Annotated in this window: 51 protein-coding genes and 2 pseudogenes (1 of these 53 only partly in view); 35 read left to right on the top strand and 18 right to left on the bottom strand. The window is 71.6% G+C overall.

The genetic code is table 11. The features are described from left to right. Positions 1-162 precede the first annotated feature (162 nt). The 3 genes from ACZ7EC_RS10495 (at position 163) to ACZ7EC_RS10485 (ending at position 2,938) form a co-directional block, all read left to right on the top strand. Positions 163-639 carry an Lrp/AsnC family transcriptional regulator gene (locus tag ACZ7EC_RS10495; protein WP_471060501.1) on the top strand — a complete coding sequence of 159 codons (477 nt, stop codon included), beginning with the start codon at positions 163-165 and terminating at the stop codon, positions 637-639. A 19-nt stretch (positions 640-658) separates the two neighbouring features. After that, complete coding sequence (locus tag ACZ7EC_RS10490) at positions 659-1,351, top strand: HAD family hydrolase (protein ID WP_471060497.1); 693 nt, start codon at positions 659-661, stop codon at positions 1,349-1,351. Positions 1,352-1,462: 111 nt separating this feature from the next. Beyond that, positions 1,463-2,938 carry an MFS transporter gene (locus ACZ7EC_RS10485; protein ID WP_471060494.1) on the top strand — a complete coding sequence of 492 codons (1,476 nt, stop codon included), beginning with the start codon at positions 1,463-1,465 and terminating at the stop codon, positions 2,936-2,938. A 113-nt stretch (positions 2,939-3,051) separates the two neighbouring features. On the opposite strand, the gene ACZ7EC_RS10480 is transcribed toward ACZ7EC_RS10485, so the two are convergent. After that, positions 3,052-3,891 (bottom strand): LysR family substrate-binding domain-containing protein, encoded by an 840-nt coding sequence (locus ACZ7EC_RS10480; RefSeq protein ID WP_471060491.1) that lies wholly within the window; start codon positions 3,889-3,891, stop codon positions 3,052-3,054. 112 nt (positions 3,892-4,003) lie between these two features. Here ACZ7EC_RS10480 and ACZ7EC_RS10475 point away from each other — a divergent pair, with 112 nt between their 5' ends. Continuing rightward, the gene (locus ACZ7EC_RS10475) at positions 4,004-4,408 is read left to right on the top strand and encodes a DUF5997 family protein (RefSeq protein ID WP_471060488.1); all 405 of its coding nucleotides are present in this window, start codon (positions 4,004-4,006) and stop codon (positions 4,406-4,408) included. A 172-nt stretch (positions 4,409-4,580) separates the two neighbouring features. On the opposite strand, the gene ACZ7EC_RS10470 is transcribed toward ACZ7EC_RS10475, so the two are convergent. Further along, the gene (locus ACZ7EC_RS10470; protein ID WP_471060484.1) at positions 4,581-5,900 is read right to left on the bottom strand and encodes a glycoside hydrolase family 3 N-terminal domain-containing protein; all 1,320 of its coding nucleotides are present in this window, start codon (positions 5,898-5,900) and stop codon (positions 4,581-4,583) included. A gap of 166 nt (positions 5,901-6,066) precedes the next feature. Next, positions 6,067-6,489, bottom strand: a complete 423-nt coding sequence (locus ACZ7EC_RS10465) for a YjbQ family protein (protein WP_471060481.1) — start codon at positions 6,487-6,489, stop codon at positions 6,067-6,069. Positions 6,490-6,585: 96 nt separating this feature from the next. Between ACZ7EC_RS10465 and ACZ7EC_RS10460 the strand changes: the two genes are divergently transcribed. Continuing rightward, a complete protein-coding gene (locus ACZ7EC_RS10460; protein WP_471060478.1) occupies positions 6,586-7,665 on the top strand; it encodes an NAD(P)-binding domain-containing protein in 1,080 nt (359 codons plus the stop codon). A gap of 51 nt (positions 7,666-7,716) precedes the next feature. Here the strand turns inward: ACZ7EC_RS10460 and mltG are convergent, their stop codons facing one another. Next, on the bottom strand, positions 7,717-8,619 hold the full coding sequence (gene mltG / locus ACZ7EC_RS10455) for an endolytic transglycosylase MltG (RefSeq protein WP_471060476.1): 903 nt from the start codon (positions 8,617-8,619) through the stop codon (positions 7,717-7,719). A gap of 123 nt (positions 8,620-8,742) precedes the next feature. Further along, positions 8,743-10,545 (bottom strand): ABC transporter ATP-binding protein, encoded by a 1,803-nt coding sequence (locus tag ACZ7EC_RS10450; protein ID WP_471060474.1) that lies wholly within the window; start codon positions 10,543-10,545, stop codon positions 8,743-8,745. 114 nt (positions 10,546-10,659) lie between these two features. Between ACZ7EC_RS10450 and ACZ7EC_RS10445 the strand changes: the two genes are divergently transcribed. Further along, positions 10,660-11,109 (top strand): MarR family winged helix-turn-helix transcriptional regulator, encoded by a 450-nt coding sequence (locus ACZ7EC_RS10445; protein WP_471060470.1) that lies wholly within the window; start codon positions 10,660-10,662, stop codon positions 11,107-11,109. 26 nt (positions 11,110-11,135) lie between these two features. Here the strand turns inward: ACZ7EC_RS10445 and ACZ7EC_RS10440 are convergent, their stop codons facing one another. Further along, on the bottom strand, positions 11,136-12,746 hold the full coding sequence (locus ACZ7EC_RS10440; RefSeq protein ID WP_471060467.1) for a peptide-N4-asparagine amidase: 1,611 nt from the start codon (positions 12,744-12,746) through the stop codon (positions 11,136-11,138). Positions 12,747-12,885: 139 nt separating this feature from the next. On the opposite strand from ACZ7EC_RS10440, the gene ACZ7EC_RS10435 reads away from it, so the two are divergent. Together ACZ7EC_RS10435 and ACZ7EC_RS10430 are read left to right on the top strand one after the other, a co-directional pair. Further along, a complete protein-coding gene (locus ACZ7EC_RS10435; RefSeq protein WP_471060465.1) occupies positions 12,886-14,484 on the top strand; it encodes a M1 family metallopeptidase in 1,599 nt (532 codons plus the stop codon). A gap of 228 nt (positions 14,485-14,712) precedes the next feature. Then, a complete protein-coding gene (locus ACZ7EC_RS10430) occupies positions 14,713-16,716 on the top strand; it encodes an N-acetylmuramoyl-L-alanine amidase (protein WP_471060462.1) in 2,004 nt (667 codons plus the stop codon). A 14-nt stretch (positions 16,717-16,730) separates the two neighbouring features. Here ACZ7EC_RS10430 and ACZ7EC_RS10425 read toward each other — a convergent pair whose 3' ends face one another. Further along, a complete protein-coding gene (locus ACZ7EC_RS10425; protein ID WP_471060459.1) occupies positions 16,731-17,477 on the bottom strand; it encodes a L,D-transpeptidase family protein in 747 nt (248 codons plus the stop codon). A gap of 146 nt (positions 17,478-17,623) precedes the next feature. Here ACZ7EC_RS10425 and ACZ7EC_RS10420 point away from each other — a divergent pair, with 146 nt between their 5' ends. From ACZ7EC_RS10420 to ACZ7EC_RS10405, 4 genes are all read left to right on the top strand, one after another. Next, a complete protein-coding gene (locus tag ACZ7EC_RS10420) occupies positions 17,624-19,450 on the top strand; it encodes an ABC transporter transmembrane domain-containing protein (protein ID WP_471060456.1) in 1,827 nt (608 codons plus the stop codon). Further along, positions 19,447-21,228 (top strand): ABC transporter ATP-binding protein, encoded by a 1,782-nt coding sequence (locus ACZ7EC_RS10415; protein ID WP_471060453.1) that lies wholly within the window; start codon positions 19,447-19,449, stop codon positions 21,226-21,228. Before ACZ7EC_RS10420 ends, ACZ7EC_RS10415 begins: the two co-directional genes overlap by 4 nt. Before the next feature lie 210 nt (positions 21,229-21,438). Beyond that, entirely contained in the window at positions 21,439-21,915 is a 477-nt protein-coding gene (locus ACZ7EC_RS10410; RefSeq protein ID WP_471060450.1) for a DUF5709 domain-containing protein, read from the top strand. Between the two features lie 60 nt (positions 21,916-21,975). Then, positions 21,976-22,239 carry a type B 50S ribosomal protein L31 gene (locus ACZ7EC_RS10405; protein WP_471060447.1) on the top strand — a complete coding sequence of 88 codons (264 nt, stop codon included), beginning with the start codon at positions 21,976-21,978 and terminating at the stop codon, positions 22,237-22,239. 14 nt (positions 22,240-22,253) lie between these two features. On the opposite strand, the gene ACZ7EC_RS10400 is transcribed toward ACZ7EC_RS10405, so the two are convergent. Continuing rightward, positions 22,254-23,048: a metal-dependent hydrolase gene (locus ACZ7EC_RS10400; RefSeq protein ID WP_471060444.1), complete on the bottom strand. Its 795-nt coding sequence runs from the start codon at positions 23,046-23,048 to the stop codon at positions 22,254-22,256. A gap of 145 nt (positions 23,049-23,193) precedes the next feature. On the opposite strand from ACZ7EC_RS10400, the gene ACZ7EC_RS10395 reads away from it, so the two are divergent. Both ACZ7EC_RS10395 and ACZ7EC_RS10390 read left to right on the top strand, forming a co-directional pair. Next, on the top strand, positions 23,194-25,707 hold the full coding sequence (locus ACZ7EC_RS10395) for a DEAD/DEAH box helicase (protein ID WP_471060441.1): 2,514 nt from the start codon (positions 23,194-23,196) through the stop codon (positions 25,705-25,707). A 19-nt stretch (positions 25,708-25,726) separates the two neighbouring features. Next, positions 25,727-26,596 carry an acyl-CoA thioesterase gene (locus ACZ7EC_RS10390; protein WP_471060439.1) on the top strand — a complete coding sequence of 290 codons (870 nt, stop codon included), beginning with the start codon at positions 25,727-25,729 and terminating at the stop codon, positions 26,594-26,596. On the opposite strand, the gene ACZ7EC_RS10385 is transcribed toward ACZ7EC_RS10390, so the two are convergent. Together ACZ7EC_RS10385 and ACZ7EC_RS10380 are read right to left on the bottom strand one after the other, a co-directional pair. Further along, complete coding sequence (locus ACZ7EC_RS10385; protein ID WP_471060437.1) at positions 26,583-27,827, bottom strand: DUF6397 family protein; 1,245 nt, start codon at positions 27,825-27,827, stop codon at positions 26,583-26,585. The two genes, ACZ7EC_RS10390 and ACZ7EC_RS10385, sit on opposite strands and share 14 nt — an antisense overlap. A gap of 126 nt (positions 27,828-27,953) precedes the next feature. Continuing rightward, positions 27,954-28,367: a roadblock/LC7 domain-containing protein gene (locus tag ACZ7EC_RS10380; RefSeq protein ID WP_471060435.1), complete on the bottom strand. Its 414-nt coding sequence runs from the start codon at positions 28,365-28,367 to the stop codon at positions 27,954-27,956. 92 nt (positions 28,368-28,459) lie between these two features. Between ACZ7EC_RS10380 and ACZ7EC_RS10375 the strand changes: the two genes are divergently transcribed. Both ACZ7EC_RS10375 and ACZ7EC_RS10370 read left to right on the top strand, forming a co-directional pair. Continuing rightward, positions 28,460-28,888 (top strand): PPOX class F420-dependent oxidoreductase, encoded by a 429-nt coding sequence (locus ACZ7EC_RS10375; RefSeq protein ID WP_471060432.1) that lies wholly within the window; start codon positions 28,460-28,462, stop codon positions 28,886-28,888. Between the two features lie 95 nt (positions 28,889-28,983). Next, positions 28,984-29,583 (top strand): class I SAM-dependent methyltransferase, encoded by a 600-nt coding sequence (locus ACZ7EC_RS10370; RefSeq protein ID WP_471060429.1) that lies wholly within the window; start codon positions 28,984-28,986, stop codon positions 29,581-29,583. A 16-nt stretch (positions 29,584-29,599) separates the two neighbouring features. Here ACZ7EC_RS10370 and ACZ7EC_RS10365 read toward each other — a convergent pair. After that, a pseudogene (locus ACZ7EC_RS10365) lies at positions 29,600-29,695 on the bottom strand (alpha/beta fold hydrolase); the annotation flags it as partial. Between ACZ7EC_RS10365 and ACZ7EC_RS10360 the strand changes: the two are divergent. Then, positions 29,694-29,899: pseudogene (locus ACZ7EC_RS10360) on the top strand (PadR family transcriptional regulator); the annotation flags it as partial. The pseudogenes ACZ7EC_RS10365 and ACZ7EC_RS10360 sit on opposite strands and share 2 nt — an antisense overlap. Here ACZ7EC_RS10360 and ACZ7EC_RS10355 read toward each other — a convergent pair. After that, the gene (locus tag ACZ7EC_RS10355) at positions 29,882-30,781 is read right to left on the bottom strand and encodes an oxygenase MpaB family protein (protein ID WP_471060425.1); all 900 of its coding nucleotides are present in this window, start codon (positions 30,779-30,781) and stop codon (positions 29,882-29,884) included. The pseudogene ACZ7EC_RS10360 and the gene ACZ7EC_RS10355 overlap by 18 nt on opposite strands. Before the next feature lie 287 nt (positions 30,782-31,068). On the opposite strand from ACZ7EC_RS10355, the gene ACZ7EC_RS10350 reads away from it, so the two are divergent. Then, positions 31,069-31,929, top strand: coding sequence for a hypothetical protein (locus tag ACZ7EC_RS10350; protein WP_471060422.1), 861 nt, complete (start codon positions 31,069-31,071; stop codon positions 31,927-31,929). 23 nt (positions 31,930-31,952) lie between these two features. On the opposite strand, the gene ACZ7EC_RS10345 is transcribed toward ACZ7EC_RS10350, so the two are convergent. The 3 genes from ACZ7EC_RS10345 to xylA form a co-directional block, all read right to left on the bottom strand. Continuing rightward, positions 31,953-32,138, bottom strand: a complete 186-nt coding sequence (locus ACZ7EC_RS10345; protein ID WP_471060419.1) for a hypothetical protein — start codon at positions 32,136-32,138, stop codon at positions 31,953-31,955. Between the two features lie 104 nt (positions 32,139-32,242). Further along, positions 32,243-33,150, bottom strand: a protein-coding gene (locus ACZ7EC_RS10340; RefSeq protein ID WP_471060416.1) for an IS5 family transposase whose coding sequence is annotated in 2 segments (ribosomal slippage) — positions 32,243-32,805 and positions 32,805-33,150 — 909 coding nt in all. Because the reading frame shifts where the segments join, the coding sequence is not laid out codon by codon here. Positions 33,151-33,302: 152 nt separating this feature from the next. Then, positions 33,303-34,469, bottom strand: a complete 1,167-nt coding sequence (xylA, locus tag ACZ7EC_RS10335; protein ID WP_471060412.1) for a xylose isomerase — start codon at positions 34,467-34,469, stop codon at positions 33,303-33,305. Positions 34,470-34,667: 198 nt separating this feature from the next. Between xylA and xylB the strand changes: the two genes are divergently transcribed. The 7 genes from xylB to ACZ7EC_RS10300 all read left to right on the top strand — a co-directional run bounded on the left by xylB (position 34,668) and on the right by ACZ7EC_RS10300 (position 43,229). After that, a complete protein-coding gene (xylB, locus tag ACZ7EC_RS10330) occupies positions 34,668-36,113 on the top strand; it encodes a xylulokinase (RefSeq protein WP_471060409.1) in 1,446 nt (481 codons plus the stop codon). A gap of 39 nt (positions 36,114-36,152) precedes the next feature. Next, positions 36,153-37,361, top strand: a complete 1,209-nt coding sequence (locus ACZ7EC_RS10325; RefSeq protein WP_471060406.1) for an ROK family protein — start codon at positions 36,153-36,155, stop codon at positions 37,359-37,361. Positions 37,362-37,656: 295 nt separating this feature from the next. Then, the gene (locus ACZ7EC_RS10320; protein ID WP_471060403.1) at positions 37,657-37,923 is read left to right on the top strand and encodes a hypothetical protein; all 267 of its coding nucleotides are present in this window, start codon (positions 37,657-37,659) and stop codon (positions 37,921-37,923) included. Positions 37,924-38,128: 205 nt separating this feature from the next. Beyond that, complete coding sequence (locus tag ACZ7EC_RS10315) at positions 38,129-38,725, top strand: N-acetylmuramoyl-L-alanine amidase (RefSeq protein ID WP_471060400.1); 597 nt, start codon at positions 38,129-38,131, stop codon at positions 38,723-38,725. 102 nt (positions 38,726-38,827) lie between these two features. Beyond that, on the top strand, positions 38,828-40,135 hold the full coding sequence (locus ACZ7EC_RS10310; RefSeq protein WP_471060398.1) for a GAF domain-containing protein: 1,308 nt from the start codon (positions 38,828-38,830) through the stop codon (positions 40,133-40,135). Positions 40,136-40,191: 56 nt separating this feature from the next. Further along, complete coding sequence (gene adh / locus ACZ7EC_RS10305) at positions 40,192-41,715, top strand: aldehyde dehydrogenase (protein ID WP_471060395.1); 1,524 nt, start codon at positions 40,192-40,194, stop codon at positions 41,713-41,715. Positions 41,716-42,692: 977 nt separating this feature from the next. Beyond that, positions 42,693-43,229, top strand: a complete 537-nt coding sequence (locus ACZ7EC_RS10300) for a hypothetical protein (RefSeq protein WP_471060392.1) — start codon at positions 42,693-42,695, stop codon at positions 43,227-43,229. On the opposite strand, the gene ACZ7EC_RS10295 is transcribed toward ACZ7EC_RS10300, so the two are convergent. Beyond that, entirely contained in the window at positions 43,226-43,732 is a 507-nt protein-coding gene (locus ACZ7EC_RS10295; RefSeq protein ID WP_471060389.1) for a MarR family winged helix-turn-helix transcriptional regulator, read from the bottom strand. The two genes, ACZ7EC_RS10300 and ACZ7EC_RS10295, sit on opposite strands and share 4 nt — an antisense overlap. Before the next feature lie 134 nt (positions 43,733-43,866). On the opposite strand from ACZ7EC_RS10295, the gene ACZ7EC_RS10290 reads away from it, so the two are divergent. The 3 genes from ACZ7EC_RS10290 to ACZ7EC_RS10280 all read left to right on the top strand — a co-directional run bounded on the left by ACZ7EC_RS10290 (position 43,867) and on the right by ACZ7EC_RS10280 (position 46,520). After that, entirely contained in the window at positions 43,867-44,619 is a 753-nt protein-coding gene (locus ACZ7EC_RS10290; protein ID WP_471060387.1) for an SDR family NAD(P)-dependent oxidoreductase, read from the top strand. Positions 44,620-44,631: 12 nt separating this feature from the next. Beyond that, on the top strand, positions 44,632-45,540 hold the full coding sequence (locus ACZ7EC_RS10285) for an NAD-dependent epimerase/dehydratase family protein (RefSeq protein ID WP_471060384.1): 909 nt from the start codon (positions 44,632-44,634) through the stop codon (positions 45,538-45,540). Positions 45,541-45,662: 122 nt separating this feature from the next. After that, entirely contained in the window at positions 45,663-46,520 is an 858-nt protein-coding gene (locus ACZ7EC_RS10280) for an alpha/beta fold hydrolase (RefSeq protein WP_471060381.1), read from the top strand. A gap of 233 nt (positions 46,521-46,753) precedes the next feature. Here ACZ7EC_RS10280 and ACZ7EC_RS10275 read toward each other — a convergent pair whose 3' ends face one another. Continuing rightward, positions 46,754-47,851, bottom strand: coding sequence for a LacI family DNA-binding transcriptional regulator (locus ACZ7EC_RS10275; RefSeq protein WP_471060377.1), 1,098 nt, complete (start codon positions 47,849-47,851; stop codon positions 46,754-46,756). 241 nt (positions 47,852-48,092) lie between these two features. Here ACZ7EC_RS10275 and ACZ7EC_RS10270 point away from each other — a divergent pair, with 241 nt between their 5' ends. The 7 genes from ACZ7EC_RS10270 to ACZ7EC_RS10240 all read left to right on the top strand — a co-directional run bounded on the left by ACZ7EC_RS10270 (position 48,093) and on the right by ACZ7EC_RS10240 (position 55,531). Next, positions 48,093-49,274 (top strand): ABC transporter ATP-binding protein, encoded by a 1,182-nt coding sequence (locus ACZ7EC_RS10270; protein ID WP_471060375.1) that lies wholly within the window; start codon positions 48,093-48,095, stop codon positions 49,272-49,274. A gap of 20 nt (positions 49,275-49,294) precedes the next feature. Next, positions 49,295-50,566, top strand: a complete 1,272-nt coding sequence (locus tag ACZ7EC_RS10265; RefSeq protein WP_471060372.1) for a polyamine ABC transporter substrate-binding protein — start codon at positions 49,295-49,297, stop codon at positions 50,564-50,566. A 44-nt stretch (positions 50,567-50,610) separates the two neighbouring features. Continuing rightward, the gene (locus ACZ7EC_RS10260) at positions 50,611-51,438 is read left to right on the top strand and encodes an ABC transporter permease (protein ID WP_471060369.1); all 828 of its coding nucleotides are present in this window, start codon (positions 50,611-50,613) and stop codon (positions 51,436-51,438) included. Continuing rightward, positions 51,435-52,277, top strand: coding sequence for an ABC transporter permease (locus ACZ7EC_RS10255; protein WP_471060366.1), 843 nt, complete (start codon positions 51,435-51,437; stop codon positions 52,275-52,277). The genes ACZ7EC_RS10260 and ACZ7EC_RS10255 overlap by 4 nt, the downstream gene beginning before the upstream one ends. Before the next feature lie 87 nt (positions 52,278-52,364). After that, positions 52,365-53,366, top strand: a complete 1,002-nt coding sequence (locus ACZ7EC_RS10250) for an SIS domain-containing protein (RefSeq protein WP_471060363.1) — start codon at positions 52,365-52,367, stop codon at positions 53,364-53,366. A gap of 115 nt (positions 53,367-53,481) precedes the next feature. Continuing rightward, on the top strand, positions 53,482-54,426 hold the full coding sequence (locus ACZ7EC_RS10245; RefSeq protein ID WP_471060361.1) for a PfkB family carbohydrate kinase: 945 nt from the start codon (positions 53,482-53,484) through the stop codon (positions 54,424-54,426). Positions 54,427-54,961: 535 nt separating this feature from the next. Beyond that, the gene (locus tag ACZ7EC_RS10240; protein ID WP_471060359.1) at positions 54,962-55,531 is read left to right on the top strand and encodes a DinB family protein; all 570 of its coding nucleotides are present in this window, start codon (positions 54,962-54,964) and stop codon (positions 55,529-55,531) included. 282 nt (positions 55,532-55,813) lie between these two features. Here the strand turns inward: ACZ7EC_RS10240 and ACZ7EC_RS10235 are convergent, their stop codons facing one another. Continuing rightward, positions 55,814-56,016, bottom strand: the end of a protein-coding gene (locus tag ACZ7EC_RS10235; RefSeq protein WP_471060356.1) for a DUF1996 domain-containing protein. 886 nt of this gene lie beyond the right edge of the window; only the last 203 of its 1,089 coding nucleotides appear in the window; its start codon lies beyond the right edge, outside the window; its stop codon occupies positions 55,814-55,816.

The following is a 56,016-nucleotide window of genomic DNA, read 5'->3' as shown; positions in this document are numbered from 1 at the left end:
TCCATAAGAGCATCCTCGGCCGCAGTGGCTCAAGTGATGCCGGATTCAATGGGCCAATGGTCCACCTTGCAGCCTCGTGCGGGGCCTTGGGTGACACCAACGGCGCAGGTCGGGCGAGACCGGGGCCCTCCAGGCACCGGGCCATTGGTACAGTCGTCCATCATGGCCGTGGACGAGCTCGACACCCGCATCCTGCGACTGCTCCTGGAGCAGCCGCGCACCAGCGTGCGCGAATACGCCCGCATCCTCGGCATCGCCCGCGGCACCCTCCAGGCCCGCCTCGACCGCATGGAGCGGGACGGTGTGATCACCGGTACGGGCCCGACCCTCTCCCCCGCCGCGCTGGACCACCCGGTGCTGGCGTTCGTGCACATCGAGGTGACCCAGGGCCACCTGGACGACGTGGGGGACGCGCTGGCGGCGGTGCCGGAGATCGTGGAGGCGTTCTCGATCACGGGCGGCGGGGACCTGCTCGCCCGCGTGGCGGCCCGGCACAACGCCCACCTGGAGGACGTCATCCAGAAGCTGATCAGCCTGCCGGGCGTGGTGCGCACCCGCACCGAGGTGGCGCTGCGCGAACGCGTTCCCTACCGGCTGGGCCCCCTGGTGGAGTCGGTGGGCCGCGCCGCCCGCGCCTGATCCCGGCATGCTGGAGCGCATGAGCGATCCCGGCGCCCTCGCGGTCGTCTTCGATCTCGACGGAACGCTGGTGGACAGCGAGCCGAACTACTACGAGGCGAGCCGCCAGGCCCTGGCCGAGTACGGCGTGCCGGACTACAGCTGGGCGGACCACGTGAGCTACGTCGGTGTCAGCACTCGGGACACGGTCCTGCTCTGGCGGGAGCGCTACGGGCTGCGCGTCCCGCCCGAGGAACTGCTGGCGGCGACGGACCGGCGCTATCTGGAGCTGGCCCGCGCCCACACGCGCGTGTATCCCGAGATGCGCGCGCTGCTGGAGCTGCTGGCCGCCGACGGCGTACCGACCGCGGTGGCCTCGGGTTCCTCCCCCGAGGCCATGGACGCGGTCCTCACCGGCACCGGGCTGCGGGACCTCGTCCGCGTGGTGGTGTCGTCGGCCGACGTCCCGCGCGGCAAGCCGGCGCCGGACACCTTCCTGGAGGCCGCCCGGCGGCTCGGCGCGGAGCCGCGCGACTGCGTGGTCCTGGAGGACGCCGCACCGGGCGCGGCGGCCGCCCACGCGGCGGGGATGCGCTGCATCGCCATCCCGTATGTCGCCGGACAGGCCGACGATCCCGGCTTCCGCACGGCGAGCCTGCTGCTGCGCGGCGGGCAGCAGGAGTTCACGGCGCGCTCGGCGTACGCGTGGCTCCGGGGGACCGTCCGCACCTGAGCCACCGCACGCATGACGCGCCCTATGCCGCCTTATACCAGGACAAACACCGACGCGCCGGATGTTCCCTTCTTCCGCGCTCAGGGCCCGGCCGCTGCTTAGCGTGGCCCCATGACCATGGACACGGCCCGGCCGGCCGACGACCGGCGCCGCTGGCAGGCGCTCTGGGTCTGTCTGACGGCGGGCTTCATGACGCTGCTCGACAGCTCGATCGTGAACGTCGCCCTCCCCTCGATGGAACGCGGCCTCGGCGCCGACACGGCCGCCCTGTCCTGGGTCGTCTCGGGTTACGCGCTCACCTTCGGGCTCGCGCTCGTGCCCGCCGGCCGGCTCGGGGACCTGCGCGGGCGGCGGACGGTCTTCCTCTACGGGCTCGCCCTTTTCACGCTGGCCTCGGCGGCGTGCGGGCTGGCCTCCGACGCCGGCTGGCTGGTGTTCTTCCGGCTGTCGCAGGGCGTGGCCGCAGGCATCCTGGCGCCGCAGACCACGGGGCTGATCCAGCAGATGTTCCGGGGCACCGAGCGGGCGCGGGCGTTCGGCATGCTGGGCAGCGTCGTCGGGCTGTCCACGGCGATCGGCCCGCCCGCCGGCGGACTGCTGATCCATCTGTTCGGCACCGACGACGGCTGGCGCTGGGTGTTCTACGTCAACCTGCCGATCGGCGTCGCCGCCTTCTGCGCGGCACTGCGGCTGCTGCCGCGCACCCCGCCCGCGACCGGCAAGCGGGAGAACATCGACCTGACCGGAGTGCTGCTCCTCGGCACCGGCGTGCTCGCGCTGATGCTGCCCCTGGTGCAGGAGCAGCAGTGGACGGGCCGGCTGAAGTGGGCGCTGCTTCCGGTGGCCGCGCTGCTGCTGGCGGGCTTCTGGGCGTGGGAGCGGTGGCAGAGCTGGTGGGGGCAGGCGCCGCTGCTGGACCTGCGGCTGTTCGCCCAGCGGTCCTTCTCGCTCGGGGTGCTGCTGAATCTGGTCTACTTCGCGGGTTTCACCACGCTTTTCTTCGTCTACACGCTGTTCCTCCAGAACGGCGTCGGCTACACCGCGCTCGCGGCCGGGTTCTCCTCCCTGCCGTTCGCCTGCGGTTCGGCGATCGGCGCGAGCGTGAGCGGCCGGCTCGTCGTACGGCACGGGCGCAAGCTGGTCGTCGCCGGTCTGGCGGTGGTGGCACTGGGCCTGCTCACGGTGATCGCGACGGTGCAGCTGGTACCGGGTCAGGGCGTGGCCTGGGCGGCGGCCGTGCCCCTGCTGATCGCGGGCCTCGGCTCGGGCGTCACCATCTCCCCCAACACCACGCTCACCCTGGCGACCGTGCCCGTGCAGCGGGCGGGGGCGGCGGGCGGGGTGCTGGTGACCGCCCAGCGCATCGGCTCCGCGGCCGGGATCGCGGCCGTGGGCGCCGTGTACTTCGCCCATCTGGCCAACCACGGCAACCCAGCGACCGCGCTCCAGCTGGGCCTGCTGACGGCTGTGGGCATCGTCGCCCTCGCCCTGGTCCTCGCGGTGGCCGACCTGCGGGTGCGGCAGACCGAGCCGGTGGACGCGGCGCGCGGGGCGGCACGGCCGGAGGAACACGATCGGGCGGTTTGAAAGGGGTTCGAGGGGCACGCTCCCGCACCCTGCGACGCCTTTCCGCGCTCCTGTGCCGCTTTCCCACGGCTGCCCGGTGCCGCTTCCGCGCCGTCTCCGCGCCGCTTCTGTGGCTATGAACGCTTGCGCGGCTTCCCGCGCTTCGCCGCCGGCTTGGCCCCGCCCGCGCGGGCCCGCTGACCCCGCCCGCCCGACGACTTGGCGGCGCCGGGCTTCTGCCGGGCGCCCGGCTGCCCCGCGCCTCGGGCCTTCTTGTCGGCCTGGGGCTTGCCCGCCGCCTTGGCTCCCGCCTTGGTCGTACGGCCTTCCGCCGTACCGCCGTCCGCCGGGCGCCCCGCCGCCCCTCGTCCCCGCGTGCTGTTGACGGTGCGGCCCCGGACGATGCCGATGAACTCCTCGACCAGGTCCGTGGTGGCCTCCTCCGGCCAGGACAGCGCGACGCCGGACTGGGGCGCGTCGGTGACCGGGCGGTAGGTGAGGTCGCGGCGGTGATAGAGGCGGGCGAGCGACTGCGGTACGACGAGGAGGCCGACGTTGGCCGCGACCAGCTCGATCGCGTCCTGAGTCGTCGCGGGCCGCTCGAACGCGGCCTCACCGGGCGGCCGGTCCCAGTCGAAGACGTCGTCCAGGGGATGGAAGACCACCTCGTCGGCGAGGTCGGCCAGGGTGACCTCGTCGGCGGCGGTGATCACGTGGTCCTTGGGGACGACGACCACACTGGTCTCGGTGTAGAGCGGGATCGCGCTGAAGAAGTCACGGTCGACGGGCAGCCGTACGAGACCCGCGTCGGCCTCACCCGTGCGCAGCAGCTCCGGCGCCGCGGCGGCGGGGACCTGCAAGAGGGTGAGCGGGATGTCGGGCAGGCGTTCGTGCCAGACCTTCACCCATTTGGCGGGCGTCACTCCGGGGACGTACGCGAGCCGGAACGACGGTGATTCCTCCGAGCCTGTCACCAGGCCAGGTTACCGGCCGCGGCGGCCCCCATGGTCACCGGCCGTGATTCCGCCCGGTCCGCCGCCCGGCTCGTGGTCGGCTCCCGTACGCACGGCCGATACCCTTGTCCTCATGAAGTCGCAGCAGAGCACCCAGACGATGAAGCCCGCGACCGCGGCGAAGAAGCTGGGTGTGTACCTCCCCGCCACCCCCGCCTCCTTCCAGGAGGGTGTGGTCTCGCGTGCCGAGCTGAACGAGCTCCAGGCCAATCCGCCCGAGTGGCTGCGCGAGCTGCGTCTCAACGGTCCGCACCCGCGTCCGGTGGTCGCCTCCAAGCTCGGCGTGTCCATCGCCGGTCTGGCGCGCGGCGGCGTCACCGAGGCGCTGACCACGGAGCAGATCGACGCGCTCAAGCAGGAGCGGCCCGAGTGGCTCGTCAAGGAGCAGGCCACCCAGGTCGAGGTCCGCAAGGAAGCGGCGCGGGTCAAGAACCTGAAGCAGCAGAAGGAGTCGGCCAAGGGCTCCGCCCAGAGCTGACCCCCTTCCGCAGCCTTGCCCGCAGCGCCCTCCGTCCGCCGGAGGGCGCTGCCAGTGGTCGTCTCGGGGGTTCTCCCGTCACTTGATCACCGGGGGTGCGGGAGAGGCGTACGGGGCGGGCTGCGCGCTGTGCCAGGGCGCCTGGACGCCGTTCTCGTACCCCCTCAGGGCCTCAACCGCAGGCCAGCAGGCCCGCGTTCTGCTTGGCGTCGAGTATCCGGCGCACGCTGTCGTCCACCTTGGCGCGGTACGAGGCGTCCTGCCCCATCCGGGTCTGGATGGCCTGCGCCATCGCGGGTATGACGTCCGGCCGCACGGTGAGGATCATGTCGCCGCCCGCCGTGGTGAAGTCGAGGGCCCGCTGGGCGGGGGTGAAGGACCGTACGGCGACCGCGTTCCCGATGTCGTCGGAGATGACCACGCCCTTGAAGCCCATCTGGCCGCGCAGCAGTTGGCCGATGACGGTCGGCGAGAAGGCCGCGATGTGCTTGGCGTCGATCTTGGTGTAGGTGGCCGACGAGACCATCACGAAGGGCGACCCGGCCTGGATTCCGGCCTTGAACGGGCCGAGGCTCGCGCTGGTGCTGGTCGTCACCGAGTCCACGACATTGGCGGTGGTGTCGGTGTTGCCGATCACCTGGCCCAGTCCGGGGAAGTGCTTGAGCGTGGTCAGCACGCCTGCCTGCTTGAAGCCGGCGGCGAAGGCACCGGTGTGGGAGGTCACGGCGTCCGGGGTGTTGCCGTACTCGCGCTGGAAGGAGCCGATGGGGATGTTGCGGGTGCCCAGCGAGGCGGGGACCACGTCGGCGACCGGTGCCAGGTTCAGGTCGACCCCGGCTCGCTTGAGCTGCTGGGCCCAGATGGTCGCCTCGGCCCGCAGCATCGCGGTCGACTTGCCGCCCTGCGTCACCCCGCTGGGCATGGCCGAGAAGCCGGGGCCGTTGAGCACCTGTACCCGGCCGCCCTCCTGGTCGGTCGCGACCAGCAGGCCGACCTGCCGGCCGCCGACCCGGTCCGCCTGGCCCCGGAACCCGTCGACGATCTTCCGCGTCGCCGCCGTACCGGCGGAGCTGCGGCCGGTCAGCATCACGGAGCCCACGTGGTTGTCGCGCAGGATGCGCAACTGCGCCTGGTCCGGGTGGGCGGCGGAGATCCCGCCCATGAAAAGCTGCCCGACCCGCTGGGCCGTGGTCATGCCGGACAGGGTCCGGTCGGTGCAGGTGGCGGCGGTCGCCATCGGGGTGGTGGGCGCGGTGGCCGTGGCGGCATCGGTGCCGGTGCGGCTCGGCGTCGCGCTCGGGGTGTCCGGGGTCTGCGTGCCCGGAGTCCGGGTGCCTTGGGTGGCGGCGGAGGACCGGAGGGAGGTCGTCTCCGTGCCGGGCGTCACCGATGCGCCGCAGCCGGCGACGGCGAGTGCCAGCGTGGCCAGTGGGACCCCGGTGCGGAGGGCTGTGCGGCGGCTCCTGGGCCGCTGCCGGACGCGTATGCTCATACTTCCTCTCCCGGCCTGGACGGACCGGGACTGCCGCGAACTGCGCAACCACTCCTGTCGCGGCGAGCCCGGCTTGCTGCGTCCACCACACCGTACGTGATTGAGCATTTGTTCGCCCCACGACGGAAACGGCCGCTCCAGGACGGAACCGGAGCGTCGCCGGGACCTACCCGAGGAACGACAGCCGCACCTGCCGGTCCGGGTTGTCCCTGTTGGTGTCCACCAGGCACACCGACTGCCAGGTGCCGAGTTCCAGCCGGCCGGCGATCACCGGCAGGGTGGCGTGGGGCGGGACCAGCGCCGGGAGCACATGGTCGCGGCCGTGGCCGGGGCTGCCGTGACGGTGCTGCCAGCGGTCGTCGGCCGGGAGCAGGGTGTGCAGCGCGGCGAGGAGGTCGTCGTCGCTGCCGGCGCCGGTCTCGATGACGGCGATCCCGGCGGTGGCGTGCGGGACGAAGATGTTCAGCAGGCCGTCGCGGCCGCCCGCCACCTCCCGCAGGAAGTCCGCGCAGTCCCCGGTGAGGTCGGCCACGCGTTCCCGGGAACCGGTGGAGACGTTCAGGATTCGGGTGGTGAAAGCTTCTGGCATGCCTCCCATCCTGACGCATGGGTACGACAACGAGCCCTGCGCAGGGGTAGGACACCGCGCGGGATGATCCGCGCACGGAACGCTGTTGGTAGAAGCGTGAACGAATTGCGCGAGGTCGAAGTGGTCGTCGCGGGCGCCGGACAGGCCGGACTGTCCGGCGCCTATCATCTGCGCCGCGCCGGATTCGAGCCGGACCGCGACTTCGTGGTCCTCGACCACTCCCCCGCGCCGGGTGGCGCCTGGCAGTTCCGCTGGCCCTCGCTGACGTACGGCAAGGTGCACGGGATGCACGCGCTGCCCGGTATGGAGCTCACGGACGCCGACCCGGCGCGCCCCTCGGCGGAGGTGATCGGCGCGTACTTCGCCCGCTACGAGCGCGTCTTCGACCTGCGGGTACGGCGCCCGGTGGAGGTGCGGGCGGTGCGCGAGGCAGGCGGTGGGCGGCTGCTCGTGGAGACGTCCGACGGCATCTGGTCGACCCGCGCCCTGATCAACGCGACCGGCACCTGGGACCACCCGTTCTGGCCGCGTTATCCGGGTCAGGAGACCTTCGGCGGGCGGCAGTTGCACACCGCGCAGTACGCGGGACCCGAGGAGTTCGCCGGCCGGCGGGTGGTGGTCGTGGGCGGTGGCGCCTCCGGCACCCAGCATCTGCTGGAACTCGCCCCGTACGCCGCCGCGACCACCTGGGTCACCCGGCGTCCGCCCGTCTTCCGTGAGGGGCCGTTCGACGCGGAGGCGGGGCGGGCCGCCGTCGCACGGGTGGAGGAACGGGTGCGCGAGGGACTGCCGCCGCGCAGCGTGGTCTCGGTCACCGGGCTGCCGCTGAACGACGCGATCCGCCGGGGACTTGCGGAGGGGGTCCTGCGCCGGCGACCGATGTTCGACCGGATCACCCCCGACGGCGTGCAGTGGCGCGACGGCAGCCGTGTGGACGCCGACGTGATCCTCTGGGCGACCGGTTTCCGGACGGCGCTCGGCCATCTCGCCCCGCTGCGGCTGCGCACGCCGGGCGGCGGAATCCGGGTGGAGGGGACGCGCGCGGTGGCCGACCCCCGGATCCATCTCGTCGGCTACGGCCCCTCGGCCAGCACCATCGGCGCCAACCGGGCCGGCCGCGCGGCCGTGCGGGACATCAGGCGACTGCTGGCCGAGGGGCAGCCGGCCGCCGCGTGACGGACCCCTGAACCGCCTTGCCGTCGCGCCTCGTTGGCCCGGTCGTTCCGCTCAGCCGGCCTTTCCGGACCGTGTCGCGGAGGGAGCGGAGCGGACCGGCGACGGGTCTTGGCTCTGGCCCGGCTGCTGCCCGGCCTGCTGCTGAAGGGAGTTGTACTCGGCCACATTGCGCAGGTGCGTGTCGTAGTCGGCGGTGAAGCGCGTGTCGCCGGGCTTGACCGTCACGAAGTACAGCCAGTCGCCCGGCGTCGGATTGAGGGCGGCGCGCATCGCGTCCTCGCCGGGATTGCCGATCGGCGTCGGCGGCAGGCCCATGCGCTGATAGGTGTTGTAGGGGCTGTCGCTCCTGGTGTCGTCCTCGGTGGTGCGCGCGCGGCCCAGCGCGTAGCTGAGGGTGGAGTCCAGTTGCAGCGGCATCCCGCGTTCCAGCCGGTTGAGGATGACACGGGCGACCTTGCCCATGTCCTCCTTCTGCACCGCCTGGGCCTGGATGATGCTGGCGATGGTGAGGGCCTGGTAGACGTTCATCGAGTTGCGCTGGGCCCCGGCCGCGACCGGTGCGCCGTCGAACTTCCGATGGGCGGTGTCCACCATGGAGCGCAGTACGGACTCCGGGGTCGCGCCCTTGCCCAGGGGGTAGGAGGCCGGGAAGAGGTAGCCCTCCGGGTTTCCCCCGGCGTCCTTGGGCAGGGTCAGCCGGGCCTTGCCGAGCGAGGTGCGGGTGCTGCCCGAGGGCAGGGCCAGCGCCTTGTCGATCGCCTCGTAGACCTGGCTCGCGCGCCAGCCCTCCGGGACGACGAGTGCGGCGGGCCGGGGCGCCTCATGGTGGTCGGCCGCCGTCATGGCCGGCACCGCCACGGCGGTGCCGGCCATGACGGCGCCGGCCGCGGCGAGGACGAGTCTGCCCCGGCGCGTCAGTCGGATCCTGCTCCGTGACGGAATGTGCGTCAGCATGCGGGAACCGTAATACGCGAATCACCGCAACCACGACATATATTCAGCTTGTCGGCCCAGTCGCCCGTTCCGCTCCGCCGCACCGGCCACCCGTCCGCGACCGGCGCCTTCAGGCCGCCGTCCTCACCCGGCCGGCTCCAGCTGTGCGTCCCGGCGCACCAGGGCCGCGTACCGCCCGTCGCGCTCCAGCAGTTCCTCGTGCGTGCCCCGTTCGGCGACCTGCCCGGAGTCCAGCACCACGATCTGGTCGGCGCCGCGGACGGTGGACAGCCGGTGGGCGATGGTGATCGTCGTACGGTTCGCCGAGAGGGCGTCGATGGCCTCCTGCACGGCGGCCTCGGTCCGGGTGTCGAGGGCACTGGTCGCCTCGTCCAGGACGAGGACCGGCGGATCGCGCAGGATGGTGCGGGCGATGGCGAGGCGCTGCTTCTCGCCGCCGGAGAAACGGTGGCCGCGCTCGCCCACCACCGTGTCGTAGCCGTCGGGCAGCGCCGCTATGTGGTCGTGGATCTGCGCCGCCCGCGCCGCGGCGTGCAGCTCCTCGTCGGTGGCGTCCGGCTTGGCGAAGCGCAGATTCTCGGCGACGGAGGCGTGGAAGAGGTACGTCTCCTGCGAGACCACGCCGACCGCGCGGGCCAGGGTGTCGAAGTCCAGGTCTCGGACGTCGACCCCGTCGAGGGTGACCCGGCCGCCGGTGACGTCGTAGAGCCGGGGCACCAGGTAGCCCAGCGTCGACTTGCCCGCGCCGGTGGGGCCGACGACCGCGAGGCTGCCGCCGGCGGGGACGGTGACGTCGATGCCGTCCAGGACGGGGCCACCCTTGTCGTCGTAGCGGAACTCGACGTCTTCGAAGCGGACTTCGCCCTTGACCCGGTCGAGATGGACCGGGCGCGGGCGCTCGGTGATGTCGATCGGCAGGTCCAGGTACTCGAAGATGCGCTGGAAAAGCGCGAGGGAGGTCTGGATCTGGACGCCGGTGGCGAGCAGGCTCACGGCCGGACGGAACAGGCCCTGCTGGAGCGAGACGAAGGCGACGATGGTGCCGAGGGAGACCCGCGGGCCGCCGAACTGGATGGCCAGACCGGCCGTCCAGTAGATGATGGCGGGCATGGCGGCCATGACGATGGTGATCACGGCCATGCGCCAACGACCCGCCATGTTCGACCGGACCTCCAGATCGACCAGCCGCTCGGACTCCCCGGCGAAGGCCCCGGTCAGCGAGTCGGCGCGGCCCATGGTGCGGCCGAGCAGGATGCCGCCGACCGAGAGGGACTCGGTGACCGTGGCGGCCATCGCGGCCATCTGCTTCTGGCGCTCGGTGGTGATCCTCTTGCGCTCGTTGCCGACGCGGCGGCTGATCCAGACGAAGGCCGGCAGCAGGAGCAGCGAGACGATGGTGAGCCGCCAGTCGAGGGCGATCATCGCGACGATGGTGGCGACCACGCTGGTGACGTTGGAGACCAGGGAGGTGGCGGTGGAGGTGACCGTCGCCTGCATGCCGCCGATGTCATTGGCTATGCGGGACTGCACCTCGCCGGTGCGGGTGCGGGTGAAGAAGGCGAGCGACATGCGCTGGAGCCGGCCGTACACGGCGGTGCGCAGGTCGTGCATGACGCGCTGGCCGACGGTGGTCGAGATCAGCGTCTGGAGTACGCCGAAGACGCTGGAGAGGACCGCGCTGAGGATCATGCCGAGCGCGAGCAGGCTCAGCAGGCCGGTGCGGCCGCGCGGGATGGCGACGTCGAGGGTCTCCTTGAGCAGGAACGGTGTGGCCACCGAGACCAGCGAGGAGGCGCCGACCAGCAGGCCGACGATCGCGAGCCGCCCGCGGTAGGGGTGGAACAGCGCGAGGATCCGCCGCCACTGCCGGGGCCGGTCCTTGGCGTCGGCTGGTGCGGTCCAGGAGGTTTCACGGTCGGGATGCATGGGCTCCTACGGAGGTGAGCGGGCGCCGGCCGGGGTCGGCCGACGATGACGGAACGGATCGTAGCTCATTGTTACCTATACTCACAATGAACCGCATCCTGATATTGTTCCCGCATGACCACCCCCGATCCCGACGGACTGCTCGCCGAGCAGCTGCTGCGGCTCACCCGCCGGGTGCACCGCATCCAGAAGCACCATCTGGAACGGCGCGAACTGGGCGTCACCCCCGCCCAGTCCCGGCTGCTGCGCACCCTCGCGCACTACCCCTCGCCACCGCGCATGGCCGACCTCGCCGAGCGCCTGGAGGTCGTGCCGCGCGCGGTGACGACGCTGGTCGACGGGCTCGAGGCGAGCGGCAAGGTGCGCCGGGCGGCGGATCCGGCGAACCGGCGTGTGACCCGGATCGAGCTGACCGACGAGGGGCGCGCGACCTTGGGCGAACTGCGCGGCGCGCGCCGCTCGGCGGCCGAGGAGATACTCGCGCCGCTGACGGAGAAGGAGCGCGAGGTGCTCGGCGTACTGCTGGACACCCTGGTCGACGGGGACGCGGCCAGGCCCTGCTGACCCCGTCGCACCGGGCACCCGCCGGGCTAGCAGTCCCGGCGGTCCAGCGTCAGCACCCCCTGAGCGGTGGCCAGCGTGTGGTCGTAGCAGCCGGCCGAGCCGTAGGACCGGTAGCGCTCCGAGGAGGTGCCGACCGCGTGCCGCTGCTCACGCGGGGCGTCGAGGGTGTACGAGGCGTCACCGCGGTAGGTGTCGTCCAGCCGCGACCACGCGGTGCGCCGGCCGCCGCGCAGTTCGGTCACCGAGGCGCGGTCGCCGAGTGTCAGCACCGTGCGCAGCCGGTTGTCGGAGCCGATGGTGGTGACGCCGTCGAGGGTGTACGTCCGCAGCGTGTGCGCCGACCGCGCGGGACCGGCCCCGGCGGTGGTGACGGTCTGGTCGTCGGTCCAGGTCGCGTCCAGTCCGTCGGTGTTCTCGCCGTCGGTCCAGCGGTGAGCGGAGGTGTCGCCGAGGGTCCGGGTGACGGTGGTGGTCACCCGTCCGTGGGACGTGTCGAGGTATCCGCTGACGGTGAGCCGGTGTCCGGCCCGCGTGTCCACCCGGTTCTCCGAACCCGGTGTGTAGGTCGAGGAGTTGACCGGGTCGGTCGCCGTGTCCTCGGTGACCGCGCCGGTGAGGTGGTCGCGGTGCGCGTCCTGCCAGACCAGCACGTTCACCGGAGTGCTCCAGCCGGCCTGACCCGCCGGCACGCCCAGGACGGAGACCTCGACGCGGTGCGGGCGGCCGTCGTCGAGCACCCCGGCGAAGGGTGTGAGGTCGTACTCGATGGGCCGCACGTCGAAGGCGCCCGGCGCCGGGATGACGTACCAGAGGAAGGGATCGGACCAGCCGCCGGTCCACACGTTCGGATAGGGCGCGGCGATGCCCGCCGGGCGCCCGTCGATCTTGATCTGCACCTCGCGGTAGGGGCCGTGATCGGCCTTGCAGGAGTAGGACGCCGGGTCCGCCACCGTCAGGTACCAGAACTCCTCGCAGCCGCCGCCGGATCCGGTCGCGTAGACCTCGGCGACGATCCGCTCGCTGTTGCGCGGGGTGGTGAGCGTCGTGCCGCCGGGCGCGTCGGCGAGGGTGAGCACGCGGTCCGGGGTCCGTTCGGCGGGGCGGCCCGCGTAGAACGTCAGGGTGACGTGGACGTCGATGACGCCGGTGTAGGTGTCGTCGACCACGTTGCCGATCAGCATCTCGACGTCCCGCGGGCTGCGGAAGGTGTCGCTGTAGCGGGTGACGTCCTTCTCGACGTGCCAGGCGATGCCGTCCGGCGAGGGCTCGGGGGTGGAGGTGCGAAGGATCTCGACCCCGCCGACGTGCAGATAGCCGAGCCGGTCGTACTGCCGGCCCTTCACCGTGCCGTCCAGGCGGAGCACGACCTTGCTCCAGCGCTCGCCGCAGCCCTTGGGCGGGGTGTACGCGCCCCGGTAGGGGGTGAAGTCGCGGAACTGCGCGTCGGCCAGGGTGACCTGACAGGACTTGGCGTGCGGCCGGGCGACCGGCGGGGCGGCGGTGACCGGGTCGTGCCAGTCGGTGCCGAACTCGGCCGGGACGGCGGCGGCCCGCGCGGTGGCGGTCCCGGCGCCGAAGAGGGCGCCGGCCAGGAGGGCCGCGACGGCAAGCATGGACATGACTATCCGTTGTCTCATGGGCGGTGTTCTACGGGGAGTTGGGCGAGGCCGCAATGAGGCGTCGAGGAGAGAAGCGGCACCGCGGCGCACGTCTGGCGCATCGTCACCCTGACGGACATTTAGTGCTATAAACGGATCATGCTGGCATAGTGCGTCCATGGAGATCATGCCCGCGGACAGCCCGGCAGGGCCCCCGAGCGAAGAGGCCGGGAAGGGGCGCGGGACACGGCGCCCCCGCCGCACGGCCCTCGTCCTCGCCGGTGCCCTCACCCTCACCGGCACCGCCCTCTGCATCGACCTGTTCCCGCGTGAGAACCACGGCTCACCCGCGCCCGGACCGGCCGCCGCACCGGGGCGAACCGCCGCCTCGGGCCGGGCCGGAGGCGCGCCCCCGTCCCCCGGCGCCCCCGGCATCGGCGACCCGCTGATGCCGCTCGCCGGAAACGGCGGCTACACGGTCCGCCGTTACACCCTGGACTTCGACTGGCGGGCGCCCCTGACGCCGTTCGAGGCGGGCGCCGCCATCAGCGCCACCGCCACCCAGGCCCTGTCCCGCTTCGACCTCGACTTCGCGGGCAACACGCTGCACCGGGTCACGGTCGACGGGGCACCGGCCAGGGCCGTACGCGACGGCGACGAACTCGTCGTCACACCCGCCCGGCCGATCCCCCGCGGCCACGCCTTCACCGTCCACGTCGCCTACACCGCCGACCCCACCCAGCAGCGCCACCGCGACGACGCGATCCGGGACTACGGCTGGGTGCCCACGCCCGACGGCACCGTGGTCTGCGCCCAGCCGGACGGCGCCAAGATGATCTTCCCGGCGGACGACCATCCGAGCCTGCGCGCACCGATCACCTTTCATGTGACCACCCCGGCGGACATCGGCGCGGTGGCCAACGGACGCCTCGTCAGCACGGTCGCCCGGCCCGGCGGTCGCGTCGAACGGACCTACGACTCCGAGCAGCCGATCGCGGCCCAACTGGTCCAGCTGGCGATCGGGAGATTCCGCGTCGTGGACAGCAGCGGCCCGCACGGGCTGCCGGTCCGCGACGTGGTGCCGGATGATCTGATCGGCGACACCGAGGAGTACCGCTCGCTCACCCCGGAACACCTGGCCTGGCTGGAACAGCGGCTCGGACCGTATCCGTTCCGCCGCTACGGCGTACTGGTCGGGGACACCGAGCTGCCGGTGGCGCTGGAGACCCAGTCGCTGTCCGTCGTACCGAAGGACGATCTGCTCGGTGACCGGGTCGACGCCGAACGCAATCTCGTGCACGAGCTGACACACCATTGGACCGGGGACAGCGTCGCCATCCGGCGCTGGTCCGACCTGTGGCTGAGCGAGGGTCACGCCCGGTTCTACGAACGGCTGTACTCCGCCTCGCACGGTGGCGTCGGTCTGGACGACGCGATGCGCGACGCCTACGCCCAGCACGACCAGTGGCGCCACGACGACGGCGCGCCCGCCGAGCCCGGCGCCGACACGCTGTTCAAGGTGATGCGCTACGACGGCTCGGCCCTGGTGCTGTACGCCCTGCGGGAGAAGGTCGGCGCCGCGGCGTTCGAGCGGATCGAGAAGTCCTGGGTGAGCGCGTACCGGGGCCGCGCGGCGGGCACGCGGGACTTCGTCGCCCTGGCCTCACGGGTCGCGAAACAGGACCTGAAACCCTTTCTGACCGCCTGGCTCTACGGGCCGCACACCCCGCCCATGCCGGGCCATCCCGACTGGCGGGTCGACCCGGTCGAAGACTGACCCGGACGCCTCCCGTCACCGGCCCGCGGGGGCACCCGCGCTGACGGGCCGTCGGAGCGATGCCGCTGCCGCCGACCGGGTGGCCTCTGCCGGGCCGCTGGTCCACCCCGGTGACGGTTGGCGCGACGGGACACGCGGGGCACGGAAACGTACAAGGGGTGGTTGTCAGGGGCAACTCCTTTGTCCTGGCTGCGAAGCGCGCGATGAACATGTTTGGAGACCCGTGCCATGAAAAGACCCGCCTCCCCACGTGTCCCCCATGGTCGCGTGTGCCGCCTGACCGCATGTGCCATCGGATCGGCGGCCCTGCTGGCGCCGCTGCTGCTCACCCCGATGACCGACGACGACGCGCCGGAGCAGCGCCTCCAGGTCGCCTTCACCGATGCCGCCCACGACTTCCATGTGCCGCGCAGCGTGCTGATGAGCGTGTCGTATGTGCAGACCCGCTGGGACGCCCATCCTGGCTCCCCGAGCGTCGCGGGCGGCTACGGGCCCATGCATCTGGTGGACACCAGTCAGTTCCCGGCCGCGTCGCCCTCGCCGGGCCAGGTCGGTGGCGCGCTCCAGCCGAGCGCGGGGGCGGCCGGCGCCCCCGCCGCGCGGCCGGACGGTGTGCTGGCAGGCCGGTCCGTGAAGCCGGCCGACCTCCAGCGCGCCGCCCGGCTGACCGGCGCCCCCGCCGGGCGCCTGCGCACCGACGCCACCGCCAATGTGCGCGGCGGCGCCGCCCTGCTCGCGGCCACGCAGCAGCAGCTGGGCAAGCCGCTGAGCGATGATCCCGCGGACTGGTGGGAGACGGTGGAGCGCTTCCCCGGCACTCCTGACGTCACGTCGGCGGCGACTTACGCGAACGACGTCTTCGCGGTGATCCGCAAGGGCGCCCACCGCACCACCGCCGAGGGCCAGGAGGTCACCCTGCCCGCGAGCCCCTCCGTGCGCCCCCACACCGTACGCACGGCGAAGGCGCGGCACGCCAAGGGGACGGAGTGCCCCGCCGAGGTGTCCTGCGACTGGCTCGCGGCGCCGTACGAGGAGATCGACGACGACGGCGACTACGGCAACCACGATCTCGCCGACCGGCCGCGCGACCAGAAGATCGAGTACATCGTCATCCACGACACCGAGGCGAAGCTGTCGAGCATGTTCCAGACGGTGCAGGACCCGACCGAGGCGTCCTGGCACTACTCGATCCGCTCCAGCGACGGCCACGTCACCCAGCACGTGCAGACCAAGGACGAGGCCTGGCACTCCGGCAACCAGTACGTCAACGCCCGCTCCATCGGCATCGAGCACGAGGGCTTCCTGCGGCAGCCGGGCACATGGTTCACCGAACAGATGTACAGGACCTCGGCGCGCCTGGTCCGCTATCTGGCCAAGAAGTACGACGTCCCGCTCGACCGGCAGCACATCTTCGGCCACGACAACGTGCCCTCGCCGACCGGCGACTCCATTCCCGACATGCACGACGATCCGGGTCCCTTCTGGGACTGGCGCCACTACTTCGACCTGCTCGGCGCGCCCCTGAAGGCCACCGCCGGGCCGGACAGCGACATGGTGAGGATCCTGCCGGACTACGCCACCCACTCGCCCACGTTCACGGGCTGCCTCAAGCCCGGCGCGCCGTGCCCGAAGCACGGCTCCAGCGCCGTGCGCATGTACACCCGTCCGGACGAGAAGGCACCGCTGATCCAGGATCCGGGCCGCCATCCGGACGGCGGGGTCTCCACGCTGGACGTCGACGACCTCGGGGCGCGCGCCTCGGCCGGCCAGACCTTCGCCGTCGCCGAACGCCGCGGCGACTGGACGGCGGTCTGGTACCAGGGCCGCAAGGCCTGGTTCAAGAACCCGAAGAAGCAGGCGACGGCGGTCGGTGCGGCCGGCAAGATGGTGACGCCCAAGGAGGGCCTGGACGAGATCCCGGTCTTCGGCCGCGCCCTGCCCGAGGAGGACGCCTACCCGGAGGGCGTGGAGGAGGAGCCCGAGGCGCCGCTCCCCTACCACTTCCGCGCGGGCCAGCGGTACGTCACCGAGGGCACCATCGACAGCTCCTTCGTGCCGCGCTCGGCCTTCGTCGACACGCCCGAGCCCGTGGTCAAGGGCGACGAGACCTACTACCAGATCCAGTTCGACCACCGGATCGCCTACGTCCGCTCGAGCGATGTGGACGTGATCGGCTCGGCCGTCACGGCGGGACCTTCCTCGGCACCCCGGAGCGGCTCGGCGGTCAACTGACGGCCGAACGGCCGTCAGGCGCCCAGATCGGCCCGGTCCCCCATCACCACCACGGGGTGCCGGGCCGGGTCGAGCGTGCGCAGCAGTGTCTCCATGGCACTCCTGGGCATGCTCACGCAGGCCGAGGTGCCGCTCCCGTGGTCCAGGTGCAGCCAGATACCGCCGCCCTTGGCCGCGCCCCACGGCCGGGTGGCATCGCGCGGCGGGGTGCCCGGCACACGGTTGTAGTCGATGGCGATGACGTAACCGAAGTCGTGCTGGTACGCCTTGGGCCACTCCTTCGGGGAGGCGTAGGCGTAGGCGTTGTGGTCGTACGGCAGTTTGCTCCCCGGATCGGCGTACGTGCCGCCCGCGGCGGACAGCGTGAACACGCCCACCGGGCTGCGCTTGTCGCCCTCGTGGTGATCGAGGGTCCAGCCGCGGCGCCCGTTGTGCGCCGCCCAGCTCCCCTCCCGGTGCCAGCGTCCGCCCTGCCTCGCGTAGAGCACCACTTCGGATTCGGCCGAGTTCAGGCCCTTGCCGTACACGGCCACGACCTGGCGGGACCGGCCCGGTATCCGTGCGTACAGACGTCTTCCGACGCCCGGAATACGGGCCGGGTCCGGGACGGCGGCGGAACCGGAGGCGGTCGGCGCGGCCGGGCCGTGGTGGCCGGGCGGGGAGCCGGACGAGCCCGTGCCACAGGCCGGAAGGGTCGTCAGGAGCAGGGTTCCGAGGGCCGCCGCCCAGCGCGTCGAGCACCGCACACTGTCTATCCGCACCGGGCCATGCTGACATGACGCCCCATTGACGCGAAAACCGTTTGAAATTCCCCGCTCCGCGAAGCGACCCTGTCACGGCTTGTCCCGGCCCGCCGCCCTCGGCTGCCGCCGTTCCCTGACACGCTGTCACGAGCCGTCTGGACGTCATGCAGATTCACGACCTTCCCTATCCCGACCCCGGCGTGCCCGACGCACGCTCGGGGCCCCGATTCCTGTGGTGGCTCTGGCGCAATCAGCTCGGCGGCCAGCTCAGAGCGCTCGCCTGGGGCCTGCTTCACTTCGTCGCCGTCTCCGCGCTCCCCTTCTGCGTCGGTTCCGCCGTACAGGCCGTCGTGGACCGGTCCGGCACCCGGCTGGCCCTGACGGGCGCTTCGATGCTGCTGTGCGGTACGGCCATGGCGGTGGGCGACACCCTCCTGCATCGGGCCGCCGTCACCAACTGGATCACCGCGGCCGCCCGCGTCCAGCAACTCCTCGCCCGCAAGGCGGCCGCACTCGGCTCGGCGCTGACCCGGCGGGTGGCGGCCGGCGAGGTGGTCGCCGTGTCCACCGGCGACGTGGAGAAGATCGGCTGGTTCGTGGAGGCGGTGTCCCGTTTCACCGCCGCCGCGCTGACCGTGGTCGTCGTCTGCGTCGGCCTCCTCGCCTACCAGCCCGCGCTCGGCACCGTCGTGGCCGCCGGACTGCCCGTCGTGGCACTCGCCGTACTGCCGCTGCTGCCGCACGCGACCCGCCGCGCCGACCTCCAGCGCGAGAAGGCGGGCCGCGCCACCGAACTGGCCTCGGACACCGTCGCCGGACTGCGGGTGCTGCGCGGCATCGGCGGCGAGGAACTCTTCCTCGCCCGCTACCGCCACGCCTCCCAGGAGGTGCGGCACACGGCCGTGCGCAGCGCACGGATGTGGTCGCTGATCTCGGCCGTACAGGTGCTGCTGCCGGGTCTGCTGCTGATCGCGGTCGTCTGGTACGGCGTCCACCTGGTCCGCGAGGGCCGCATCGCCGTCGGCGAACTGGTCACCGTCTACAGCTCCGTGATGGTCCTCAGCTATCCCTTGCAGCACTTCGAGGAGATCGCGATGTCCTACTCCTTCTCCCGCCCGTCGGCCGAGCGCGCCGCGCGGGTGCTGTCGTTGGAACGGCCGGCGACGACAGGCGGCGGCGCTCGCGAGGCGGCGGGCGGCGACCGGTCGGCGGTGCCCCGCGGCGATCTGTACGACCCCGCCACGGGTCTCACCGCCCCCGCCGGACGGCTCACCGCGGTGGTGTGCGGCGACCCGGACGCCGCCGGACGGCTCGCGGAGCGGCTCGGCGGCCATCCCACGGAGCCGGGCCGCTCGGTGCTGCTTGGCGGAACGCCCCTGGACGAACTCCCCCTGGACCTCGCCCGGACCGCCGTCCTCGTCCAGGACAAGGACCCGGTGCTGCTCTCCGGCACCCTGCGCGAACTCCTCGACGTGCCCGCCTCCGGTGCCGTCACGGCCGCCGACGCGCTCGCGGCCGCTCGGTGCGAGGACGTCCTGGACTCCCTGGTGCAGGGCTCCCTGGGCGCCGCCGACCCGATGGACGCCCGCATCACCGAGCGCGGCCGGTCCCTCTCCGGCGGCCAGCGCCAACGACTCGCCCTGGCCCGGTCCCTGGTCACCGATCCGGAGGTCCTGGTGCTGGACGAACCGACCTCCGCGGTCGACTCGCACACCGAGGCCCGCATCGCCGACGGACTGCGCCTGCTGCGCTCGGGGCGCACGACGGTGGTGTTCACCTCCTCACCGCTGCTCCTGGACCGCACCGACCGGGTGGTCCTGGTCCACGGGGACACGGTCCTGGCGACCGGCACGCACCGGGAGCTGTTCGAGAGCGAGCCCCGGTACCGGGCCGTGGTGACACGGGAGACGGACGACGAACCGGCCACGGCCGCCGAGGGCACGCTGCTGGACGCCCTCGGGAAGCTGGAAGAGATCGAGGAAAGCGCATGATCGGCGTCGCACCACCGGAGTACGACCCGGCGGCCCCGACGACCGCCACCACCCTGCCCGTCGGCACGTCCGCGACCGTACGGGCCTACGTCGCCGAGCTGTTCCGCCGCCACCGCCGGGCCTTCCTGCTGCTGATCACCGTGAACACGGTGGCCGTGATCGCCTCCATGGCCGGCCCCTACCTGCTCGGCGACCTGGTCCAGCGGGTGTCGGACGGGAATCGGGAGCTGCGTCTCGGCCTCACCACCGGGCTGTTCCTGCTGGCGCTCGCCGTGCAGGCGGTGTTCGTCCGGCAGGTGCGGCTGCGCGGCGCCATGCTCGGCGAACGGATGCTCGCCGACCTGCGCGAGGACTTCCTCGTCCGCTCGGTCGGCCTGCCGCCGGGCGTGCTGGAACGCGCGGGCACCGGCGACCTGCTCTCCCGTATCACCACGGACATCGACCGCCTGGCCAACGCCATGCGCGAGGCCGTACCGCAGCTCGCGATCGGTGTCGTATGGGCTCTCCTGCTCCTCGGCGGGCTGGTGGTGACGGCTCCGCCGCTCGCGGCCGCCGTGCTGCTCGCCCTGCCGGTGCTGGTGGCCGGGTGCCGCTGGTACTTCAAGCGGGCGCCCGCCGGCTACCGCTCGGAGGCCGCCGGGTACGCGGCCGTCGCCGCCGCGCTCGCCGAGACCGTGGACGCGGGCCACACCATCGAGGCGCACCGACTGGGCGCCCGCCGGGTCGCCCTGTCCGAGCAGCGGATCACCTCCTGGACCGCGTGGGAAAGGTACACGCTCTGGTTGCGGTCCGTGCTTTTCCCGGTCATCAACGCCACCCACCTCATCGTCCTCGGCTCGGTCCTGATGGTGGGCGGAACGCTCGTCCTGCACGGCTGGCTCGGGGTGGGCCGGCTGATCACGGGCGCGCTGGTGGCGCAGATGCTCGTCGACCCGGTGAACCTCATCCTGCGCTGGTACGACGAGGTGCAGGTGGCCCAGGTCTCGCTCGCCCGCCTCGTCGGGGTCCGGGAGATCGAGCCGGGCGCCGGGGACGCGTCGGTGGCGCCCGAGGGCCGGGACGTGCACGCCGACCGGGTGCGCTTCGGCTACCGGGAAGGCGTCGACGTGCTGCGCGAGGTGTCCCTCCGGCTCGCCCCCGGCACCCGGCTCGCCCTGGTCGGCCCCTCGGGTGCGGGCAAGTCCACCCTGGGCCGGCTGCTCGCCGGGATCTACGCGCCCCGTGCCGGGCGGATCACCCTCGGCGGGGCCGAGCTGTCCCGGATGCCGGCCGAACGCGTCCGCTCGCACGTCGCCCTGGTCAACCAGGAGCACCACGTCTTCGTCGGCTCGCTGCGGGACAACCTCCTGCTGGCCCGCGACGGCGCCGACGACGCGGAACTGTGGGCGGCCCTGGCCGCCGTGGACGCCGACGGCTGGGCTCGGGCGCTGGCCGCCGGGCTGGACACCGAGGTCGGGTCCGGCGGCCTGACGCTGACCCCGGCGCAGGCCCAGCAGATCGCGCTGGCCCGGCTGGTGCTGGCCGATCCGCACACGCTGGTGCTGGACGAGGCGACCTCGCTCCTGGACCCGCGCGCCGCCCGTCATCTGGAGCGGTCCCTGGCCCGTGTCCTCGACGGCCGCACGGTCGTCGCCATCGCCCACCGGCTGCACACCGCCCACGACGCGGATGTGATCGCCGTGGTGGAGAGCGGCCGGATCAGCGAGCTGGGCAGCCATGACGAGCTGGTCGCGGCGGGCGGCGCGTACGCGGCCCTGTGGCGGTCCTGGCACGGCTGAGCGTCCCGCTCGGGCGGTCTCCTCGGAGGCTGCCGGGGCTCCGTGCCGTTGCGCGGTGGTGAGCAGCAGTGGAAGGCTGGAAAACGGTACCGGCCCGGATTTCCTCCGAGAACCTCCCGGTTCGCACCCTGTGACATCCGTGCCGCGTGTCCCGGCGGCCCGCCGCCCGCTTCGGCGGCATCCGGCCGTCCTCACCACCTGGAGGTAGTCGTGGACAGCGCCGACAGCTGGGGGGACGACGTCTACCAGCCCGATCCCGACCCCTCGGAGGTCCGGGAGGACTCGGGGGTGCTCGACGTCGAGGACACTCTGGACTTCGACGGTGTCGACGACCCCCTCGACCGCGGCTGGTCGCCTCCGGAGCGCCCCTGGGCGGTGGAACACGACGGCGTGACCGCGGCGGAGCGGCGAGCGGGCGAGACCCTCGACCAGCGCCTCGCCGAGGAGATCCCCGACCGGGACCCGCCTGACGGCGACGGCATCGGAGATTGCGCGGGCACCGACGGGGAACTCCTCGACAACGAGGTCGGCGATATGCGCTCCGGCCGCCTGGTCGCGCCCGACGAGGGGGCGCACGAGGACGAAGAGGCCGCACTCGTCGCCAGCGATGTCGGCATCGACGGCGCCGCCGCATCCGCGGAGGAGGCCGCGATGCACATCGTGGACGACGACTCCGTCTCGGGCTGACTCCCGCGCCTCCGCAGTCCCGCCCGCGCCCTGCCCGACCGCCCCGAACAAGGAGCCGCCATGCAGCAGGACAAGCACCCCGATTACCACGCCGTGGTCTTCCGCGATCGCGCCGCCGGCTACGCGTTCCTCACTCGGTCCACGGCGCGGAGCGAGCAGACCATCGACTGGGACGACGGCCAGACCTACCCGGTGATCGACGTGGAGATCTCTTCGGAAAGCCACCCCTTTTACACCGGCAAGGCCCGCCAGGTCGACACCGAGGGCCGCATCGCGCGCTTCGAGCGCCGCTACGGCGCGGCGGGCACGGGCGACGCCACCTGAGCGGCGGTGCGGCCTCAGATCACGTTGAGGGCCGCCGCGCAGCCCACTCCACCGAGCACCATGAACACGGGCATGAGCACCTTCAGCTCGACCCAGCTGCCCGCCCGGAACCGGATCGCCTTCGGCGGCCCTACCGGGTACCAGCGCTTGCGGCCCAGCGGGATCGGCCACAGGATCGGGCAGCCCGAGACCGTCAGCGCGTCCCCGATGTCGTGCACCAGCGCGCCCAGCACGATCGGCAGCCCCAGCCACAGGTACTGCTGTCCGGGCTCGGTGAACAGCCAGTCCGAGCCGTTGCCGGGCTTGTCGAGCACGCCCGCGAGTATCCACGCGGAGGCCGCCGCCAGGAGCCAGACGAGTATGTCGCTGCTGGAGCCGCGGGCCGCCCGCCACAGCAGGCCCTCGATCGCCAGCACCATGTGCACGAACAGGATCGCCAGGACCGCCCAGCGGCCCCCGTTGATCGCCGCCGCCGAGGCGCCGGCGCCGATCAGGACCGCCCACACCCAGGTGTGCGTCAGCGTGCGGTGGCCGCCGGAGCGGCGCGGGTCGCCCTTCTTCCTGGTCGCCTTGTAGACGGCGTAGGACAGCTTGTCCACGATCTCGCAGAGCCAGTGGGAGATCGGTCCGAAGGCGTGCGAAATGGTGGCGGCCTTGTGGTCGAGGTCCGGTGCGAGCGCGGCGCCCGCGCAGATCAGGGCGCCGACCAGCAGGACCGGCCAGGGCATCGGGTGCCCGGCCGCGGCGGCGGCCGCCCCGACGCCGAGCCAGGCCGCGGCTCCCGACAGTGAGTGTGCTGGTCCCATCATGGCCGCTTCCCGCCCCATTCCTCAGATTCCGCTGTCCAGTTGACGCGGTGCGCTGATGCTCCGTCGGCGACACAGCGTAGCTGCCGTGATCTTCCCGGCCCCAGCCGATTCCCCGATCAGGGAGGAGGACAGGCAAGATGGGAGCGTGACCCTCATCGATCAGCTGCCGCCGACCGCCGACCCCGACGCCCTGTACGAAGCCTTCGAGGCGTGGACCCAGGAGCGCGGCCTCACCCTCTACCCCCACCAGGAAGAGGCGCTGATCGAAGCGGTGTCCGGAGCGAACGTGATCGTCTCCACCCCGACCGGCTCCGGCAAGAGCATGATCGCCGCGGGCGCGCACTTCGCGGCGCTGGCCCGAGACGAGGTCACCTTCTACACGGCACCGATCAAGGCACTGGTGTCGGAGAAGTTCTTCGAGCTGTGCAAGCTGTTCGGCACCGAGAACGTCGGCATGCTCACCGGCGACGCCTCCGTGAACGCCGACGCGCCCGTGATCTGCTGCACCGCCGAGGTGCTGGCCTCGATCGCGCTGCGCGACGGCAGGAACGCGGACGTGGGCCAGGTCGTCATGGACGAGTTCCACTTCTACGCGGAGGGAGACCGCGGCTGGGCCTGGCAGATTCCGCTGCTGGAGCTGCCCCAGGCGCAGTTCATCCTGATGTCGGCCACTTTGGGCGATGTGTCGTTCTTCGAGAAGGATCTCACCCGCCGCACCGGTCGCCCGACCGCGGTGGTCCGCTCGGCGACCCGCCCGGTGCCGCTCTCCTACGAATACAAGCTGACGCCGCTCACCGAGACGCTCACCGAACTGCTGGAGACCAAGCAGGCGCCGGTGTACATCGTCCACTTCACCCAGGCGCAGGCCGTGGAGCGGGCCCAGGCGCTGATGAGCATCAACATGTGCTCGCGCGAGGAGAAGGACCAGATCGCCGAGCTGATCGGCAACTTCCGCTTCACCACCAAATTCGGCCGCAACCTCTCCCGTTACGTCCGGCACGGCATCGGTGTGCACCACGCCGGCATGCTGCCCAAGTACCGGCGGCTGGTGGAGAAGCTCGCCCAGGCCGGCCTGCTGAAGGTCATCTGCGGCACGGACACGCTCGGCGTCGGCGTCAACGTGCCCATCCGCACCGTGCTGTTCACCGCGCTGACCAAATACGACGGCAGCCGGGTACGGACCCTGCGGGCGCGTGAGTTCCACCAGATCGCGGGCCGGGCCGGCCGGGCCGGCTTCGACACGGCCGGCCTCGTCGTCGCCCAGGCGCCAGAGCACGTCATCGAGAACGAGAAGGCGCTGGCGAAGGCGGGAGACGATCCGAAGAAGCGGCGCAAGGTAGTGCGCAAGAAGGCGCCGGAGGGCTTTGTCGGCTGGACGGAGAACACCTTCCAGAAGCTGATCGACTCGGAGCCGGAGCCGCTGACGTCCCGTTTCCGGGTGACGCACACCATGCTGCTGTCGGTGATCGCCCGGCCGGGCAACGCCTTCGAGGCGATGCGCCATCTCCTGGAGGACAACCACGAGCCGCGCAAGCAGCAGCTGCGGCACATCCGCCGGGCGATCGCGATCTACCGTTCGCTGCTCGACGGCGGCATCGTGGAGAAGCTCGACAAGCCCGATGCGGAGGGCCGCATCGTACGGCTCACGGTCGACCTCCAGCAGGACTTCGCGCTCAACCAGCCGCTGTCCACCTTCGCCCTCGCCTCGTTCGAACTGCTCGACCCCGAGTCGCCCTCCTACGCCCTCGACATGGTCTCCGTGGTCGAGTCCACCCTGGACGATCCGCGGCAGATCCTCGTCGCCCAGCAGAACAAGGCGCGCGGCGAGGCGGTGGCGGCGATGAAGGCCGACGGTGTCGAGTACGAGGAGCGCATGGAGCGCCTCCAGGACGTCTCCTACCCGAAGCCGCTGGAAGAACTGCTGTTCCACGCGTACAACACCTACCGCAAGAGCCACCCCTGGGTCGGCGACCATCCGCTGTCGCCGAAGTCGGTCGTCCGCGACATGTACGAACGGGCGATGTCCTTCACCGAGTTGGTGTCCTTCTACGAGCTGGCCCGCACCGAGGGCATCGTGCTGCGCTACCTCGCCAGCGCCTACAAGACCCTCGACCACACCATCCCGGACGACCTGAAGTCCGAGGACCTCCAGGACCTGATCGAGTGGCTCGGCGAGATGGTGCGCCAGGTGGACTCCAGCCTGCTGGACGAGTGGGAGCAGCTCGCGAACCCCGAGGAGATGACCGCCGAGCAGGCCCAGGAGAAGGCCGACGAGGTCAAGCCCGTCACCACCAACGCGCGCGCCTTCCGGGTGCTGGTCCGCAACGCGCTGTTCCGCCGGGTGGAACTGGCCGCGCTGGACCAGGTCGAGGAATTGGGCGAGATGGACGCGGAGTCCGGCTGGGACGCCGACGCCTGGGGCGAGGCGATGGACAAGTACTGGGACGAGTACGAGGATCTCGGCACCGGCCCCGACGCCCGCGGCCCCAAGCTGCTGGTCATCAAGGAGGAGCCGGAGAACGGGCTGTGGCGGGTCCGCCAGATCTTCGACGACCCGAGCGGTGACCACGACTGGGGTATCAGCGCGGAAGTCGATCTCGCGGCCTCGGACGCCGAGGGCCGTGCGGTCGTCCGCGTCACCGATGTCGGCCAGCTGTGACCACAGGAGAATCACACCCATGACGACGAACCCGGCCGAAAGACTGGTCGATCTGCTCGACCTGGAGCAGATCGAGGTCAACATCTTCCGTGGCCGAAGCCCGCAGGAGTCCTTGCAGCGGGTCTTCGGCGGCCAAGTGGCGGGCCAGGCGCTCGTCGCCGCCGGCCGCACCACGGACGGCGACCGCCCGGTGCACTCACTGCACGCGTACTTCCTGCGCCCCGGTCGACCGGGGGTGCCGATCGTGTACCAGGTGGAGCGGATCCGCGACGGGCGTTCGTTCACCACGCGCCGCGTCACCGCGGTGCAGCAGGGCCGCACGATCTTCAACCTGACCGCCTCCTTTCACAAGCCCGAGGAAGGACCGTTCGAACACCAGCTGCCGCCTGCCCGTGAGCTGGTGCATCCCGAGTCGCTGCCGACGGTGGCCGAGGAGATACGCAAGCACCTGGGCTCACTGCCGGAGCAGTTGGAGCGGATGGCGCGCCGTCAGCCGTTCGACCTCCGGTACGCCGAACCGCTGCGCTGGAACGACGAGGAGATCAGGGGCGCCGAGCCGCGCAGCGCGGCGTGGATGCGCGCGGTCGGCCCGCTGGGCGACGACCCGCTGGTCCACACCTGCGCGCTGACCTACGCCAGCGACATGACGCTCCTGGACGCGGTGCGCATCCCCATCGAACCCCTGTGGGGCCGCCGTAGCTTCGACATGGCCTCGCTGGACCACGCCATGTGGTTCCACCGGCCGTTCCGCGCCGACGAGTGGTTCCTGTACGACCAGGAGTCGCCGATCGCCACGGGCGGGCGGGGCCTCGCGCGCGGGCGTATCTACGACATCGAGGGGCGACTGCTCGTCTCGGTCGTCCAGGAGGGACTGTTCAGGTCCCTGTAGCCGGTTGCCGCCCGGCCTCGACCGCGGGCACTCGGATCTCTGCCACGGGCCGAGCCGGCCCGCGTCGCAGCCAGGCGCGCAGACGGCGCGTGGAGCGCGGTGGTGTGTGTCCCGGTCCGGGGAACCGGGGTGCGGGGGCCGGAGCCGTCCGCACACGCGGCACGTGTCGCCGCTCGGGCGCGTATCCCGGCTCGCGGGGGTTTCGCCGCTCGAGTGCGTGTCGTGGCTCGGGCACGCACCCTCCGGTGTTTCGAGGCGGCTCGACGTTCCGCGCCGTCGACTCCGCGACTTCCGCCATCGGCCCGGACGCAGCCGGCCTCGACTCGGCCATGGCCCCCGTCGGCCCCACCGGGGTCGGCATCGGCGCCACCGGTGCCGTGACCGTGCGCGCCATGGGCGGGATCGGCCGCGGCGTCGGACGCTTCGTCGGCCCGGCACGGCGGACGGCGGGACGCGGGGCCGGTGAGAAAGCCCGTGCTTCCTCGACCGAGTGGGCGAGGTCGCTGCGCAGCCAGTCGATCTCGTCCGTGTCCTGCGCGGTCGTGATCCGCTCGGCGAGGTGGGCGAAGGAGGTTCCGGCCAGGCTCTGGCCGGGGAGCGCGGGCCGCAATCGGTTGACCCAGGCGCGCTCGTAGGGGTCCTCGACGACGTCGGCGATCTCGACAGGAGGGAGCAGGGCGGCCAGGGCGCCGGCTCGGGCCCACGGGTTCTCGGCCTGCCGCAGCAGGCATCCGAGCTGCCGCATGCGCCAGTTGCGGGCGCGCAGGTCCACGCCCTCCGCGAGCTGTCCGCGCAGCGTCTCGGGTGTGCGCCCCTTGAGTAGTTGCTCGTTCTCGGCGACGGCCGCGAAGTGCTTCAGCTCCTCGGTGAGATAGAGCCAGACCACGGCGCCGTACCGGTTGACGTAGACCTTCGCGGGTACGAGCAGGCCGAGACGGGCGAGCCGGGTGAAGCGGCCGGCCGAGATTGCCATCAGCCCGGCGCCCTCGGTGGTGCCCACGACGCGCACCCGGTCCTTGAGCGTGTCCGGGAACCCTTCCTGCGCCCGAAGCCGGTCGATCTCCGCGCGCTCCACCAGCCGGCCCCCGCCCCCGTCTTCGTCGGGCACGGTCCGCACATGGCCGAGCTGGACGGCGAGATCGAACTCGCCGCGCAGGATGTTCAGTTCACGAGCGGCCCGGCTCGGTGTGCAGGTGTCCGTGCGTACTGGTTCGAAGGTGTGTGCCGACATGGTCGTACTCCCCCGTGGAGTCGGTGGCTCACGCCCGGTGCGTTCGCCGTGCACACACCGTAGCCGGGTCGGGGCAGCGCGTGTTCAGCCTGTGGATAACTCCGCGGGACTTCAAGAAACCCCAGGTCAGAACTCTGTGCCAGGTGCCCGTTCGGGTTTGCGGGCATCGACGCCGAGGTGTTCGCCGACCCGGTTGACGAGCAGGGTCATCTCGTAGGCGATCTGCCCGATGTCGGTCTCCGCCCCGCTGAGCACGCACAGGCAGCTGCCGGGGCCGGCCGCGGTCACGAACAGCACGGCGTCGTCGTACTCGATCATCGTCTGGCGCACCGTGCCCGCGCCGAAGTGGCGGCCCGAGCCCTTTGCCAGGCTGTGCAGTCCGGACGCCACAGCGGCGAGGTGTTCGGCGTCCTCGCGGCGCAGGCCGGTGCTCGCGCCGGTGACCAGTCCGTCGTTGGACAGGACCAGCGCGTGCCGTACATCGTCCACACGTTCCGTCAGGTCGTCCAGGAGCCAGCCGAGTCCCTGGTTCTGCGGCATTTCCGTCTCCCCGTGTGATCTCTCCCCCCTGGCCGGAGGAACCCTCCGCAAGCCTTCCCCACGTGCGGCGTACGGGCAAGCAGGATGGGCGCATGGCACAGAAGATGACCGACGAGGAATGGCGGGCGTTCGTCTCAAAAGGCACCCGCACCGGCAAACTGTCCACTGTTCGCGCCGATGGGAGCCCGCATGTGGCCCCGGTCTGGTTCCTGCTGGACGGGGACGAACTGGTCTTTCTGACCGGCCGGGAGACCGTGAAAGGGCGCAATCTCGTCCGTGACGGGCGTGTCGCCCTGTGCGTGGACGACGACCGGCCGCCGTTCCATTTCGTGGTGCTCAGCGGCCGCGCCCGGCTGTCGGAGGATCCGGCGCAACTGCGCCACTGGGCAGCACGGGTCGCCGCCCGGTACATGGGCGAGGACCGCGCCGAGGAGTTCGGTGCCCGCAACGGAGTTCCCGGTGAGCTGCTGGTGCGTGTCCCCGTCGAGCAGGTGGCGGCGGAGCGGGACCTGGCGGCCTGAGCCGCAGCCCCGGCCGCCCGGCGGCCGCGAGGCGCCCGCCAGCGCACCGGGACGCGCACAGCACAGGACCGCGGAAGCAGGGCATCATGCGGGTCATGAGCGACGACCACGCACATGTCCAGGAGTTCTTCACCGCACGGGCCGCCGACTGGGACCGCAAGTTCCCCGACGACGGCCCCGCGTACGCGGCCGCTGTGGCCGACCTCGGTCTGCGGGCGGGCGACCGCGTGCTGGACGCGGGCTGCGGTACAGGGCGCGCACTGCCCCCGCTGCGGACCGCTGTGGGCCCCACCGGGGTGGTGCTCGGAGCCGACCTGACCCCGGCAATGCTCGCGGCCGCCGTGACGGCGGGCCGGGACCGGGAAGGAACACTGCTGCTCGCGGACGTCGCCGCCCTGCCGCTGCGCTCGGCATGCCTGGACGCGGTGTTCGCGGCGGGGCTGATCGCCCACCTGCCCCATCCGGTGGACAACCTGCGGGAACTCGCCCGAGTGGTACGCCCCGGCGGGCGGCTCGCCCTCTTCCACCCCATCGGCCGCGCGGCCCTGGCGGCGCGCCAGGGCCGGCAGATCACACCGGACGATCTGCGCGCCGAGCCCCATCTCCGCCCCCTGCTGTCCGCTTCGGGATGGCGCATGACGTCGTACGTCGACGAGGACGCCCGCTTCCTCGCCCTCGCCGTGCGCGAGGTCTGAAGGGTCGGATGTCCAGGGCGACCTCGGCGGCCAAGGCGTCGGGGTTGTCGAACATGACGTTGTGCCCGGCGCCGGGCACCGTCAGCAGCCGTACGCCGGCCGCTTCCACGGACCCCGCCGCGCAGGCGGCGGTGCTGCGGCGACGGCTCGCCTTCCGGGAGGAGCCGACAAGCTTCTTCTACGACGGCGACCGGTCGGTCCGGGCCGAGGAAGTGAACGACCCTTCCGGCAGGGCATCCTCACCATCGCGCGCGCCACGAGCCGGGCCGGACTCGGCCGGGCTCGTGAGACCCTCGCCTTACTCGGGGGAGCCTGAGGTGTCCAGGTGCCGCACCGGGCAGCCGCGCAGTCCTGGGACCGGGCGGGTGCCGAGGTCGGCCACGCGATAGCCGTCCGGGTAGCCCTTGATCTCCCGGTTCTGGCGCGCAAAGTGGGGCGTCCGGCGCGGCGGCAGCAACCGCACGATCCGGCTGCGCGCCCGCACGGCGCGGCGCACCAGGGCGACGGTGGCCGCGCCGGGCCGTTCATAGCGGAACGCGTTCAGCAGCGGCTCGTCGAGCAGGGCGAGCACGCCCGTGCGCAGCAGAGGAGCCAAGGGGCGCGGGTACCAGGAGGCCATCAGGTCGAGGGTGGCGTCCGAGACTCGCCGGCCTCCCTCGTCCCAGCCGAAATGCGCCTCCTCGTAGGTGTCGAGAAGGGTCTCGAACTCTTCGTAGCTCTCAGGCAGGTCGGGGATACCCATGTGCCGGCCGAGGGTCCGGTAGTACTCGGTGGCGGCGACAATCTCGTGCCGGGACAACCGGCGCCAGCCGTAGCTGTCGATCCAGCGTTTGGGCACCACGACGAAGGTGCTGAGCACGTACCGCATGTCATCGTCGCTGATGTCGTAGCTGCGGTGCATCTGGTTGATGCGGCGGATGGCCGTACGCCCCTGTTCGGCGGCGAAGCCGTGCTCCACGACGGTGTCGAGAAGCAGCGCGGTGTCGTCGTACCGCTTCTGGGTGCGGTCGGTCAGCTCGGCGGTCTGCGCCAGGAGCCGGCCGATGCTCGGGACGGCGTAGGTGCGGTAGAGGGCCAGTTCAAGGGCGCGTGTGTAGTCCCAGGGGAATTCGTAGGCGGTGCTGAGCCGGTAGATCTCCGGGGCGTCCGCCACCGGGTCCAGCCGGCGGATCCGCTCCAGCCGTTCGAAGCGCTTCACCGCGTCGTCCCCCTTCTGTCGCCGGAAACCAACTTTATGCGGAGCGGGGGGAGATGAACCATAACCGATATCCCGTTCCGGAGGCGGGGCGAGCGCCCTTGTGCGGCGGGATGCCCGCCCTGGCGGCCCCAGGGCGGGGGCGGTCTGGGGAAGTCCCGTGGAGACCGTGGTCGTTTCGCCCCCGTCCAGGGGGAAAGTTGCAGGTCCGCGTGGTGTGAGGAGTCGTGACAAGGGCCTTCCGTCCGCATTAGGGTGCGCGCGGTTGGACGAGCCACTGGGAGGCAGGCATGGCCGGGACGGACGATGGGGCCGTCGCCGCCGCGGACGATGCGCTGTATGTGCTGACGGCGGTGCTGCTGACGCCGGCGCAGTTCCCGAGCGTGCTGGGCGACGACTATCCGGAATCGTGCGCGGCGCTGGGACTCGCGCCGCGCGCCGACGGGTACGGCCTGGTGCTCGGGCAGGACGGCGACGGCGCCCGCTGGACGGTCGTCATCGACGATGTCTCGTTGGTCGCGGTGGCGATCGCGTCCTGGGACTGCGGCCTGGAGTACGAGCTGTCCCCGGAGGAGCACGCCATCGTGACCGCGCTGCCCGGCTGGCCGCTGGCGGTCGCCGTCGCGGCGCCCGGCGTCCCCGCGCCGCACGATCCCGCGCCCGAGACGGGCGAGCGGCCCCCGCTGAGCCCGCCGGACACCAGTGTCTGGGGCCCGGCTCAGCGGCGCCTGGGCGCCGACGAGATCGCGTTGCAGTGGGCGGCCTGGCGGCAGCAGATCAACGACGCCGAGTTCGCCGCCCCGGCCGGCCAGTCCTCCGCAGCGGAGCCCCCGGCGCAGGCCGAGGGCGACGGGCAGGAGGACGCGGGACCGCCGCAGGGCGGCCACCAGGGGATACGGCGGGTCCTCGCGGAAGCGCGCGCCTACGTCGACTCGCCGCCGCCGCTGGGCCGGGTGCGCTCCACCTTCGCGCCCGGCGACGCCCGCACACTGCGCGCGGACGGCCCCGGCTGGTCGATGGTGGCGCGCACCGACGACATCGCCTTCGTCCTGCTCGACGACGAGCCTGGGGAGGTCCTGCCGGTCGGCCGCGGTCCGGAGCTGCCCGGACTGCTGGATGCCCTCGACAAGATGGCCGTGCGGCCCCTGTGATCAGGGGCGGCGCGGTGTCCGTCTCAGCGGCCGAGTTCCTTGCGGGTGATCCTGCGGAGCCTGCGCCGCTGGGAGGGGTCCAGCGCCAGGTAGGCGGCGGCCGGGACTCCCACCACGACCAGGAGCACCACCCACCAGGGCAGCCCCAGGAGCAGCAGTATCAGACCGACCGCCACACCCCCTGTGGCGATCTTCGCGTTTCTCGACATGAGCGTCGCCTCCTTCACGGCCACTGCCGTTCTCTGCTGTGAGAACGGCCCCCCGCCCCCCGCGGTTCCGGGCCTCGCTTCTGAGACATCCCTGATGTGCGCCCCTAGGACCTGTCTGACAAATGATCTTGGCTCGGTTCGCGGAGCCAGAGGATGAGTGCTGCGAGGTGAAGTCCGGCCCGGTAGCGGGCGGCGAGTTTGTCGAAGCGGGTCGCGATGGCGCGGAACTGCTTGAGCCGGTTGAAGCAGCGTTCGACGACGTTGCGGGCCTTGTAGAGCTCACGGTCGAAGGCCGGTGGCCTGCCGCCGGCCCGGCCGCGCCGCATCCGGTTGGCCTTCTGATCAGCCCTTTCCGGGATCACCGCCCGGATGCCCCGGTGCCGTAGCGTCTGGCGGATCGCCCGTGATGAATACGCCTTGTCGGCGATGACCGCATCGGGTCTGCGGCGCGGCCGCCCGACGCCCGTCCGGGGCACTCTAACCGCGTCCAAGACCGCGTCGAAGGCGGTGGAGTCGTTGACGTTGCCCGGCGTGAGGACGACGGCCAGGGGCAGGCCCCGGCCGTCACAGGCGAGGTGGACCTTGGTGGTCAGCCCGCCGCGGGACCGGCCGAGCGCCTGACCAGCCGCCGTGCGTTCCGGATCTTCCAGTTCGTCCCCCGTCGACGCCCCTTTTTGCGAGCGCCGGCGGCGTGCTGGTGGGCCCGGTTGATCGTGGAGTCGACCGAGACCGTCCATTCCACGGCCCCGACGGAGTCGTCGCGGACCTGAACCTCTTCGAGCAGGCGGGCCCAGGTCCCGTCCGTCTCCCAGCGGGCGAACCGCTCGTAGACCGTCTGCCACGGCCCGAAGCGCTCTGGCAGGTCACGCCACGGAGCACCCGTCCGCAACCGCCACAACACCCCATTGATCACCTGCCGGTGATCCCGCCACGGACGGCCTCGCCCGTCAACACCCGGCAACAGTGGCGCTATCCGCTCCCACGCCGCATCCGTCAGCTCACCACGACCCACCACAAGATCGATTATCAGACACGTCCTAGGGCCGACCGGGGGATCACCGCGAAGTCACCCATGCCGTCCGCGGCGGAACAGCCGGGGAGCCCGGCGCGCGTAGGTGCCATGCTCCCCGGTGTCCTTGCGGCCCCGCTCCGCGCGTGCGGCTGTCAGCCGCGGGCGCCCAGCAGGTGGTCCATCGCCAGCTGGTCGAGGTGTTCGAAGGCCATTCCGCGTGCGGCGACGGCGTCGACGTCGAAGTCCTCGAACGCGGTGCGGTCGGCGAGCAGGGCGTCCAGGCCGTCGGCCGCGGTCGGCTGGGCCAGCTGGTCCAGACGCGCGGCACGCAGCGCCTCCTGCACCTCCGGGTCGGCGCGGAAGGCGGCCGCGCGGTCCTTGAGGATCAGGTAGTTGCGCATGCAGCCCGCGGCCGAGGCCCACACGCCGTCGAAGTCCTCGGTGCGCGGCGGCTTGAAGTCGAAGTGCCGCGGACCCTCGTAGCCGGCGCTCTCCAGAAGGTCGACCAGCCAGAACGCCGCCCGTAGGTCGCCGGCGCCGAACCGCAGGTCCTGGTCGTACTTGATGCCGGACTGGCCGTTGAGGTCGATGTGAAAGAGCTTGCCCGCCCACAGGGCCTGCGCGATGCCGTGGGGGAAGTTCAGGCCGGCCATCTGCTCGTGGCCGACCTCCGGGTTGACGCCGTACAGCTCCGGGCGCTCCAGTCGCTCGATGAAGGCCAGCGCGTGGCCGACGGTGGGCAGCAGGATGTCGCCGCGGGGCTCGTTGGGCTTGGGCTCGATGGCGAAACGGATGTCGTAGCCCTGGGCGGTGACGTACTCGCCGAGGAGGTCGAACGCCTCCTTCATGCGGTCGAGGGCGTCGCGCACGTCCTTGGCGCCACCGGACTCGGCGCCCTCCCGGCCGCCCCAGGCGACGTACGTCTCGGCGCCCAGCTCGACCGCCAGGTCGATGTTGCGGATCGTCTTGCGCAGCGCGTACCGGCGTACATCGCGGTCGTTGGCGGTGAAGCCGCCGTCCTTGAAGACAGGGTGTGTGAAGAGGTTCGTGGTCGCCATGGGCACCTTCATGCCGGTGGCGTCCAGGGCCTGGCGGAACCGCTTGATGTGCGACTCGCGCTCGGTGTCGGAGGACCCGAAGGGGATCAGGTCGTCGTCGTGGAAGGTCACACCGTAGGCGCCCAGTTCGGCCAGGCGCTGCACGGTCTCGACCGGGTCGAGGGCAGGGCGGGTGGCGTCGCCGAACGGGTCCTTCCCCTGCCAGCCGACGGTCCACAGACCGAAGGTGAACCTGTCCTCGGGGGTGGGCTGGAAGCTCATGTCGCGGCTCCTTGTTCCGTACGACTATTTCGTCATGGCCGTTTACAAATTAGTATGCGACCACGCCTCTGGGAAGAGACAAGGTGTCTTCAACCACAAGGTGTCTTCGGAAGATGGCTTCCACAGGGCGCCCTCGGGGGCGTCCTTCGGGAGCGCCCCACAGCACATCCCGCTGAGCCGCGGAAGAGGGAGAACCCCATGTCAGCAGCGGATGGACCGCTCGTCGTCGGCGTGGACACGTCCACCCAGTCCACGAAGGCCCTGGTCGTCGACGCGGCCACCGGCCGGGTGGTGGCGAGCGGCCAGGCACCGCACACCGTCACCGGCGGCGCGGGCCGGGAGAGCGATCCGCGCCAGTGGTGGGACGCCCTGGGCGAAGCGCTGCGCCAGTGCGGTGACGCGGCGCACGAGGCGGCCGCGGTGTCGATCGGCGGCCAGCAGCACGGCCTGGTCACGCTGGACGAGCACGGTGAGCCGGTGCGTCCGGCGCTGCTCTGGAACGACGTCCGTTCCGCGCCGCAGGCCCGTCGGCTGGTGGAGGAGCTGGGCGGCCCGAAGGCATGGGCGGAGCGCACCGGCAGCGTGCCCGGCGCGTCGTTCACCGTGACCAAGTGGGCGTGGCTCGCCGAGCACGAACCGGAGGCGGCGCGCGCCACCACGGCCGTACGGCTCCCCCACGACTACCTCACCGAGCGCCTGACCGGGCAGGCCGTCACCGATCGCGGTGATGTCTCCGGCACCGGCTGGTGGGCGTCCGGCGCGGAGCGGTACGACGAGCAGACCCTGGCGCACATCGGGCTCGACCCGGCGCTGCTGCCTCGGGTGGCACGTCCGGGCGAGGTGGCCGGGACCGTGCGCGATGGCCATGGACTGCCCTTCTCCAAGGGCACCTTGGTGGCCCCTGGTACCGGCGACAACGCGGCGGCCGCGCTGGGCCTCGGTCTGCTGCCCGGCACCCCGGTGCTGAGCCTCGGCACGTCCGGCACGGTGTACGCCGTCTCCCGGTACCGCCCGGCCGACCCCACCGGCACGGTGGCGGGATTCGCCGACGCGCGCGGGGACTGGCTGCCCCTGGCCTGCACTCTGAACTGCACACTCGCCGTGGACCGCGTCGCGACCCTGCTGGGCCTGGACCGCGAGGCCGTGGCTCCCGGCGGCTCCGTGACCCTGCTGCCGTTCCTGGACGGCGAGCGCACCCCCGACCTGCCGAACGCCTCCGGACTGCTGCACGGGCTGCGCCACGACACGACGCCGGGCCAACTGCTCCAGGCGGCGTACGACGGCGCGGTGCACTCGCTGCTCGACGCCCTCGACCTGGTCCTCGACGAGGAGGCGGACCGGGACGGCCCGCTGCTGCTGATCGGCGGCGGCGCGCGGGGCCGGGCCTGGCAGCAGACCGTGCGGCGGCTGTCCGGGCGGCCGGTCCAGATCCCCGCGGCCAAGGAGTTGGTCGCCCTGGGCGCGGCGGCCCAGGCCGCCGGGCTGCTGACCGGTGAGGACCCGGCGGCGGTGGCCCGCCGCTGGAACACCGCGGCCGGGCCGGTGCTGGAGCCGGTGCACCGGGACGAGGAGACGCTGGCCCGGATCGGCGGGGTACTCTCCGACGCGGCCCCGCTGCTGGCACGGGGCACGGAAAACCGCTGAACCGCGCCGCCCGGCCCCGGAACGAGGATTGACGCAGGCATGACCGCACCGCTGCACGAGGCCCGACCCTCGGGGGTCGGCCGGGCCCTGCCGGACACCCAGCAGGGCATGCGCCGGCGCAACCTCGCGCGGGTGCTGCACGCGGTCAGCGCCGAGGGCTCGCTGTCACGGGCGGCGGTGGCCTCGCGCATCGGCCTGACGCGGGCCGCGGTGTCGACCCTGGTGGACGATCTGATCCGCTGGGGGTTGCTGGAGGAACTGGGCCCCGAGCGGCCGGGGCGCGTGGGCCGACCCGGATCGGCGTTGGCGGTGAGCAGCCGTGGCCCGGCCGGCATCGGGGCCGAGATCGGCGTGGATCACCTCGCGGTGTGCGCCGTCGACCTGCGTGGCACGGTCCGGGCGCGGGCCGTGCGCCGCGGTACCAACCGCGGCCGGGCGCCCGCACCGGTGATCGCGGAACTGACGGCGCTGGTCCGCCAGGTGGTCGCCGAGGCCGAACGGGAGGAGCTGTGGGCCGCCGGGCTCGCGGTCGCCGTACCCGGACTGGTGGCGCGTGACGGCCGTACGGTCGTCCGCGCGCCCAACCTCGAATGGCGCGACACCGACCTCGGCGACCTGCTGCCCGGCGACTGGCCGCTCACCGTGGACAACGAGGCCAACTTCGGCGCGCTGGCCGAACTGTGGCTCGGTGCCGGCACCTCGCGCGAGTTCCTGCATGTGTCGGCCGAGATCGGCATCGGCGCGGCGATCGTCGTGGACGGGCGGCTGCTGCGCGGCACGCGCGGGTTCGCGGGTGAGCTGGGCCATGTGCCGGTACGACCGGACGGGCCGTCCTGCGCGTGCGGCGGGCGCGGCTGTCTGGAGCAGTACGCGGGTCAGGAGGCGGTGCTGCGCGCGGCGGGGCTGCGGCCGCGCGAGGATCTCGTCGGCCTGCTCGCGGAGCATGCCGGGAAGGGTGAGGAAGGGGTGCGGGCGGCGCTGCGGGACGCGGGCACGGCGCTGGGCATCGCACTGACTGGGGCGGTGAATCTGCTCGACCCCGAGACGGTGGTCCTGGGCGGCGCACTGGCGGGGCTCTCCCCCTGGCTGCTGCCCTCGCTGGAGGCGGAACTGGCCGGCCGCACGGCAGGTCCGACCTGCCCGGTGGCGGTGTCGCCGCTCGGCCCCGAGGGACCGCTGCTGGGCGCGGCGCACTCCGTCGCCCGCGCCGTGCTCGATGACCCGGCGTCAGCGGCGAAACGTTCCTGACGCTTGGTCAAGCACCGGCGGGCTCGGGTCCGCCGACGGATCAGGCGCGGCCGCACCGCCCTTCGGCGCATTGTCCTCACTCGAAGGAGTGGCGAAGTTATCCACAGGCTTCCGCTTGTCCACGGAACCGTGGCGGAGCCTTCTGCCGGGCCCGCCCGCGCCGTACCGTGAATCGCACGAGGCACGCGCTGCCGGCGCGTCAGATCCCGCGTAGACCTCGTGGTCTGAGCGCCATTCACACAGATCGGGCGGCAACAAAGGGATGGGGGTGACGGTGGAGTGCGCAAGGAAATCCGTGCTGATCGAGGACCTCCTCAAGGGCGTCGCGACCCCGCGTCCCCGGCTGGAGTCGGATACGCCCATCGCCTCGACCGGCCGGGCGCGCTCGCCGGCGGACACGTTCCGGATATCGCAGGCGGGTCCTGCGCGGTGGCTGGCGAACGCCTGGGGCACGAACCACACATCCGCGGCCAAACCCCTCAAGGAGTGGCCGGCCGTGCGGGGGACCTACCGCGATGCGCACGCGCGTCACCGGGAGGCCGCACAGCCTCCGCGCGGCTGACGGCTGGTCACGGCAGCGCACGGCTGCGTCAACCGGCGCCCCGCCCCCTCCCCCCGCGCTCCCGCCTCCGACCCGTCAGTGCCACTGGCGCCGCTCTCATCCGCCCCCCTGAGCCACCCTTTCCGAACACGCAGGACGCACCACCCTCCCCCGTACTCCCATCACTCCCCGACTCCCCCGCACCAGAAAGGCACCCGCGATGGACATGGACCGGGAAAGACCGTGTCTGAGCAGACGATGGATCCTGAAGGGCGCGGCACTCGCCGCCGTTCCGTACGCGTTGCTGCCGGAAGCGCGAGCCGGTGCGAGCGGCTCCGTCGACTACCCGGCCGCCGAGTGGGTGCCCGCCAGCACCGCCAACTACACGGCTTCCAGCCGGCCCGGCAGCTATGCCATCGACCGGGTCATCATCCATGTGACACAGGAGACGTACGCCAACACCCTGGCCATCTTCCAGAACCCGGAGAAACAGGTGACCGCGCACTATCTGGTGCGGTCGGCGGACGGGCACATCGCCCAGTGCGTACGCGAGCACGACATCGCCTGGCACGCGGGCAACTGGAGCTACAACACCCGCAGTATCGGCATCGAGCACGAGGGCTGGGTGGACCAGCCCTCCTACTTCACCAACGCCCTCTACGAGCAGTCGGCGAAGGTCACGGCCTCCATCTGCGACAGATACGGCATCCCCAAGGACAGGGAGCACATCATCGGCCACTACCAGGTACCCGGCACCGACCACACCGATCCGGGACCCAACTGGGACTGGGTCCGCTACATCAGACTCGTCAACTTCGCCTAGCACCGGTCCCGAACCGGCGTCACACCGGTTGTCTGCGCGGACACGGCACGTGACGATGGTTCCAGCCGGATCATCACCGTCACACCGTCCGGGGAGGCCGAGTTGACCGATCCGTGGGTGGCCCTGGAGCCGGGGGCCGATCCCGCCGAGCGGGTCCGGGTGCTGCGCCGCGCGCACGAGACGTTCACCACGGTGGGCGCGGTGCCGCGCCCGGTGCGGTCGGTGGTGGCGGAGTCGTGGCGGCGCAGCGCACGGGCCGGCGTCGTACCGGACGGCACGGCCAGCGTGGAGCTGTCCGACGGCGACCTCGGAGCCTACCGGGCCGAACATCCGCTGGCACGGGTGATGCCACTGTTCCGGGAGCTCCTGGGCACCTTCGCCGCCGAGGACGAGCAGTTGCTCGCGGTGTGCGACGCGCAGGGCAGGCTGCTGTGGGTCGAGGGGCACCCGGCGGCGCGGCGGCGGGCCGACGCGATGAACTTCGTGCCGGGCGCGCGCTGGTCGGAGACCGCCGTGGGCACCAACGCGCCGGGGACCGCCGTAGCGCTTGACCGGCCGGTGCAGGTGTTCGCCGCGGAGCACTTCACCCGGCGGGTGCAGCCCTGGACGTGTGCGGCCGCTCCGGTACACGATCCGCGCACGGGACGGGTGCTGGGTGCCGTGGACGTCACCGGCGGGGACGGTCTGGCGCACCCGCACAGCCTGGGGTTCGTGCAGGCCGTGGCGCGGGCGGCGGAGGCCCAGTTGGCACTGCTCACTCCGGCGCGATGTACCGCGGACGCGCCGATGCTGCGTGCGCTCGGCCGGGACGAAGCCGAACTCGTTGTTCAGGGGCGCCGGATGAGGCTGAGTCGTCGGCACAGCGAGATCGTGCTGCTGCTGTCGCGGCATCCCGAGGGGCTGACGGGTGACGCGTTGCTGTGCGCGCTGTACGCGGACGAGTCGGTGACCCCGGTGACGCTGCGCGCGGAACTGGCACGCCTGCGGCGGTTGCTGGGGCCGGGGATGCTGGCGTCGCGGCCGTACCGGCTGACCGCGTCGGTCGACGCGGACGCGACCGTGGTGGAGCGGCGGCTGGCGTCGGGGGCGATCACCGCGGCGACCGAGGCGTACGCCGGTCCGCTGCTGCCCGGTTCGCAGGCACCGGCCATCGTACGGCTGCGGGACCGGCTCGCGCGGGGGCTGCGGACGGCGCTGGTCGCGCACCGCGATCCCGATCTGCTGGCGGAGTGGGCGCACGCCCCTTGGGGGGAGGACGACATCGAGGTGTGGCGGGCGCTCGCGACGGTGCGGCCGACGGCATCGGTGCGGGCCCGGCTGGCGTCGCTGGAGGCGGAGTTGGCGGTGCCGGTGGGGCGCGCAGAGGGGTGGGCCCGCGGCGCAACGTACTTGCAACGTCCGCCCGCCTAGCCTCGCGCCCAGAGCTGCCCAACGGCGGGCAGCGCTGCACCGGGAGGCACACCAGGATGACTCGTTACGCGGCGCCGGGCACCGAGGGCGCGATCGTCTCCTACCAGTCGCGCTACGACCATTTCATCGGCGGCGAGTACGTGCCGCCGGTACGCGGGCAGTACTTCGAGAACCCGTCGCCGGTCAACGGGCAGCCGTTCACCGAGATCGCGCGGGGCACCGCGGAGGACGTGGAGCGAGCGCTGGACGCGGCGCACGAGGCCGCTCCCGGCTGGGGCCGCACGTCGGTGACGGAGCGCTCGGACATCCTGCGGAAGATCGCCGACCGGATGGAGGCCAACCTCGAGGCCCTCGCGGTGGCGGAGAGCTGGGAGAACGGCAAGCCGGTGCGGGAGACGCTGGCGGCGGACATCCCGCTGGCGATCGACCACTTCCGGTACTTCGCGGGGGCGATCCGTGCGCAGGAGGGGTCGCTGGGCGAGATCGACGACGACACGGTGGCGTACCACTTCCACGAGCCGCTCGGAGTCGTCGCGCAGATCATCCCGTGGAACTTCCCGATCCTGATGGCCACGTGGAAGCTCGCGCCGGCGCTCGCCGCGGGCAACGCGGTGGTGCTCAAGCCGGCCGAGCAGACCCCGGCCTCCATCCACTACTGGGTGAGCCTGATCGCGGACCTGCTGCCGCCGGGCGTGCTGAACATCGTCAACGGCTTCGGTGTCGAGGCGGGCAAGCCGCTGGCGTCGAGCCCGCGGGTCGCGAAGGTGGCGTTCACCGGGGAGACCACGACGGGGCGGCTGATCATGCAGTACGCCTCGGAGAACATCAAGCCGGTCACGCTCGAACTGGGCGGCAAGTCGCCGAACATCTTCTTCGACGACGTGTGGGCGCACGACGACGACTTCCGCGACAAGGCGCTGGAAGGCTTCACGATGTTCGCGCTCAACCAGGGCGAGGTGTGCACGTGCCCGTCACGGGCGCTCGTCCAGCGCGGCCACTACGCGGAGTTCCTGGCGGCCGCGGTCGAGCGCACCCGGCAGATCAAGCCGGGGCACCCGCTCGACACCGACACGATGATCGGCGCCCAGGCGTCCAACGACCAGCTGGAGAAGATCCTCTCCTACCTGGACATCGGCCGGCAGGAGGGCGCGAAGGTCCTCACGGGCGGGGAACGCATCGAGTACGACGGCGAGTTGAAGGGCGGCTACTACGTGCAGCCGACCATCTTCGAAGGTGACAACCGGATGCGGGTCTTCCAGGAGGAGATCTTCGGCCCGGTCGTCTCGGTGGCCTCCTTCGACGACTTCGACGACGCCATCAAGATCGCCAACGACACGCTGTACGGGCTTGGCGCGGGTGTGTGGACGCGCGACGCCAACACGGCCTACCGCGCGGGCCGCGCGATCCAGGCGGGCCGCGTCTGGACCAACTGCTACCACGCCTACCCCGCGCACGCGGCATTCGGCGGCTACAAGCAGTCGGGCATCGGCCGCGAGACGCACAAGATGATGCTGGAGCACTACCAGCAGACGAAGAACCTCCTCGTGTCGTACTCGCCGAAGAAGCTGGGCTTCTTCTAGACACATGCGAAAGGGCGCCTGACCTGGGGTTTCACCGGTCAGGCGCCCTTCATGCAACCCGCTCTCAACCGGGCCCAGCTTGCGCGCTAATTCCCAATTCTTCCCACGACTGCACCCCTCCTGACCAGTGCTTCCGGACCAGTCACGGACCAAACCCCCGCTTCGGCCCTCGGGCACGTCACCTCGACTGACGCGCTGCCACTCGTTCGCCGACAGGACGGTGGCGAGACGGCAGGAGCCGGACCATACATCTCCTCCAGAGCGCGCCCCCGCGCTGTCCGCGAGCGTAGTCAGGTGGGCCGTCCCCCTTCAGAGCGGCCGAGACACAATTTCCACGAACGGGCCACGTCGTACGTGTAGCGCGCGTAACCTTGCTCACGCCAGCACGGCGTGGCACCTCCACCACTCTGTCCCCGGGCAACGGGTTCGGGGCGACGAGGAGGTGACAACCCGTTGAGGCACTTACGGGAACTGGCCCGCAGGCTCGGCCGGCGTGAACTTACCCTGATCACCCTTGCCGCGTTCGTATCGGCTTTCGCCACCAAGGTGGTGGACGCCATCGCGGATGCGGCGATCTGGGTGTTCAACGCAACGACCTAGCCGGTGACCATGACGCTGTCGACGTCATGGTCACCGGCCGCTAAAGGGCCATGCACCAAGAGCCCTGCCCCGCGAATGCGGGGCAGGGCTCCGCTATGCGCGTCGGGGTGTCTTCAGGTGCTGGGCAACGAGAACCAGAGCCAGTGGAGGACGGGGCTCCAGTCGAGTCAGCCGCTGGCGGACGGTGACTCTTATGGCTTTCCGTGCGCCCACGAGCTTAGTCGATCCACGTGGATCAGGGGTGTGTTTTATGTGTCATTGAGCCGCGGTCCTTTGACGCGAGCGGCCTTCGTTTAAGGAAACGAGCCACCCTAAATTACCCAAACCCGGTCAAACAGAAGCCGCTTGCCACTCCCGCATCCGCAGATTGGCCACACGTGAGCCTGCACGGAACGCCGGGCGGCCACCCCCGCGCGCGGGGTCTCGAACGTGAGCACCGGCTTGTCCACGAGCCTGACATCGCCGTCCGCGACCACTGGGCCGGACTGCTCCTGCTGCTGTTCGCGCAGCCCCCGTCCCTGATCTGCGCACTGCCCCGAGACAACGTCCTCGAGGACGGCACAACGCTGCAACTGCGCCTGGGCACACGCCCGGTGGAGATCCCGCCGCCGCTCGACGGCATGATCCGCGAGCTGGTGCACCATCCGTTCGGCAAGGCCCACCGCCTCGATCCCGTCCCCAGCCCCTGGCTGTTCCCCGGCTCCCGTACCGGCCGGTCGATGGAGCCGGTCAGTCCGTCACGCAGACTCAAGGCACTCGGCATCCGGCCCCGGCCCCGGCCCACCGAAACGCCTCGCTTATGGGCCTCGCCGCCGAGCCGCGTTCGCCTTCAGCCGCCTGCTCGGCCTCAGCGTTCTCCCACCGGTCGGCGGCTCGCCACTGTGCCCGACCGCTGCGCCGCGAGGGTTGGCTAGCACTCTGCTTCGTCGGGGGCGACGACTTCGCGCTGCGCGGTCTGTGCGACGCGGGCGAGCAACGTCCGCAGTTGCTCGGTGTCCTTGGGATTGAGGTCTGTGAGGAGGCGCGCTTCGGCGGCGCCGAGGCTTTCGCGTACCTGGGCGAGGCGGGCGCGTCCGGTGTCGGTGATGAGGACCTGGCGGGCGCGCCGGTCGCGGGGGTCCGGCTTGCGGGTCACCAGATCGTGGGCTTCGAGGTCGTCGAGGAGGTAGGTCATCACGGTGCGGTCGAGACTCACCTCTTTGGCCAGGGCGAGCTGTGACGGCGGCTCGCTGCCGCCGGCCAGTGCGACCAGGACCAGGTAGCCGCGGGCTCCGCCGGGCAGGTCTGCGACGGAGTCGGTGGCGACGCGGCGGAACGCCGCGGAGACCATGCGGATCGCCCAGCCCAGGTCGGTGTCCAGCGCCAGGGATTCCGTCTCGGCGCGCGGCTTGTCGTTCTCGGACGCGGATGCACTCACCCACACATCCTACTACATACGCGTAACGACAGATGTTCTTGTCTACAGAACATCTGCGATGCATAGTAGATCTCGGAAGGGCGCCGACGAGATCCATGCCGCGCGCCGAACGCATCACGGCAAGGAAGATCACCATGAGCGCCAGCATCGCTTTGCAGGGCCGCACCGCACTCGTGACCGGAGCGACTTCGGGCATCGGCAAGGCCATCGCGCAGAACCTGGCCGCCCAAGGCGCGGACATCGTCCTGCACGGCCGCGATCAGGTTCGGGGCGAAGCCCTGGTCGAGCAGATCGCGGCGGAGGGCGGCAGTGCTCGTTTCGTCGCCGCGGACCTCACCGACGCCGAGGACACGCTGCGCCTGGCCGCCGCGGCCGGAGCGGTGGACATCCTGGTCAACAGCGCCGGCCTGTACGAGTTCGCCCCGACCGCGCTGACCGACGCCGCGAGCTTCGACCGGCAGGTCGCGGTCAACACGCGCGCCCCGTTCCTGCTGGTCGCCGCGCTGGCGCCCGGTATGGCCGAGCGTGGCCAGGGCTCGATCGTGATCGTCGGCTCCAGCGCGGCCCGCATGCCCGCCCCCATCGGCGCCGCCTACGGCGCCTCCAAGGCGGGTGCCGAGATCCTCACCCGCTACTGGGCGACCGAGTTCGGCCCGTCCGGCGTGCGGATCAACACCGTCTCGCCCGGCCCCGTGCACACCGAGGGCACCAAGGCCATGCTCGGCGAGCACACCGCGATGCTGGACAAGACCACCGCCCGCGGCCGTGCCGGAGACCCCAGCGAGATCGCCGAGATCGTCTCCTTCCTGGTGAGCCCGGCCAGCTCCTACGTCAACGGCGCCGTGTTGTTCGCCGACGGCGGCGAGCTCAGCGCCCTGCCCTCCTGAAGCGGCCTCACCATGAACATATTCATCATCGGCGCCAGCGGCTTCGTGGGCGGCGCCCTCGCCCGGCACCTGTCCTCCGAAGGCCACACGGTCACCGGCCTGGCCCGCACCAAGAGCGCCGCCGCCACCCTCGCCTCCCAGGGCATCACCCCCGTGTCAGGTGACCTGGACGAGCACCGCCCCACCGTCATCGAGGCGGCCCGGGCCGCCGACACGGTCATCTACGCCGCCCAGGCGGGACCGGAGCAGGAGACCGCGACCGTCCAGGACCTCATCCGGGCCCTGACCGGCACGGACAAGACGCTGATCTTCCTGTCCGGCATTGGAGTGCTGGCACAGCGCACCGCGGGCGCCTGGAGCCCGGACGTCTTCGCCGAGGACGACCCGGTCACGCCCGAACCCCTGGCCGCCTACCGCAAGGCCGCCGAGGACACCGTCCGGGCCGCCGCCCAGGACGGTCTGCGCGCGATGGTCATCCGGCCCGGTCTGATCTGGGGGCCCGGCGATCACGGCCACGTGTCGATGGTCTACCAGTCGGTCGCCGCGACAGGGGCGGCCTGCTACATCGGCGAAGGGCTGAACACCTACAGCCACGTCCACATCGACGACGTGACCCGCCTGTTCTCCCTCGCCCAGGAAAAGGGCCGGCCCGGCGGGCTGTACCACGCCGTGGCCGGAGAGACCCCCAACCGCTGGATCGCCGAACGCGTCGCCGCCGACCTCGGCGTCGAGGCACGCAGCCTCACCCCCCGGGAGGCCGCCGACGTGTGGGGCGAATTCGGCGCCCTCATCATGGCCGTCTCAGGCCGCATCCGCGCCGTCCGCGCGCAGCAGGACCTCGGCTGGCAGCCCCAGCACACCGACATGCTGACCATGATCGGTGAAGAACGCCTGCGCCGCCTGGCCACCCCCGCAGGGTGACCACGGCTTCGCCACCGCTACGCCTCTCCTGAGGTGGCGCAGCCCTTCACCCCGAAGCGCCTCGATACAGCCTTTCCCTCAGCACACCTGCTCGACCATTTCTTCGACGAAAGGCCCCTGTCATGAGCACTGCCGACTGGCTTCCCGACGGCTTTACCGTGCAGCAGATCGACACCAACCGCACCCGCCTCTCGGTCGCTGTCGGCGGCAGCGGACCGGTCCTGATCCTGCTCCACGGCTGGCCCCAGACCTCACGCGCCTGGGCCCGCGTCATGCCCGACCTCGCCCGGAACCACACCGTCGTCGTACCCGATCTGCGCGGCACCGGCGACAGTGATCGACCCGAGGACGGCTACGCCAAGACCAACCAGGCCGACGACATACGAGGCATCCTCACCGCCCTGAGCCTCACCGGCCCCGTGGCCGTGGCCGGCCACGACATCGGCGCCATGGTCGCCTTCGCCTGGGCCGCCGCCCACCCCGAAGACGTCTCCCACCTGATCCTCATCGACTCCCTCCTGCCCGGCCTCGGCCTGGAGGAGGCGATGAACGTCGCCAAGGGCGGCATGTGGCACTTCGGCTTCTTCATGAGCCCCCACATTCCTGAAATGCTCTTCGACGGCCACGAACTGGAGTTCGTCACCGCCACCTTCACCGCCATGTCCAACCCCGGCACCTTCAGCGACCACGACCTCTTCGCCTACGCCCAGGCATACACGGGCCGCGAACGGCTGCGCGGCGGCTTCGAGCACTACCGCACCCTGCTGGCCGACGGCCGCGAGAACCGCGCCCTGCTCGCCGAGCGGAAGCTGCCCATGCCCGTCCTCGCCGTCGGCTCCACCCACTCCGGCACCGCCACCGCCCACGTCCTGGCCCCCTACGCCGACAACGTCCAGGGCGCGGTCGCCCCGACCGGTCACTTCGTCGCAGAGGAAGACCCCGACTGGTTCACCAAGAAGGTGACCGCCTTCCTCGCCTGACCTTGGATCCCCCCTCCCGGTTGTCCGGTCGGGTCGGCTCGGTGTGAATCCCAGCCCCGACCAGCAGTTCCGGGGCATCTCCGGGCCAGGTTCCCGCTGAGGCGCTCTCCGCACCGCCATCGTCCATGGCCGCCTCCCATCAGCGCAGTGGGTGTTTGCCCAGCTCCACGTCGCGAAGTTCGCCGAGCCGTCAAGGAGATGGCCGGTGACCAGGGGCCGGGCTCGCGGGCCCGTCAGTTCCCCGGGAACCGCAGTGGCCGGACCCGCTCGGGCACGGGGCCGGTGGACTCGCGAGAGACGTAGGTGGCGCGCAGGGTGTGCCTGCGGGGGCGGGCCGTCGAGCCGTTGATGCGGCGTACCAGGATGTCGGCCGCGAGCCCGCCCAGCTCCTGCACCGGCTGGCTGACCACACTCAGCCTCGGCCGGACGAGGGTGGCCCACTCGGCGTCGTCGAAACCGATGACCGAGACATCGCCGGGAATGCGGGCGCCGAGGTCGAGCAGGGCGTCCAGGGTGCCGAGGGTGGCCACGTTGTCGGTGGTGAACAGCGCGGTGGGCCGGTCGGGCGAGCTCATCAGCTCCAGTACGGCCGAGCGGGCCCAGGTCCGGTCGTATCCGGTGTGCCGAACCAGCTCCGCGCCGCGCGGGATGCCCGCGGCGCGCAGGGCCTGCCGGTATCCGGTGAGCCGCTCGGTGGTGGTCCAGATGTCCGCGCCGGGCGCGAGCTGCGTGGCGTTCTCGTCGGAGGAGGCCGAGGTGATCACGGCGATGCGAGTGTGCCCCGCTTCGGTGAACCGGGACACCGCGGCCTCGGCGGCGCCGCGGTTGTCCACGACGACCGTGTCCAGCGTGGCGCCGCTGAGCGCACGGTCCAGCAGGACCACGGGGATGCCCGCGGCGACGGCCTTGTCGAGGTGTTCGTGGTCGGCCGCGGCAGGGGCCACGACCAGACCGTCCACCCGCCGCTCGATGAACATCTGCACCGCGGACTTCTCGATGTCGCCCTTCTCGTCGCTGTTGGCGAGGACGACCTGGAGGCCGGCCTTGGCCGCGACGTCGGTGACGCCGCGCACCGCGCGGGCGAAGTAGGCGTTCTCCACGTCCGCGACGACCACGCCCAGGGTGTGGGTGCGTCCGCTGATCATGCTCCGGGCCACCGCGTTGGTGCTGTAGCCCAGTTCCGCGGCGGCGGCCAGCACCCGTTCCCGGGTGGCCGCGCTGGACGAGCCGTACCCGCCCAGAACCCGGGCGGCGGTGGCCTGTCCCACGCCGGCGTGCCGGGCGACGTCGGGGATGGTGACGCGACGCGGCGGCCGTGGGGTGTTGGGCATGGGGGTTCTCTCGTGGGTGACGGCTCGGCGGAGGCCGGGGAACCGGCCGGTGAAAATTCGAGGCCATTCAACCATTGACGGGTGACGCCCGTCCGTGGGTAAGGTCTGGTCTGGCTCGTTGGTAACGTTATCAAACTGCGCCGACGCCACCCCCGCCCGCCGTTTCCCCGGCCGGCCGCCGCAGCGCGCCCCCGCCCGCGGCCGCCCCGATTCCACGCCCCGAACACCGGAGGTACCACGGATGGCAACCGACCCCCTCTCGCCGCCGACATCCGCTGGCCCTGCCATCAGCCTCGTCGATGTGGTCAAGGACTTCGGCGGCGCCGGCACCCCGGACGCGGCGGTCGTCCGCGGCGTCAGCCTCGCCATCGGCGAGGGCGAGTTCTTCTCGCTCCTCGGCCCCTCCGGCTGCGGCAAGACCACCACCCTGCGGATGATCGCCGGCTTCGAGGAGCCGACCTCCGGACAGATCCTGCTGCACGGACGCGACATGGTCGGGGTGCCCGCCAACAGGCGTGACATCAACATGGTGTTCCAGTCGTACGCCCTCTTCCCGCACCTGAGCGTCGCCGACAACGTGGCGTTCGGACTGCGCCGCAAGCGCGTGCCCAAGGAGGAACTCCGCGACAGGGTCGAGAAGATCCTGCGCACCGTCGAACTCTCCGACAAGGCCGACCGCCGCCCCCGCCAGCTCTCCGGCGGCCAGCAGCAGCGCGTCGCCCTGGCCCGCGCCCTGGTCAACCGCCCGCGCGCGCTGCTCCTGGACGAACCCCTCGGCGCCCTGGACCTCAAGCTCCGCCAGACCATGCAGCTGGAACTCAAGCGCATCCAGCGCGAGGTCGGCATCACCTTCGTCTACGTCACGCACGACCAGGCCGAGGCGCTGACCATGTCCGACCGGATCGCGGTGATGAACCAGGGCCTGGTCGAACAGGTGGGCCCGCCCCAGGAGGTGTACGAACGGCCCGCCACCGCGTTCGTCGCCGGGTTCATCGGCACCTCCAACCTGATCGGCGGCCGGCTGACCTCCGTGGCGGCCGGGACCGGGGTGCTCGACCTCGGCGACGGCCAGCGCGTCACGGTCCCGCTGCGCGGCTCCCGCGCCGTCGGCGAGGCCGTCGAACTCACCGTACGGCCGGAGAAGATCACCCTGACCAACGGGCCGGCCGACGTCGCCAGCCGGGTCCGCGGAACCGTCCGGGAGGTGGTCTACCTCGGCACCTCCACCAGCTACACGGTGGACACCAGCACCGGCGCGGAGATGACGGTCTTCCAGCCCAACGACGGCACCGCCTGCGCGTCCCCGTCTCGCGGCGACACCGTCTGGCTGTCCTGGGCCACCGACCACTCCTACCTGCTCACCACCGCCCCCGCCCCCGCGGCGACGGCCGTCGCCGACCCGGTTTCCCTCACCTCGCGCTGACGACAGGCGGACCAACCACCATGCCCGAGCACTTCACACCCTTCGCACCCCGGCCGCGCGCGCTCGCTCCGCAAGGCTGGACACGGCGCCGCCTGCTGCGCGCCGCGGCCGGCGCCGCCGCGCTGGCCCCGCTCGCCGCCTGCAGCGTCCCCGGCGCCCGTGTGCACGTCCCCACCGGCAAGGCGGAGATCGCCGCCGCCGTCACCGACTTCTGGACCGGGAAGAAGCGGTCCGGGAAGCTGGACTTCGTCAACTACACGCAGTACATCGACGTCGACCCGGCCGACCAGAGCAAGCACCCCACCCTCGACGCCTTCACCCGCGAGAGCGGCATCGAGGTCACGTACGACGAACTGATCGACGACAGCGCCTCCTGGTTCGGCAAGACCCAGCCGGAGTTCGCCTCCGGCCAGGGCATCGGCTACGACCTGATGGTCGTCGGCGGCGACAGCTACCTCGGCAAGTACATCGAACTCGGCTACCTGGCCCCGCTCGACCACAGCCGCCTGCCCAACTTCGCGCGGTACGGCGGAGCCGCGTTCAAGAACACGCCCTTCGACCACGGCAACGTCTACACCGTCCCCTGGCAGTCAGGCATGACCGGCATCGGCTACGACCCGGCCCGGGTGGGCCGGAAGATCACCAGTTGGCAGGACCTGCTCGACCCCAAGCTGCGCGGCAGAGTCGGCATGTGGAACGACGCCGTGCAGATGGGCAACATCGCGCTGCTGGCGGTCGGGGTGGACCCGGAGACGTCCACCCATGCCGACTGGCGCAAGGCGGCGGCCTGGCTGCGCAAGCAGCGCGACGCCGGCATGGTCCGCTCCTACTCCACCTCGACCTACCAGTCCTCCCTCCAGCGCGGCGACCTCGCGGCCTCGCTCGTGTACTCGGGTGACATCTTCCAGGCCGACCAGAGCGGTTCGCGTCTGGAGTTCGTCATCCCGGACGAGGGCGGTCTGCTCTGGACCGACAACCTCTGCATCCCGTCGACGGCCGCCCACCCCGTCGACGCACTCACCTACATGAACTACGTCTACCGGCCCGAGGTCGCCGCGAAGATCAGCGAGACCGTGCAGTTCGTCTGCCCCGTGCCCGCCGCGCAACGGGTCGTCGCACGCGACGCGGACGCCGCCACCGGCAAGCGGCGCACCGTGCTGGACGCCCTGAGCACCAGCCCCCTGGTCTTCCCGACCAAGGCCGATCAGTCGAAGCTGCGCCGTCTGCGGGTGCTCGACGAAGAGGAGGAGAAGCAGTGGAACGCGCTGTTCGAACCGATCTACCAGGCCTGACCAGGCGGCGCCGTCGCACCGGGGAGACACTGGGCCCCTATCTGATGATCCTTCCGGGCTGGCTGTGGCTGGCGGCCTTCTTCGTCACCCCGGTGATCGTGATGGTGTCGCTGTCGCTGCAGACCGGCAACTTCATCGACGGCTTCCGCCAGACGTTCCACTTCGGCACCTACGCCGACATGGTCCGCACCTACCACGTGCAGCTGGTCCGGTCCCTGGTCTACGGTGTCGCGGCGACCGCCGCCTGCGCCGCCGTCGGCTACCCGGTGGCCTACTGGATCGCCTTCCGGGCCGGCCGGCACAAGTCGGTGTTCCTCTTCCTGCTGCTGCTGCCGTTCTTCGTGTCCTTCGTCATCCGCACCCAGTCCTGGAACGTGGTGCTCGCCGACCACGGCGTCCTGCTCGGACCGCTGAAGGACATCGGCCTGCTCCCACCCGACTTCCACCTGCTGGCGACGCCCTACGCGGTGATCGGCGGCCTGACCTACAACTTCCTGCCGTTCATGGTGCTGCCCGTGTATGTGGCCCTGGAACGGGTCGATCCCAAGGTGATCGAGGCCTCCACCGACCTGTACGCCTCCCGGACGCAGACCTTCCTGCGCGTGGTGCTGCCGCTGTCGCTGCCCGGCGTCTTCGCCGGCGTCTTGCTGACGTTCGTACCGGCGTGCGCCGACTACGTCAACGCCGGCATCCTCGGCGGCCCCTCGACCACGATGATCGGCAACATCATCCAGACCGAGTACTTCACCAACCTCGACTACCCCGGCGCCTCCGCCCTGTCCTTCGTCCTCATGGGCGCACTGCTGCTGGCCGTGTTCACCTACGCCCGGACCCTGGGCACCGACGACGTCCTGGAGGCGGCAGCGCGATGACGACCACGACCGCCGCCCCCGTGGCCGACGCACCCGCCGCGCCGCGCACCCGGCCCACCCGCCGCCCGCGCCGCCCCACGCTGACCCTGTACACCGTGCTGGTGCTGGCCTGGCTGCTCCTGCCGATCGCGGTCATGATCCTGTTCGGGTTCAACGACACCGGCAGCAAGGTGAACTTCACCTGGCAGGGCTTCACCCTGAACTGGTACCGGCACCTGTTCGCCATCCCCAACCTGACCTCCGCCCTGGTCAACAGCCTCACCATCGCCCTGGTCGTCGCCGTCGTCGCCACCCTCCTGGGCACCCCGATCGGGCTGGCGCTCGGCCGGCACCGCTTCCGCGGCCGGGGCTCGGTCGACCTGCTGATGTTCGCCGCCATCGCGGCTCCCGAGATCGCCCTCGGCGCCGCGCTGCTGTCGCTGTTCATCGTGCTGGGCGTGCCCCGCGGCTACTGGACGATCGTCATCGCGCACGTGGCCTTCTGCATCCCCTACGTCGCCATCACCGTACGCGCGCGCATGGCAGGGCACGACCCGACGCTCGAGGAGGCCGCCCGCGACCTGGGAGCCGGCCCGTGGGCAGCATTCCGGCTGGTCACCCTGCCGATGCTGCTGCCCGGCGTGGCATCCGGCGCCCTGCTCTGCTTCGCCCTCTCCGTCGACGACTACGTCATCACCAGCTTCAACGCCGGCCGTACGGTCACGTTCCCGCTGTGGGTGTACAGCGCCAGCCGTACCGGCGTGCCCCCGCAGGTCAACGTCATGGGAACGCTGATCTTCGTCGGCGGTCTGATCATCGCCGGGGCGAACGTGCTGTTCTCCCGGCGTCGCGCGGCCTGACCCGCTCCGGTCCCCGCGCCCCCCCGAAACACCGGCTCACCGGCACACGCCGGCCGGTGCGGAACAACCCTTGAGGAAGTCATCACCGTGCTCAAGTTCAACGAAGCCGAGTTCGTCTCCCAGACGAAAAGCCTGCTGGCGCTGCGTCCCCAGATCGAGAAGCTCGTCGACCGCCTGGCCGCCGAGGGCTACGACAACGTCCTCCTCGTGGGCGCCGGCGGCACGTACGCGCAGATGTGGCCCTACGAGCACCTCGCCCGGCGCACCTCGGTCCTGCCGGTCCGGGCCGCCGTCGCCGCCGAACTCGTCGTCTCCGGCGACGCCCGCCTCGGCGAGCGCACCATCGCCGTCTTCACGTCCGTCTCCGGCACCACCGATGACACCCTCCGCGCCATCGACTACTGCAGGGCGCGCGGCGCCCACACGATCGGCTTCACCGGTTACCCCGACTCCCCCGTCGCCCAGAGCGTCGACACAGCGCTGATCTCCGAACCCAAGGCCTGGCCGTTCGACATCCAGTTGCTGCTGTTCCTGGGCCGGCTGCTCTCCCGCCGGGGCGAGTTCGAGGGCTACGAGCGCCTCGCCGACGAACTCGGCGTCCTGCCCCGTGTCCTGGTCGACGTCGCCCGGCAGGCCGAGCCGGTGGCGTCCGACTTCGCCGAGAGCCACAAGGACACCGACTACCACTTCCTCATCGGCGGCGGGAACCTGTGGGGATTCACCTACCTGTACTCCATGTGCATTCTCGAGGAGATGCAGTGGCTGCGCACGACTCGTGTGCACAGCGCGGAGTTCTTCCACGGCTCGCTGGAGCTGCTGGAGGAGCACACCAGCGTCATCGTCTTCCAGGGCGAGGACGAGACCCGGCCGCTGACCGACCGGGCCGAGGCGTTCGCCAGGCGCGTCTCCAAGGACGTCACCGTCTTCGACACCCGCGACTATCCCCTGGAGGGCATCAGCCCCGAGTTCCGCGGACTGCTCGCCCCGCTGGTGCTCGACACCGTGATGGACCGGGTCAGCAAGCACCTCGAACGGGTCCGCGACCACTCACTCGACCTGCGCCGCTACTACCGCGTCATGGACTACTGAACCCGCCGACCGGTTCCCCCTCGTCCATCCGCCCCGCGCGCCGGTGCCCCTGCACCGGCGCGCCCACGGCAGGCGCTGTGCCCCGCGCACCGCGCCCGCGCCTCGGGAGACCCTGATGAAAGTCCTCGGTTTCGGCGACAACACCATCGACCGCTTCGTGGACCGCGGCACCGACTACCCCGGCGGCAACTGCGTCAACGTCGCCGTCTACACCCACCGGCTCGGCCTGGACGCCGCCTATGCGGGGGTCTTCGGTGACGACGACCTCGGCACCAGGCTGCGCGCGGCCGTGGCGGCGCAGGGCGTCGCCGTGGACCACAGCGTCGTGCGCCACGGCGCGACCTCGGTCTCCACCCTGCACGTGCGGGACGGTGACCGGGTCTTCCTCGGCTACGAACCCGGCGGTGCAGCCGTCCACGCCCCTCTCCCCGTCACCCCCGGCCTGCTCGCGTACGCGGCCTCCTTCGACCTGGTGCACTCCAGCGTCTACTCCGGCACCGAGGCCGGACTCCCGCTGCTCGCGACGGCCGGTCCCCTGCTCAGCTTCGACTTCTCCGACGAGGAGGAGTTCCGTACACCCGCCTATCTCGACCGCGTCTGCCGGCACCTGGACCTCGCGCTGCTGTCGTGCTCACACCTGGACGAGGCCGCCACCCGTGCCCTGCTCGCCGAGGCCGTGGACCGGGGGGCCGGGATGGCGCTGGCCACCCGCGGGCTGCACGGGGCGATCGCGTACGACGGCCGGACCACGGCGGTCGCGCCGGCCCGCGCCGCGGATCCCGACCGCGTCTGCGACACGATGGGCTGCGGAGACGCCTTTCTCGCCGGGTTCGCCGTGTCACTGCTGCGCGACGGATGGTCCCGGCGGGTGCCACCGGCCCCGGCGGCCCTGCGGGAGGCCCTGCGGCAGGGCGCGGAGGCGGCGTACCACCAGTGCTTCGTGGAGGCCGCGTTCGGCTGCGGCTGGCCGACGCCGGCGACGAGGGCTGGACATGGAGCCGGGCCCGCCGCACAGACCACGCCCGGCTCCGCCGCCATCGCCCCCACTCGCCAGGTCTGAGCGCCTACCCGCCCGCGCGTTCCACGTGCCACCCGGGGGCGCCAGCTCGTCGAGGAGCGCATGGAAGGCCTGGCCTGCACGGACGCGGTGGCCGTCCGCCGGCGGCGCCGGCGACAAACGCTCGCCGCCTGCTCCACGCGGCAGGCGGTCCAGCGCACATAGCCGGGACCCTGACGGCCCCCGGCGATTTCGGCATCGCCCAGGGGCCGGCCAAAGTGACTCGCAGGTCTCGCCCAGTACCCGGCCCCTCATGGCAGCCCCCCGCATATCGGAGCCTCATGTTGACGACGCCATCGAGGAAGAAGCCACGCCGTCGCTCTCAGCATCGGCCCCTACTGAGTACGGCCCAGCTGGACCAGGCCGCCCGACCAGTCAGCCGCCCGCTGCCCGACCAGGGGGGCGACTACCAGCGCCGGCGGCCGCCGTTGCCGGTGCGGTAGCGGGAGAGGCCCTCCGGTCAATTAGGTCGGAACCTGACCTACACGCCCCTTAGCGTCCTCCTACCCGGCGGAACAAACCACGGAAGGCAGCGACCATGAGCGAGACCGTGACTGTCAACGAACCAGCCACCCACGACGCGGCCCTTGAGCCGACCACCACCGGCGAGCGCGCCGACTTGCTGGAGGCCCTGGCCAAGCATCGGCACTTCCTGCGTTTCACCACCCGTGACCTCACCGACGAGCAGGCCGGGCGTCGGACGACCGCCAGCCAGCTGTGCCTGGGCGGCCTGATCAAACATGTCACCGCGGTCGAGCGAGCCTGGGCGCAGTTCATCCTGGACGGCCCGTCGGCGATGCCCGACTTCACCACCATGACCGAGGCCGACTGGGCCCGACGCGCCGACGAGTTCCGCATGCTGCCCGGCGAGACGCTGGCCGGCGTGCTCGCCGACTACGCCGAGGTAGCCCGCCGAACCGACGAAGTGCTCGCCACACTTCCCGACCTGGACGCCACACAACCACTACCGAAGTCCCCGTGGTCCAAGCCGGGCGCGCGATGGTCGGCACGCCGAGTGCTGATGCACATCATCGCCGAAACCGCCCAGCACGCCGGCCACGCCGACATCATCCGCGAGTCCCTGGACGGCGCCAAGACCATGGGTTAGCTCCGCCTTTCGGCTTGGGATCGGCCTGTCTGGGGTGATGCCGGGCGGCGACGTGCGGCAGCCGGTAACGCAGCTTCTTCGGTTCAGCGGTGGTCAGTTCGCCGTCCAGCAGCAGCCGCGTCCAGGCGGGCAGTTCGTTCGCGGTCAGGGACGACTCCACCCACTCCGGGCCCGGCCGACGGCTACCCGTCGAACTTGTCGTCCTTGACTGGACCAGTTGAGGGCCCGGTCGGCGCTGTGCAGGGTGTGCGAGGCCGACCGGGCCGAGTGGGACGCGCCGTGTCAGGGCAGGCGGTAGTCCTCGTTCAGGGCTGCGCCTGCCTCTGGGTGCGTCTGGTCGTACCCGCGGGCGTCGCACTGGAGCCCGCCCACGATGCAGTGGTCGACCAGGGCCTTGAGCGTGGCATCGTCCCAGCCGTTGAAGAAGTCGTAGTGGAAGGAGAATCCGCGGCCACTGGCCAGGCGCACCCGGGACATGTCGCCGT

This window comes from Streptomyces sp. NPDC037203 (assembly GCF_055605065.1).
The sequence above is the reverse complement of the archived record's forward strand: the minus strand, read 5'-3'. Positions and strand labels throughout refer to the sequence as shown.

Bases quoted from the DNA above. Each gene is read 5' to 3' on its own strand.
- ACZ7EC_RS10495 (WP_471060501.1), top strand. From the start codon at position 163: ATGGCCGTGGACGAGCTCGACACCCGCATCCTGCGACTGCTCCTGGAG.
- ACZ7EC_RS10490 (WP_471060497.1), top strand. From the start codon at position 659: ATGAGCGATCCCGGCGCCCTCGCGGTCGTCTTCGATCTCGACGGAACG.
- ACZ7EC_RS10485 (WP_471060494.1), top strand. From the start codon at position 1,463: ATGACCATGGACACGGCCCGGCCGGCCGACGACCGGCGCCGCTGGCAG.
- ACZ7EC_RS10475 (WP_471060488.1), top strand. From the start codon at position 4,004: ATGAAGTCGCAGCAGAGCACCCAGACGATGAAGCCCGCGACCGCGGCG.
- ACZ7EC_RS10470 (WP_471060484.1), bottom strand. From the start codon at position 5,900: ATGAGCATACGCGTCCGGCAGCGGCCCAGGAGCCGCCGCACAGCCCTC.
- ACZ7EC_RS10465 (WP_471060481.1), bottom strand. From the start codon at position 6,489: ATGCCAGAAGCTTTCACCACCCGAATCCTGAACGTCTCCACCGGTTCC.
- mltG (WP_471060476.1), bottom strand. From the start codon at position 8,619: ATGCTGACGCACATTCCGTCACGGAGCAGGATCCGACTGACGCGCCGG.
- ACZ7EC_RS10450 (WP_471060474.1), bottom strand. From the start codon at position 10,545: ATGCATCCCGACCGTGAAACCTCCTGGACCGCACCAGCCGACGCCAAG.
- ACZ7EC_RS10445 (WP_471060470.1), top strand. From the start codon at position 10,660: ATGACCACCCCCGATCCCGACGGACTGCTCGCCGAGCAGCTGCTGCGG.
- ACZ7EC_RS10440 (WP_471060467.1), bottom strand. From the start codon at position 12,746: ATGAGACAACGGATAGTCATGTCCATGCTTGCCGTCGCGGCCCTCCTG.
- ACZ7EC_RS10435 (WP_471060465.1), top strand. From the start codon at position 12,886: ATGGAGATCATGCCCGCGGACAGCCCGGCAGGGCCCCCGAGCGAAGAG.
- ACZ7EC_RS10430 (WP_471060462.1), top strand. From the start codon at position 14,713: ATGAAAAGACCCGCCTCCCCACGTGTCCCCCATGGTCGCGTGTGCCGC.
- ACZ7EC_RS10420 (WP_471060456.1), top strand. From the start codon at position 17,624: ATGCAGATTCACGACCTTCCCTATCCCGACCCCGGCGTGCCCGACGCA.
- ACZ7EC_RS10415 (WP_471060453.1), top strand. From the start codon at position 19,447: ATGATCGGCGTCGCACCACCGGAGTACGACCCGGCGGCCCCGACGACC.
- ACZ7EC_RS10405 (WP_471060447.1), top strand. From the start codon at position 21,976: ATGCAGCAGGACAAGCACCCCGATTACCACGCCGTGGTCTTCCGCGAT.
- ACZ7EC_RS10400 (WP_471060444.1), bottom strand. From the start codon at position 23,048: ATGATGGGACCAGCACACTCACTGTCGGGAGCCGCGGCCTGGCTCGGC.
- ACZ7EC_RS10390 (WP_471060439.1), top strand. From the start codon at position 25,727: ATGACGACGAACCCGGCCGAAAGACTGGTCGATCTGCTCGACCTGGAG.
- ACZ7EC_RS10385 (WP_471060437.1), bottom strand. From the start codon at position 27,827: ATGTCGGCACACACCTTCGAACCAGTACGCACGGACACCTGCACACCG.
- ACZ7EC_RS10380 (WP_471060435.1), bottom strand. From the start codon at position 28,367: ATGCCGCAGAACCAGGGACTCGGCTGGCTCCTGGACGACCTGACGGAA.
- ACZ7EC_RS10375 (WP_471060432.1), top strand. From the start codon at position 28,460: ATGGCACAGAAGATGACCGACGAGGAATGGCGGGCGTTCGTCTCAAAA.
- ACZ7EC_RS10370 (WP_471060429.1), top strand. From the start codon at position 28,984: ATGAGCGACGACCACGCACATGTCCAGGAGTTCTTCACCGCACGGGCC.
- ACZ7EC_RS10350 (WP_471060422.1), top strand. From the start codon at position 31,069: ATGGCCGGGACGGACGATGGGGCCGTCGCCGCCGCGGACGATGCGCTG.
- ACZ7EC_RS10345 (WP_471060419.1), bottom strand. From the start codon at position 32,138: ATGTCGAGAAACGCGAAGATCGCCACAGGGGGTGTGGCGGTCGGTCTG.
- xylA (WP_471060412.1), bottom strand. From the start codon at position 34,469: ATGAGCTTCCAGCCCACCCCCGAGGACAGGTTCACCTTCGGTCTGTGG.
- xylB (WP_471060409.1), top strand. From the start codon at position 34,668: ATGTCAGCAGCGGATGGACCGCTCGTCGTCGGCGTGGACACGTCCACC.
- ACZ7EC_RS10325 (WP_471060406.1), top strand. From the start codon at position 36,153: ATGACCGCACCGCTGCACGAGGCCCGACCCTCGGGGGTCGGCCGGGCC.
- ACZ7EC_RS10315 (WP_471060400.1), top strand. From the start codon at position 38,129: ATGGACCGGGAAAGACCGTGTCTGAGCAGACGATGGATCCTGAAGGGC.
- adh (WP_471060395.1), top strand. From the start codon at position 40,192: ATGACTCGTTACGCGGCGCCGGGCACCGAGGGCGCGATCGTCTCCTAC.
- ACZ7EC_RS10290 (WP_471060387.1), top strand. From the start codon at position 43,867: ATGAGCGCCAGCATCGCTTTGCAGGGCCGCACCGCACTCGTGACCGGA.
- ACZ7EC_RS10285 (WP_471060384.1), top strand. From the start codon at position 44,632: ATGAACATATTCATCATCGGCGCCAGCGGCTTCGTGGGCGGCGCCCTC.
- ACZ7EC_RS10280 (WP_471060381.1), top strand. From the start codon at position 45,663: ATGAGCACTGCCGACTGGCTTCCCGACGGCTTTACCGTGCAGCAGATC.
- ACZ7EC_RS10275 (WP_471060377.1), bottom strand. From the start codon at position 47,851: ATGCCCAACACCCCACGGCCGCCGCGTCGCGTCACCATCCCCGACGTC.
- ACZ7EC_RS10270 (WP_471060375.1), top strand. From the start codon at position 48,093: ATGGCAACCGACCCCCTCTCGCCGCCGACATCCGCTGGCCCTGCCATC.
- ACZ7EC_RS10265 (WP_471060372.1), top strand. From the start codon at position 49,295: ATGCCCGAGCACTTCACACCCTTCGCACCCCGGCCGCGCGCGCTCGCT.
- ACZ7EC_RS10260 (WP_471060369.1), top strand. From the start codon at position 50,611: ATGATCCTTCCGGGCTGGCTGTGGCTGGCGGCCTTCTTCGTCACCCCG.
- ACZ7EC_RS10255 (WP_471060366.1), top strand. From the start codon at position 51,435: ATGACGACCACGACCGCCGCCCCCGTGGCCGACGCACCCGCCGCGCCG.
- ACZ7EC_RS10245 (WP_471060361.1), top strand. From the start codon at position 53,482: ATGAAAGTCCTCGGTTTCGGCGACAACACCATCGACCGCTTCGTGGAC.
- ACZ7EC_RS10240 (WP_471060359.1), top strand. From the start codon at position 54,962: ATGAGCGAGACCGTGACTGTCAACGAACCAGCCACCCACGACGCGGCC.